Source organism: Sinimarinibacterium flocculans (assembly GCF_003201205.1).
GTDB classification, from domain to species: Bacteria; Pseudomonadota; Gammaproteobacteria; order Nevskiales; family Nevskiaceae; genus Solimonas; species Solimonas flocculans.
In genome coordinates, this window is the sequence record NZ_QICN01000001.1 from 567,413 (window position 1) to 625,083 (window position 57,671).

General features: G+C 69.3%; 49 protein-coding genes, 1 pseudogene and 1 riboswitch (2 of these 51 running past the window's edge). Of the genes and pseudogenes, 29 read left to right on the forward strand and 21 right to left on the reverse strand.

The features are described 5' to 3' along the window. The 13 genes from C8D93_RS02605 to C8D93_RS02665 form a co-directional block, all read left to right on the forward strand. Positions 1–918 carry the final stretch of a FimV/HubP family polar landmark protein gene (locus tag C8D93_RS02605; RefSeq protein WP_110263583.1) on the forward strand. It extends 1,737 nt beyond the left edge of the window, so only the last 918 of its 2,655 coding nucleotides appear in the window; its start codon lies beyond the left edge, outside the window; its stop codon occupies positions 916–918. Positions 919–928: 10 nt separating this feature from the next. Next, positions 929–1,597: a hypothetical protein gene (locus C8D93_RS02610; protein ID WP_110263584.1), complete on the forward strand. Its 669-nt coding sequence runs from the start codon at positions 929–931 to the stop codon at positions 1,595–1,597. After that, positions 1,594–2,379: a tRNA pseudouridine(38-40) synthase TruA gene (truA, locus tag C8D93_RS02615; RefSeq protein WP_110263585.1), complete on the forward strand. Its 786-nt coding sequence runs from the start codon at positions 1,594–1,596 to the stop codon at positions 2,377–2,379. Before C8D93_RS02610 ends, truA begins: the two co-directional genes overlap by 4 nt. A 3-nt stretch (positions 2,380–2,382) precedes the next feature. Continuing rightward, a complete protein-coding gene (locus C8D93_RS02620) occupies positions 2,383–3,024 on the forward strand; it encodes a phosphoribosylanthranilate isomerase (RefSeq protein WP_110263586.1) in 642 nt (213 codons plus the stop codon). Between the two features lie 38 nt (positions 3,025–3,062). Then, the gene (trpB, locus tag C8D93_RS02625; protein ID WP_110263587.1) at positions 3,063–4,259 is read left to right on the forward strand and encodes a tryptophan synthase subunit beta; all 1,197 of its coding nucleotides are present in this window, start codon (positions 3,063–3,065) and stop codon (positions 4,257–4,259) included. A 49-nt stretch (positions 4,260–4,308) separates the two neighbouring features. Further along, a complete protein-coding gene (trpA, locus tag C8D93_RS02630; protein ID WP_110263588.1) occupies positions 4,309–5,121 on the forward strand; it encodes a tryptophan synthase subunit alpha in 813 nt (270 codons plus the stop codon). Positions 5,122–5,148: 27 nt separating this feature from the next. After that, positions 5,149–6,033, forward strand: coding sequence for an acetyl-CoA carboxylase, carboxyltransferase subunit beta (gene accD / locus C8D93_RS02635; RefSeq protein WP_245903792.1), 885 nt, complete (start codon positions 5,149–5,151; stop codon positions 6,031–6,033). A gap of 92 nt (positions 6,034–6,125) precedes the next feature. Further along, a complete protein-coding gene (gene folC, locus C8D93_RS02640) occupies positions 6,126–7,382 on the forward strand; it encodes a bifunctional tetrahydrofolate synthase/dihydrofolate synthase (protein ID WP_110263590.1) in 1,257 nt (418 codons plus the stop codon). A gap of 3 nt (positions 7,383–7,385) precedes the next feature. Then, positions 7,386–8,066 (forward strand): SPOR domain-containing protein, encoded by a 681-nt coding sequence (locus C8D93_RS02645; protein ID WP_110263591.1) that lies wholly within the window; start codon positions 7,386–7,388, stop codon positions 8,064–8,066. Positions 8,067–8,131: 65 nt separating this feature from the next. Continuing rightward, positions 8,132–8,650, forward strand: coding sequence for a CvpA family protein (locus C8D93_RS02650; RefSeq protein WP_110263592.1), 519 nt, complete (start codon positions 8,132–8,134; stop codon positions 8,648–8,650). Between the two features lie 2 nt (positions 8,651–8,652). Beyond that, entirely contained in the window at positions 8,653–10,167 is a 1,515-nt protein-coding gene (gene purF, locus C8D93_RS02655; RefSeq protein ID WP_110263593.1) for an amidophosphoribosyltransferase, read from the forward strand. Positions 10,168–10,190: 23 nt separating this feature from the next. Beyond that, a riboswitch (SAM riboswitch) is annotated at positions 10,191–10,266 on the forward strand. 45 nt (positions 10,267–10,311) lie between these two features. Continuing rightward, on the forward strand, positions 10,312–11,499 hold the full coding sequence (locus C8D93_RS02660) for an O-succinylhomoserine sulfhydrylase (RefSeq protein ID WP_110263594.1): 1,188 nt from the start codon (positions 10,312–10,314) through the stop codon (positions 11,497–11,499). A 3-nt stretch (positions 11,500–11,502) separates the two neighbouring features. After that, positions 11,503–12,261, forward strand: a complete 759-nt coding sequence (locus C8D93_RS02665; RefSeq protein WP_110263595.1) for a ferritin-like domain-containing protein — start codon at positions 11,503–11,505, stop codon at positions 12,259–12,261. A gap of 12 nt (positions 12,262–12,273) precedes the next feature. Here C8D93_RS02665 and C8D93_RS02670 read toward each other — a convergent pair whose 3' ends face one another. The 4 genes from C8D93_RS02670 to C8D93_RS02685 all read right to left on the reverse strand — a co-directional run bounded on the left by C8D93_RS02670 (position 12,274) and on the right by C8D93_RS02685 (position 16,874). Further along, positions 12,274–13,275, reverse strand: a complete 1,002-nt coding sequence (locus C8D93_RS02670; protein ID WP_170123856.1) for a Csu type fimbrial protein — start codon at positions 13,273–13,275, stop codon at positions 12,274–12,276. A gap of 5 nt (positions 13,276–13,280) precedes the next feature. Beyond that, positions 13,281–15,500, reverse strand: coding sequence for a fimbria/pilus outer membrane usher protein (locus tag C8D93_RS02675; protein WP_146216488.1), 2,220 nt, complete (start codon positions 15,498–15,500; stop codon positions 13,281–13,283). Positions 15,501–15,618: 118 nt separating this feature from the next. Continuing rightward, positions 15,619–16,362: a fimbrial biogenesis chaperone gene (locus tag C8D93_RS02680; RefSeq protein WP_110263598.1), complete on the reverse strand. Its 744-nt coding sequence runs from the start codon at positions 16,360–16,362 to the stop codon at positions 15,619–15,621. A 20-nt stretch (positions 16,363–16,382) separates the two neighbouring features. Next, complete coding sequence (locus C8D93_RS02685; protein ID WP_170123857.1) at positions 16,383–16,874, reverse strand: Csu type fimbrial protein; 492 nt, start codon at positions 16,872–16,874, stop codon at positions 16,383–16,385. A 334-nt stretch (positions 16,875–17,208) separates the two neighbouring features. Between C8D93_RS02685 and C8D93_RS02690 the strand changes: the two genes are divergently transcribed. The 3 genes from C8D93_RS02690 to fliD all read left to right on the forward strand — a co-directional run bounded on the left by C8D93_RS02690 (position 17,209) and on the right by fliD (position 20,134). Beyond that, positions 17,209–18,363: a flagellin gene (locus C8D93_RS02690; protein WP_110263600.1), complete on the forward strand. Its 1,155-nt coding sequence runs from the start codon at positions 17,209–17,211 to the stop codon at positions 18,361–18,363. Positions 18,364–18,432: 69 nt separating this feature from the next. Continuing rightward, on the forward strand, positions 18,433–18,792 hold the full coding sequence (locus tag C8D93_RS20870; protein ID WP_211307157.1) for a flagellar protein FlaG: 360 nt from the start codon (positions 18,433–18,435) through the stop codon (positions 18,790–18,792). Between the two features lie 13 nt (positions 18,793–18,805). Further along, complete coding sequence (fliD, locus tag C8D93_RS02700; protein WP_170123858.1) at positions 18,806–20,134, forward strand: flagellar filament capping protein FliD; 1,329 nt, start codon at positions 18,806–18,808, stop codon at positions 20,132–20,134. A 9-nt stretch (positions 20,135–20,143) separates the two neighbouring features. Here the strand turns inward: fliD and C8D93_RS02705 are convergent, their stop codons facing one another. The 5 genes from C8D93_RS02705 to C8D93_RS02725 form a co-directional block, all read right to left on the reverse strand. Further along, the gene (locus C8D93_RS02705) at positions 20,144–21,883 is read right to left on the reverse strand and encodes a serine/threonine protein kinase (RefSeq protein WP_110263602.1); all 1,740 of its coding nucleotides are present in this window, start codon (positions 21,881–21,883) and stop codon (positions 20,144–20,146) included. A gap of 144 nt (positions 21,884–22,027) precedes the next feature. Continuing rightward, positions 22,028–23,134 (reverse strand): ferrochelatase, encoded by a 1,107-nt coding sequence (gene hemH, locus C8D93_RS02710; protein ID WP_110263603.1) that lies wholly within the window; start codon positions 23,132–23,134, stop codon positions 22,028–22,030. Positions 23,135–23,177: 43 nt separating this feature from the next. Next, positions 23,178–24,827: an alanine/glycine:cation symporter family protein gene (locus tag C8D93_RS02715; protein WP_110263604.1), complete on the reverse strand. Its 1,650-nt coding sequence runs from the start codon at positions 24,825–24,827 to the stop codon at positions 23,178–23,180. A 36-nt stretch (positions 24,828–24,863) separates the two neighbouring features. Beyond that, complete coding sequence (locus C8D93_RS02720; protein ID WP_110263605.1) at positions 24,864–26,198, reverse strand: sodium-dependent transporter; 1,335 nt, start codon at positions 26,196–26,198, stop codon at positions 24,864–24,866. Between the two features lie 67 nt (positions 26,199–26,265). Beyond that, entirely contained in the window at positions 26,266–28,536 is a 2,271-nt protein-coding gene (locus tag C8D93_RS02725) for a hybrid sensor histidine kinase/response regulator (RefSeq protein ID WP_110263606.1), read from the reverse strand. 46 nt (positions 28,537–28,582) lie between these two features. On the opposite strand from C8D93_RS02725, the gene cysM reads away from it, so the two are divergent. Genes cysM through C8D93_RS02765 form a run of 8 tightly spaced genes read left to right on the forward strand, consistent with a single transcriptional unit; the run spans position 28,583 to position 34,841 of the window. Continuing rightward, complete coding sequence (gene cysM / locus C8D93_RS02730) at positions 28,583–29,473, forward strand: cysteine synthase CysM (protein ID WP_110263607.1); 891 nt, start codon at positions 28,583–28,585, stop codon at positions 29,471–29,473. An 8-nt stretch (positions 29,474–29,481) separates the two neighbouring features. After that, complete coding sequence (locus C8D93_RS02735) at positions 29,482–30,258, forward strand: 3'-5' exonuclease (protein WP_110263608.1); 777 nt, start codon at positions 29,482–29,484, stop codon at positions 30,256–30,258. A gap of 1 nt (position 30,259) precedes the next feature. Beyond that, positions 30,260–31,603 carry a 23S rRNA (uracil(1939)-C(5))-methyltransferase RlmD gene (gene rlmD / locus C8D93_RS02740; RefSeq protein ID WP_110263609.1) on the forward strand — a complete coding sequence of 448 codons (1,344 nt, stop codon included), beginning with the start codon at positions 30,260–30,262 and terminating at the stop codon, positions 31,601–31,603. Between the two features lie 7 nt (positions 31,604–31,610). Next, on the forward strand, positions 31,611–32,093 hold the full coding sequence (locus C8D93_RS02745) for a CYTH domain-containing protein (RefSeq protein ID WP_110263610.1): 483 nt from the start codon (positions 31,611–31,613) through the stop codon (positions 32,091–32,093). Beyond that, positions 32,083–32,559, forward strand: coding sequence for a L,D-transpeptidase (locus C8D93_RS02750; RefSeq protein WP_110263611.1), 477 nt, complete (start codon positions 32,083–32,085; stop codon positions 32,557–32,559). The genes C8D93_RS02745 and C8D93_RS02750 overlap by 11 nt, the downstream gene beginning before the upstream one ends. A 22-nt stretch (positions 32,560–32,581) precedes the next feature. After that, positions 32,582–33,529: a beta-N-acetylhexosaminidase gene (gene nagZ, locus C8D93_RS02755; RefSeq protein WP_110263612.1), complete on the forward strand. Its 948-nt coding sequence runs from the start codon at positions 32,582–32,584 to the stop codon at positions 33,527–33,529. Further along, the gene (locus C8D93_RS02760) at positions 33,526–34,083 is read left to right on the forward strand and encodes a hypoxanthine-guanine phosphoribosyltransferase (RefSeq protein WP_110263613.1); all 558 of its coding nucleotides are present in this window, start codon (positions 33,526–33,528) and stop codon (positions 34,081–34,083) included. Before nagZ ends, C8D93_RS02760 begins: the two co-directional genes overlap by 4 nt. Then, positions 34,080–34,841, forward strand: coding sequence for an S-methyl-5'-thioinosine phosphorylase (locus C8D93_RS02765; RefSeq protein WP_110263614.1), 762 nt, complete (start codon positions 34,080–34,082; stop codon positions 34,839–34,841). The genes C8D93_RS02760 and C8D93_RS02765 overlap by 4 nt, the downstream gene beginning before the upstream one ends. A gap of 33 nt (positions 34,842–34,874) precedes the next feature. On the opposite strand, the gene C8D93_RS02770 is transcribed toward C8D93_RS02765, so the two are convergent. Further along, the gene (locus C8D93_RS02770; protein WP_110263615.1) at positions 34,875–35,465 is read right to left on the reverse strand and encodes an outer membrane beta-barrel protein; all 591 of its coding nucleotides are present in this window, start codon (positions 35,463–35,465) and stop codon (positions 34,875–34,877) included. 237 nt (positions 35,466–35,702) lie between these two features. Here C8D93_RS02770 and C8D93_RS02775 point away from each other — a divergent pair, with 237 nt between their 5' ends. Continuing rightward, complete coding sequence (locus C8D93_RS02775; RefSeq protein ID WP_110263616.1) at positions 35,703–37,055, forward strand: DUF1329 domain-containing protein; 1,353 nt, start codon at positions 35,703–35,705, stop codon at positions 37,053–37,055. An 87-nt stretch (positions 37,056–37,142) separates the two neighbouring features. Here C8D93_RS02775 and C8D93_RS02780 read toward each other — a convergent pair whose 3' ends face one another. Further along, complete coding sequence (locus tag C8D93_RS02780; protein WP_110263617.1) at positions 37,143–37,673, reverse strand: hypothetical protein; 531 nt, start codon at positions 37,671–37,673, stop codon at positions 37,143–37,145. A gap of 26 nt (positions 37,674–37,699) precedes the next feature. Further along, positions 37,700–38,314, reverse strand: coding sequence for a CsiV family protein (locus C8D93_RS02785; RefSeq protein WP_110263618.1), 615 nt, complete (start codon positions 38,312–38,314; stop codon positions 37,700–37,702). An 89-nt stretch (positions 38,315–38,403) separates the two neighbouring features. Between C8D93_RS02785 and C8D93_RS02790 the strand changes: the two genes are divergently transcribed. Further along, a complete protein-coding gene (locus tag C8D93_RS02790; RefSeq protein ID WP_110263836.1) occupies positions 38,404–39,354 on the forward strand; it encodes an IS1595 family transposase in 951 nt (316 codons plus the stop codon). A gap of 12 nt (positions 39,355–39,366) precedes the next feature. Here C8D93_RS02790 and mfd read toward each other — a convergent pair whose 3' ends face one another. The 9 genes from mfd to clpB all read right to left on the reverse strand — a co-directional run bounded on the left by mfd (position 39,367) and on the right by clpB (position 54,340). Then, the gene (gene mfd / locus C8D93_RS02795) at positions 39,367–42,732 is read right to left on the reverse strand and encodes a transcription-repair coupling factor (RefSeq protein ID WP_110263619.1); all 3,366 of its coding nucleotides are present in this window, start codon (positions 42,730–42,732) and stop codon (positions 39,367–39,369) included. A 60-nt stretch (positions 42,733–42,792) separates the two neighbouring features. Continuing rightward, positions 42,793–43,893 carry a DUF1513 domain-containing protein gene (locus C8D93_RS02800; RefSeq protein ID WP_110263620.1) on the reverse strand — a complete coding sequence of 367 codons (1,101 nt, stop codon included), beginning with the start codon at positions 43,891–43,893 and terminating at the stop codon, positions 42,793–42,795. After that, positions 43,883–44,971: an imelysin family protein gene (locus C8D93_RS02805; protein WP_110263621.1), complete on the reverse strand. Its 1,089-nt coding sequence runs from the start codon at positions 44,969–44,971 to the stop codon at positions 43,883–43,885. The genes C8D93_RS02800 and C8D93_RS02805 overlap by 11 nt, the downstream gene beginning before the upstream one ends. After that, entirely contained in the window at positions 44,968–46,473 is a 1,506-nt protein-coding gene (locus tag C8D93_RS02810) for a di-heme oxidoreductase family protein (protein ID WP_110263622.1), read from the reverse strand. The genes C8D93_RS02805 and C8D93_RS02810 overlap by 4 nt, the downstream gene beginning before the upstream one ends. Positions 46,474–46,480: 7 nt before the next feature. Next, positions 46,481–47,749, reverse strand: a complete 1,269-nt coding sequence (locus tag C8D93_RS02815) for an imelysin family protein (protein WP_110263623.1) — start codon at positions 47,747–47,749, stop codon at positions 46,481–46,483. Positions 47,750–47,795: 46 nt separating this feature from the next. Further along, positions 47,796–49,436, reverse strand: a complete 1,641-nt coding sequence (locus C8D93_RS02820) for an ABC transporter permease (RefSeq protein WP_211307158.1) — start codon at positions 49,434–49,436, stop codon at positions 47,796–47,798. A gap of 14 nt (positions 49,437–49,450) precedes the next feature. Continuing rightward, on the reverse strand, positions 49,451–50,476 hold the full coding sequence (locus C8D93_RS02825) for an extracellular solute-binding protein (protein WP_170123859.1): 1,026 nt from the start codon (positions 50,474–50,476) through the stop codon (positions 49,451–49,453). A gap of 8 nt (positions 50,477–50,484) precedes the next feature. Next, positions 50,485–51,468, reverse strand: coding sequence for an ABC transporter ATP-binding protein (locus C8D93_RS02830; RefSeq protein ID WP_170123860.1), 984 nt, complete (start codon positions 51,466–51,468; stop codon positions 50,485–50,487). Between the two features lie 271 nt (positions 51,469–51,739). Next, positions 51,740–54,340, reverse strand: a complete 2,601-nt coding sequence (clpB, locus tag C8D93_RS02835) for an ATP-dependent chaperone ClpB (protein ID WP_110263626.1) — start codon at positions 54,338–54,340, stop codon at positions 51,740–51,742. A 361-nt stretch (positions 54,341–54,701) separates the two neighbouring features. Here clpB and C8D93_RS02840 point away from each other — a divergent pair. The 3 genes and pseudogenes from C8D93_RS02840 to C8D93_RS02855 form a co-directional block, all read left to right on the forward strand. Next, positions 54,702–56,009 (forward strand): annotated as a pseudogene (locus C8D93_RS02840) (undecaprenyl-phosphate glucose phosphotransferase). Between the two features lie 108 nt (positions 56,010–56,117). After that, entirely contained in the window at positions 56,118–56,681 is a 564-nt protein-coding gene (locus tag C8D93_RS02850; protein WP_110263629.1) for an HNH endonuclease, read from the forward strand. Between the two features lie 169 nt (positions 56,682–56,850). Further along, positions 56,851–57,671, forward strand: the 5' portion of a protein-coding gene (locus C8D93_RS02855; protein WP_110263630.1) for a DUF1631 family protein. 1,366 nt of this gene lie beyond the right edge of the window; only the first 821 of its 2,187 coding nucleotides appear in the window; its start codon is at positions 56,851–56,853; its stop codon lies off the right edge, out of view.

Sequence of the window (57,671 nt, forward strand, 5' to 3'; positions counted from 1 at the left end):
TTCCACCACGCCTATGGGCTGTACGACGAAGCCGCCTTGCTGCTGAACCAGGCCATCGAGAAAGAGCCGGCGCGCCCCGATCTGCGCGTCAAGCTCGCCGAAACCTATTTCGCTGCCGGCAAGACCGCCGAATTCACGGCCTGCGCCGAGTCGCTCAAGCCGATGCTCGGCGACGCCGACTGGCAGAAGATCGCGATCATGGGTCAGCAGCTCTCGCCGGACACGCCGCTGTTCCAGTCCGGGGGTGACGGCGGCGGTGCCGTGGACCTGGATCTGGGCGCCGAGGCGCCTCCGGCCGGTGCCGGAAACGGCGGCGAAGGCACGCTGGACTTCCAGCTCGACCCGGTGGACCTGCCGAAGCTCGATGCGCCCGAGCTGCAGGTGGCCACGGTGGACAAGGGCGACGCCCTCGAATTCGATCTCAGCGAGTTCGACCTCGCATCGTCCGAGGAGGGCGAGCCGTCGGCACCGGCGGCGCCCGAACCGCGCAGTGGCGGCGAGTCGGTGGATTTCGATCTCGACCTGTCGGCCTTCGACGGCACCGAGGCGGAGGCCTCCCCGGCGGATGCGGGCGAGCCGCCCGTCACGCCCGAACCGGAGGCCGGTGCCGCACCCGCGGCGAGCGAGCCCGCCGACGATGGGCTCGACCTTCCGGTCGATACCGACACGGTGTCCTTCGACGTCGGCGATGCCGGCGGCGGCGAGATTCGGCTGGACGACATCGACCTGGGCGAACTCGAAGGCGCCGACACGACGGCAGGCGGGGGCGACGAGGCGGCGACCAAGCTCGATCTGGCGCGCGCCTACGTCGACATGGGCGACAAGGAGATGGCGCGCTCCCTGCTGGACGAGGTCGTCGAGCAGGGCAACGAGTCGCAGCGCCAGGACGCCAAGACGCTGATCGACCAGCTCGGTTGATGACTCGGGCATGGCGCCGCCGCTGACGCTGCATCCGGCGGTTCGCATCCTGCTGCTGCTGGTCACGGCGTCGACACTGCCGGCGATGAGCCTGACGACGCTGGCCGTCATCGGCGGCCTCGGCCTGACCACCCACTGGCGCCTGAGCGCTTCCGCCCTCGATCGTCTGCGCGGCGGGCTGTGGCGGCTGCGCTGGCTGCTGCTGGCGATCTTCGTGCTCTACGGCGGCTTCACGCCCGGCGAACCGCTGCTGCCGGCGCTGCCCGGCCTCAGTCGCGAGGGGCTCGCCGAGGGACTGCGGCGGATGCTGGTGCTGGTCGACCTGCTGGTGCTCGTCTATCTCCTGCTCGCCGTCACGCCGACGACGCAACTCGTCGTCGGCGTCCGCGTGCTGCTGGCGCCGCTGCGCATCCTCGGTGTCGAGCCCGAACGGGTCGGCTTGCGCATTGCGCTGGCGCTGGAGGCGGTGAGCGGCCTGCAGCAGCGGTTGCGCGGCGATGCCGGCGTTCCGCTGTGGACGCGTGCAGCGGCGCTGATCGAGGCGGTCGAGCGCGACGCAGCGACGGCCGCTGCGCCGGTGGACCTCGCGGATGCCGGACTTCCGCGCTGGTGGGAATGGCTGTTGCCGCCGCTGCTGTTCGCCGGCCTGTATCTCCTGGCCTACGGCGGGGGACCATGACGCGCTACGCCGCAGGCGTCGAGTATGTCGGCACCGGCTTCAGTGGCTGGCAAGCGCTTGCCGGCCGCCGGACCGTGCAGGCCGAACTCGAGCGCGCGCTGTCGACCGTGGCCGCCCATGCGCTTGCCGTGACGGCTGCCGGGCGGACCGATGCCGGCGTGCACGCCGTGCAGCAGGTGCTGCACTTCGATTCGACGGCCGAGCGCAGCGACTACGCGTGGTTGCTCGGGGCCAACAGTCAGTTGCCGGCGGATGTGGGCCTGCGCTGGATCAGGCCGGTCGATCCCCGCTTCCATGCCCGGCACAGCGCCGTGCGCCGCCGCTACCGCTACGTGATCCACAATCACCGCGCACGCAGCGCATTGCTGCATGCGGGCAGCGGCTGGTGGCCGCAGCGGCTCGACGCCACCGCGATGCACGCCGCGGCGCAGGCGCTGATCGGCGAACACGACTTCTCGTCGTTCCGCGATTCGCAGTGCCAGTCGCCGACGCCGATGCGCCGTCTCGACGCGATCGCCGTTCGCCGCCACGGCGATCGCGTCGTCGTCGATGTCTGCGGGAACGCTTTCCTGCATCACATGGTGCGCAACATCGTCGGCACCCTGGCGCTGGTCGGCCTGGGCAAGCAGCCGACTTCCTGGGTCGCCGAACTGCTGTCGCAACGCGACCGCAGGCTGGCCGGGATGACGGCGCCGGCGGGGGGGCTGTATTTCGTGGGACCGGAATATCCGGCAGAATTCGGCCTCCCGGCGCCGCCCGCGCTCGTGTTCCCCCCGGTCTGAGCCTTGCCCGTTTCCCGCACCCGCATCAAGTTCTGCGGTATCCGCCGTGCCGCGGACGCTGCCGCGGCAATCGATCTGGGCGTCGACGCGCTGGGCTTCGTGATGGTGCCGGCGAGCCGTCGCTATCTCGCACCGGACCGCGCTGCGGCGCTGCGTGCCAGGCTGCCGCCCCTGGTCACCGTCGTTGCCCTGTTCATGGACGCCGATCCGGCGACCGTGCAGCTCGCCATCGATGCGCTGCAACCCGACCTGCTCCAGTTTCACGGCAGCGAGGATGCGGGGTTCTGCGCGGGATTCGGCCTGCCCTACGTCAAGGCCGTGGCGATGCGCGGCGACGGCGATCTGCGACGCGTCGCGCGCCAGCACCGTCAGGCCGGCGCCCTGCTGCTGGACGGACATGCCCCGGGCGAGATGGGCGGCAGCGGAAAGGCGTTCGACTGGTCGACGGTGGTGCGCGGTGTCGCGCGACCGCTGATTCTCGCCGGCGGCCTGACGCCGGGGAACGTGGGACGCGGCATTCGCGCGCTGCGCCCGTATGCCGTCGACGTGTCCAGCGGCATCGAGTCGCGACCCGGCGTCAAGGATGCTGCGAAAATGCGCGCCTTCGTCGAGGCCGTGCGGCGTGCCGACCGGCATCGCCGCTGACGACACCCGCAGTCCAGGAGCACCACAACGATTCGCCCATGACTTACGACTACCCCGATACCCGCGGTCATTTCGGTCCCTACGGCGGCCAGTTCGTCGCCGAAACCCTGATGGAGCCGCTGCGGGCCCTGGCCGCGGCCTACGATGCGCTGCGCAAGGATCCGGACTTCCTGCGCGAGCTCGACGGGGACCTGCGCGACTACGTCGGGCGGCCGTCGCCGCTGTATCACGCCGCGCGCCTGACCCGGCGCTGGGGCGGGGCGCAGATCTGGCTCAAGCGCGAGGACCTGAACCACACCGGCGCGCACAAGGTGAACAACACCGTGGGCCAGGCCCTGCTGGCCAAGCACCTGGGCAAGACGCGCATCATCGCCGAGACCGGCGCCGGCCAGCACGGCGTCGCCAGCGCGACCATCGCCGCGCGCCTGGGCTTGAAGTGCGTCGTCTACATGGGCGCGGAGGACGTCGAGCGCCAGTCGCCGAACGTCTACCGGATGAAGCTGCTGGGCGCCGAGGTCGTGCCGGTGAAGAGCGGCACGAGGACGCTCAAGGATGCGATGAACGAGGCCCTGCGCGACTGGGTCACGAACGTCGACGACACGTTCTACGTGATCGGCACCGTCGCCGGCCCGCACCCGTATCCCATGCTGGTACGCGACTTCCAGTCGGTGATCGGCCGCGAGGTGATCGCGCAGAGCCGCGACAAGTTCGGGCGCCTGCCGGATGCGCTGGTCGCCTGCGTCGGTGGCGGATCGAACGCGATCGGGCTGTTCCATCCGTTCATCGATCATCGCGAGGTGGCGATGGTCGGTGTCGAGGCGGGCGGACGCGGTGTCGACACGCCCGAGCATGCCGCGCCGCTGTCGGCCGGCAAGCCCGGCGTGCTCCACGGCAACCGCACCTACATCATGGCGGACGTCAACGGCCAGATCCTGCCCACGCATTCGATCTCCGCCGGTCTCGACTATCCCGGCGTCGGCCCGGAGCACTCGTGGCTCAAGGACAGCGGTCGCGTCGAGTACGTGGCCGTCACCGACGACGAGGCCCTGGCGGCCTTCCACGAGCTGACGCGCGCCGAGGGCATCATCCCGGCGCTGGAGTCGGCGCACGCCTTCGCCCATGCGCGCAAGATGGCGCCGGCGCTGGGACCGGAACGGCATCTGGTCATCAACCTGTCCGGACGCGGCGACAAGGACATCTTCACGATCGCGCGTCGCGAAGGCATCTCATTGTGAACATCCTGTTCAAACACCGGCCATCCGTGGCCGGACTTCTCAAACAAGCATGAACCGTCTCGACAAGACCTTTGCCGCCCTGAAGAGCGCCGGGCGCAAGGCATTGATTCCGTACATCACCGCGGGCGATCCGCACCCGGACCACACGGTGGCGCTGATGCATGCGCTGGTGCGTGGCGGGGCCGACGTGATCGAACTCGGCGTGCCGTTTTCCGATCCGATGGCCGACGGGCCGGTGATCCAGCTCGCCTGCGAACGTGCCCTGGCGCACGGCACGGGGCTCTGGGACATCCTCGACATGGTCGCCGCGTTCCGCCGCGACGACGCGACGACTCCGGTCGTGCTGATGGGCTATCTGAACCCGATCGAGACGCGGGGAATCGAGGCCTTCGCGGAGCGCGCGCGCGAAGCCGGTGTCGACGGCGTGCTCATCGTCGACCTGGCGATCGAGGAAGCGCCGGACTACCTGCCGGCGCTGCGCAAGCGCGGCATCGACTGCATCTTCCTGCTGGCGCCGACCAGTCCGGAGTCGCGGGTCAGGGCCGTGGCGCATCTGGCCAGCGGCTACCTGTACTACGTGTCCCTCAAGGGCGTGACCGGCGCGGCGAACCTCGACATCGCCAGCGTGACCGCCAAGCTCGACGAGATCCGCCGGCACAGCGAACTGCCGGTCGCCGTCGGCTTCGGCATCCGCGATGCCGCATCGGCGCAGGCGGTGGGCCGCATCGCCGACGGCGTCGTCGTCGGCAGCGCGCTGGTTTCCGAGGTCGAGCGGCTGCAGCAGCAGCCGGAGGCGCTGCCGGAGGTGCTGCAAGGCCGCTTGCAGACCCTGCGGCAGGCGCTGGATGCCGACGGCGGCTAAGATGATACGTCCACACCTGTCGCGACCATGTCCGATTCGATGAGTTGGCTCGACAAGATTGCCGGTTCCAAGCTGCTGTCCAGCAACGCCCGCAAGCGCAATGTGCCCGAGGGGCTGTGGACCAAGTGCGACAGCTGCCAGTCGGTGCTGTACCGGGCCGAGCTCGAGCGCACGCTGGAGGTCTGCCCCAAGTGCGGCACGCACCGCTCGATCAGCGCCCGTCACCGTCTCGACCAGTTCCTCGATCCCGAGCCGCGCGTCGAGATCGGCACCGAGGTGGCGCCCAAGGATCCGCTGAAGTTCAAGGACAGCCGCAAGTACACGGAGCGCCTCAAGGAGGCGCAGAACGACACGCACGAGCAGGATGCGCTGATCGTGATGCGTGGCCAGCTCGTCGGCATGCCGCTGGTGGCCGCGGCCTTCGAGTTCAGCTTCATGGGCGGATCGATGGGCAGCGTCGTCGGCGAGAAGTTCGTCCGCGGCATCAATGCCTGCCTCGAATTCGGCGTGCCCTTCGTCTGTTTCCACGCCTCCGGCGGCGCGCGCATGCAGGAGTCGCTGTTCTCGCTCCTGCAGATGGCCAAGACCTCGGCGGCATTGACCAAGCTGTCCGAACGGGGCTTGCCGTACATCTCGGTGCTGACGCATCCGACGATGGGCGGCGTATCGGCGAGTTTCGCGATGCTCGGCGACGTGCAGATCGCCGAACCGCGGGCGCTGATCGGCTTCGCCGGACCGCGCGTGATCGAACAGACCGTGCGCCAGAAGCTGCCCGAGGGTTTCCAGCGCGCCGAGTTCCTGCTCGAGAAGGGCGCGATCGACCTGATCGTGGACCGGCGCGAGATGCGCGATCGCGTGTACCGCCTGCTGGCGATGCTCACGCACTTCTCGCCGAGCGTCAGCGCCGCCTGATACCGGCGTGGACGCAGGCTTGATGCGTTGCAGGCGCCGTTGCCGTCGTCCGTGCCTGCCGGCGTTGCGCGACACATGACCCGGCGGCATCGATGACCCGTTCGCTCGACGAATGGCTGCAGTGGCAGGAACGTCTGCATCCGCAGGCGATCGACCTCGGCCTGGATCGCGTGCGGGCCGTGGCGGCCCGGCTCGGCCTGCCCGACGCGCAGCCGGTGACGCTGACGATCGCCGGCACCAACGGCAAGGGATCGAGTGCGCACCTCGCGGCGCTGATCTACCGCGAGGCCGGCTACCGTGTCGGCCTGTACACCTCGCCGCATCTGCTGCGCTACAACGAGCGCGTACGCATCGACGGGCAGGTGGCCGACGATGCCGCGTTGTGCCGGGCCTTCGAGGCGATCGAAGCGCAGCGCGGCGACATCCGGCTGACCTACTTCGAGTTCGGCACGCTCGCGGCGCTGTGGCTGTTCCGCGAGGCCGCGGTCGACGTGCAGGTGCTCGAGGTCGGCCTCGGCGGCCGCCTGGACGCCGTCAATCTGGTGAACGCCGACGCCGCGCTGATCACCAGCATCGGCATCGATCACACCGACTGGCTCGGACCGAATCGCGACAGCATCGCCCGCGAGAAGGCCGGCATCTTCCGGCCCGAGCGACCGGCGATCGTCGCCGAGCCGGAGCCGCCGCCGGCCCTGACCGAGGTGGCCAGTGCCTGTGGCGCCCGCTTGCAGCGTCTGGGCGTGGACTTCGGTTTCGAGCCGCGGCCGGCCGGATTCGACTGGTGGTCGGCGCAGGGCCGGCTCAGCGAGCTGCCGTCCCCCGGGCTGTCCGGTCTCGCGCAGCTGCGCAACGCGGCCGGCGTGCTCGCCGCGGTCGAGGCGCTGCAGCGACGCTGCGCGGTGCCGGAGGACCGGCTGCGCCGGGCCCTGCCGCAACTGCGCCTGCCCGGACGCTGCGAGCGCCGCGGACGCTTCCTGCTCGACGTCGCGCACAACGAGCAGGCGGCGCAGGTGCTCGCCGAAGCCCTACGGCAGCCCGGGCTGCCCGGCCCGCGCGTGCTGGTGCTCGGCATGCTCGCCGACAAGCCGCATGCGGCCTTCCTCGCGGCGCTGGCGGGCGGCTTCGACAGCCTGGTCCTCGTCGGCCTGCCGCGGCCGCGCGGCCTCGACGCGGCGACGCTGGCGGAGCGCATCGGCCGGCAGGACGGGGTGCGATGCTGCGACAATATGCCTGCGGCCCTGACGGCCGCGCGCGAATTGGCGGGCGACGATGGCAGCATCATCGTGAGCGGCTCGTTTCTCACTGTCGCCGCCGCCGCACCCCTGATCCACGATGCGGGTTCATGCTGATCGATGAATGACAAGCTCAAACGCCGCCTGACCGGTGCCGCCGTGATCGTGCTGGTGGCGCTGGCGCTGGCCGCGCTGCTGCCCGAACCGCAGCTCGCGCCTTCGGTCGAGGACGAGTTGCGCGTGGTCACGATTCCGTTGCAGGAGGAGGCGATCGTCGAGACCGCACCCCTCGACGACGGCGAAGCCGGCACCGCCGGCGAGGTCGACAGCCCGCCGGAGATCGTCGATGGCGATGGCGTCGCGCCCGAAACCCCGCCGGCCCCGGCGAGCACGCCGACGGCCCGTCCAACGACCCGGCCGACGCCGAAGCCGTCGGCGCGTCCGCCGGCGACGCCGAGTCCAAGCCCGACGCCGGCACCGGCCGCAACGGCGACGCCTCGACCGACACCGGTCGTCACGGCGACGCCGCGTCCGCAGCCCACCGCGGCCGCCGGCGCGGATGCCGGCGGCGAGATCTGGTGGGTGCAGGTCGGCTCCTACGCCGACATCGGCAATGCCCGCGAAGCCGAGGCGCGCCTCGCCGCGCTCGGACAGACGGTGATCGTTGCGCCGATCGAAACCGCCTCCGGCACGCTCTACCGCGTGCGCGCCGGCCCGTACACGAGCGCGGCGCGCGCCCAGGCCGCGCACGAACAGGTCGTGCGCGCCGGCATGCCGGAAGCGCGTCTGATCAAGCCCTGAGAGGTGGGCCGCGGCGTATCGTCATGCAGTGGTAAAATTGGACACCGTTGTCTGCGACATGCGGCATGACCTGGGTCGACTACAGCATTCTCGGCGTATTCGTGATCTCCGTGCTGCTCGGTGTCTGGCGCGGCCTCACCCGCGAAGTCCTGAGCCTGCTGACCTGGATCGCCGCCTTCGTCGTTGCCTGGATGTTCCATCGGCCCGCCGCCGCGATGATCGCCCCGTACATTCCTGACCCGGTACTGAGCATGGCTGCCGCCTGCGCCGGCGTGTTCCTGCTCGCGCTGCTGGTCGGTGCGCTGCTCACGCACCTGCTGGTCACGGTGGTGCGCGAGAGCGGTTTCTCGCCCGCCGACCGGACGCTCGGCGGCGGTCTGGGGATGGTCCGTGCGGTCATCGTCGTCAGCCTGTTCGTGCTGGTCGGAGGGCGCATGGGTGCGGCCGAGGCCGGCTGGTGGCAGGAGTCCGCCCTGATCGGCCAGTTCGAGCCGCTCGCGCAGGGCTTTGCGAACGTGATGCCCGAGGCGTGGCTCGACATGATCAAACCCACCGCGAACCCCAACCCGTCCCCAGGCCCATAACCATGTGCGGAATTGCCGGCGTCGTTTCCCAGGGTACTACCGTGAGCGCGGAGCTGTTCGACGCGCTGACGATGCTGCAGCACCGCGGCCAGGACGCGGCCGGCATCATCACCAACGAGGACCACCACCTGTTCCTGCGCAAGGAGAACGGACTGGTGCGCGACGTGTTCAGCGCCGACGAGCACATGCTGCGTCTGCGCGGGCGCATGGGCGTGGCGCATGTCCGCTATCCGACGGCGGGCTGTTCGACCTCGGCGGAGGCGCAGCCGTTCTATACCAACACGCCGTTCGGCATCTCGCTGTCGCACAACGGCAACCTGACCAACGCCGAGGAACTCAAGCAGGAGCTGTTCCTGCAGGACCGCCGGCACCTGAACACCGAGTCCGACTCCGAGGTGCTGCTCAACATCTTCGCGCACGAGCTGCTCCAGCGCGGCGTGCTGCGCCTGACCCCGGAAGACATCTTCGCGGCGGTCTCCGGGGTGCACCTGCGCTGCCGCGGCGCCTACGCCTGCGTTGCGATGATCACCGGCTACGGGGTCGTCGGTTTTCGCGATCCCTACGGCATCCGCCCCGCCGTCTACGGCGTGCGCGAGACCAAGAACGGTGTCGACTACCTGATCGCATCCGAATCGGTGGCGCTCGACGCCCTGGGCTACGAGCTGCTGGCTGACATCCAGCCCGGCGAGGCGGTACTGATCACGCTCGACGGCAAGTTGCACAAGCGGCAGTGCGCCGCCAACCCGATCTACTCGCCCTGCATCTTCGAGCACGTCTACCTGGCGCGGCCAGACTCGGTGATCGACGACATCTACGTCTACAAGGCGCGCCTGCGCATGGGCGTGAAACTCGCCGAGAAGATCCTGCGCGAATGGCCGGATCACGACATCGACACCGTGATCCCGATCCCGGACACCTCGCGCGTCGCCGGTGCCGAACTCGCCGCGCGGCTGGGCGTGAACTACCGCGAGGGCTTCATCAAGAACCGCTACATCGGGCGCACCTTCATCATGCCCGGACAGGCGCAGCGCAAGAAATCGGTGCGCCAGAAGCTCAACCCGGTCGATCTCGAGTTCAAGGGCAAGAACGTGCTGCTGGTCGACGACTCGATCGTGCGCGGCACCACGTCCAGGGAGATCATCGAGATGGCGCGCGAGGCCGGGGCGAAGAAGGTGTACTTCGCGTCCGCGGCGCCGCCGGTGCGGTATCCCAACGTCTACGGCATCGACATGCCGACGAGCTCGGAGCTGGTGGCGCACGGCCGCAGCGTCGAGGAGCTGCAGACGCTGCTCGGTGCCGATCGCCTGATCTATCAGGACCTTGAGGATCTGGTCGAGGCGGTCCGTGCCGGCAACCCGGCGATCACCCGTTTCGACTGCTCGGTGTTCACCGGCGAGTACATCACCCAGGACGTCACGGCCGAGTACCTGAGCCAGCTCGAGCTGTTCCGCAGCGACTCGGCCAAGTCGGCGCGCAAGCAGGCCCGAACGGTGATCGAGCTGACGAACAACGCTTGAGACGCAGCGGTTTTGCGTTTACCTTTCGCCACGGCGCCGATTTGAGCCTGCTTGCGGGCGCCTTACAAATGCAGCTAAACGGTACGAGAGGTCCGTTTAGCCGTTCGGCAAACGGGCCTTTCGCGTTTTCGAGGAGCGTGTGCTGTGAATGAGACCTTCGATCCGGAATGGGGCGCCTCCACGCTCGGCGTGCGCGCCGCGGAGCCGCGCACGGAGAACCGCGAGCACGCCGCGTCGGTCTCGATGACGTCGAGCTACGTGTTCGGCAGCGCGGCCGAAGCCGCGGCGGTGTTCCAGGGGCAGGCGCCCGGCTACATTTACTCGCGGTTCACCAATCCGACCGTCGAGGCCTTCGAGCGGCGTCTCGCCGCGATGGAAGGCGGCGAGAGCTGCGTGGCCACCGCCAGCGGCATGGCGGCGATCCTGAGCCTGTGTCTTGCGCTGCTCAGGCAGGGCGATCACATCCTCTCGTCGAGCGGCGTCTTCGGTTCGACGATCAACCTGTTCAACAACGTGCTGACGCGCTTCGGCGTGACGACCTCCTATGTCGACACGACGGCGGACGTCGCGACCTGGGAGGCGGCGTTGCGGCCGAACACGAAGCTGCTGTTCGTGGAGACGCCGTCGAACCCGCTGGTGGAACTGGCCGACATCGCCTCGCTGGCACGGCTGTCCCGTGCGCACGGCGCTTGGCTGTGCGTCGACAACTGCTTCCTGACCCCGGTGCTGCAGCAGCCGCTGAGGCTCGGTGCCGACTTCGTGATCCACTCGGCGACCAAGTACATCGACGGGCAGGGGCGCGCCGTGGGCGGCGCCATCGTCGGTGACGCCGAGAGGGTCGGCAAGGACGTGTTCGGCTTCATGCGTACCGCGGGTCCGTGCATGAGTCCGTTCAATGCCTGGGTGTTTCTCAAGGGTCTGGAAACCCTGGCCGTGCGCATGCGCGCGCACTGCGACAACGCCCGGGCCGTCGCCGAGTGGCTCGAGGAGCAGCCGAGCGTCGCCCGGGTCTTCTATCCGGGGCTGGCGAGCCATCCGCAGCACGTGCTCGCGCAGCGTCAGCAAAGCGGCTACGGCGGCGTCGTCAGCTTCGAGCTCGAGGGCGGGCGCGATGCGGCGTGGAAGCTGATCGATGCGACCCGTATGCTGTCGATCACCGCGAATCTCGGCGATACGCGCACGACGATCACGCATCCGGCAACGACGACGCACGGCCGCATCAGCCAGGAGGCGCGCGACGCGGCGGGCGTGACCGAGGGCCTGGTGCGGCTTGCCGTGGGCCTGGAGGACGCGCGGGACATCATCGCCGACCTCGCCCGCGGCCTCGGCTGAGCCGTGCCGACGAGGGACGCTGCGTTCGCGGCGCTCGTCGAGCGCGATCCGCAGCGCAAGTGCGAGGCGGTGGTGGCGATCGGCAGCGCCGGTGCCGACGCACCGGCATCGGGCTTCGACTGGCAACGCGTGCCGGGCCGGCCGCCGCGGCCGGTGCTGGTGCATCCGCGCGACGTTCCCAGACGGTCCCTGGGCAGTGCCGATGGGCGGCGGGCGCTGCTGCACGCCGTGGCCCACATCGAGTTCAACGCGATCAACCTGGCGCTCGACGCCGTGTGCCGCTTCGACGGTCTGCCGCCGGCGTTCTATGCGGACTGGCTCAGCGTCGCCCGCGACGAGGCGCGTCACTTCCGGCTGCTGCGCGCGCGACTGCAGCAGCTCGGCTGCGACTATGGCGACTTTCCGGCGCACAACGGGCTCTGGGAGGCGGCGGAGAAGACCGCGCACGACGTGCTGGTCCGGATGGCGCTGGTGCCGCGCGTGCTCGAGGCGCGCGGCCTCGACGTGACGCCGGGCATGATGGCGCGCGTGCGCGAGGCCGGTGACGAGCCGACGCTGGCGATTCTGGCCACGATCCTGGACGAGGAGGTCCGGCACGTGGCCATCGGCACCCATTGGTTCCGGCACCTGTGCGCCAGTCGCGGACTCGAGCCGGTGGCGACCTTCCGCGGGTTGCTCGGCGAGCATGGCGTGCGCCTGCATCCGCCGCTGAATCTCGACGCGCGCGAGCGCGCCGGGTTCGTGGCTGCGGAGCTGTCCTGACGCAGGGCCGATTCAGTAGTAGATCGTCACCGTGACGGTATCGCTGTAAACGCCCTGGGGCGGCGTCGCCTGCGCGGCGACCCGCGCATGCACGGTGACGCTCTGCACGCTGCCGTTGCCGGTTCCGCCCACCGTGTCGGTGTTCGGCGTGTCGCCCCAGCGCTGCGTGCGTGCGGCGTCGCGATACAGCTCGTAGCCGACGTATCGGCCGGCGAGGCTGCGCATGCGCCGCTGCTGGCCGGTCGCATGCAGGCCGTCGTCGAGTCCGATCTGGTACGGCGTGGTGTTGGTACAGCGCGGCGAGATGGTCGCCGTGGTATCGACGGCCGTTGCGAGCAGTCCGCGCGTGCCGAAATCGACATCCTGCACCGTGAATCCCGGCGTGCACGCGGCGTTGACGGTCGCGCTGGCATCGAAGGGAAAGGTCGTGGTGCCGCCGCCGTCGCCGGCGCTCGTACAGTTGCCGGGTACCGTGGCACTGCCCAGCAGTCGTTCGTCGTAACGGTAGCGCGCTTCGGCGTCGATGCCGCTGAAGCTGTTCAGGTAGGTGCCGGGCACGGCGGAGAACTGGTTGGCCGGCACGCGCGCATAGACCGTACGTGACCCCGAACCGGAACCGCCGAGCAGCGGTACCGCGTACTGCAGCACGACTTCGACGTGGTTGCCGGGATAGGTGCCCCAGACCTGCGTGCGCGATGCATCGCTGTACAGGTTGAACTGCAGCGCCGACGCGCCGCTGAGCATCCTGCGCGGCGTGATGCCGCCGTCGCCCTGGGCGCCGTCGCCGATGCTCAGACACAGGCGCACGGCGGCGTTGGCGAGCAGGCTCAGGCCGAAGGTCTGACACTGGTAGCTGAGCGTGGCACTGACATCGGCCCAGCCGTTGAACGGGTCGCTGAAGCCGAATGCGACGTTGGACAGGCTGGCGCTGCAGGTCGTCGTCGCGAACGCCGGCGGCGTGGACGCCAGTGCTGCGGCGGCCAGGGGCAGCGCCAGTGCGCGCCGCCATCGCATGAGCGTCAATCGTCGCATCGCAGGGGACCGATCACCGGCAGGTCGTGCAGATCGTCAGCATAGTCAAAGCGGACGGTGCAGACCGAGCCATCGGCGCGGACGACATCGACGCGATTGTGCGCCTGCAGTTCCTCCAGGTAGACCTGACCGTCGTAGCCGACCACCGCCGTCGCGGTCTCGCCATGGTGGACGCGGCTGCCGAGCGGTACCGCCGAACCGTCCGCCTGATGCAGGACCAGCAGGGCGGCGCGCGTGCGCTCCAGGCCGAAGCGGGCGACGGTTCCGGCGCGGGCAGCCGGCACGGCGCTGAGCTGTTCGTGGTCGAAGCGGATCTGCGGCGGCAGGTGCAGCGGGTCGATGGCGATGCGGTTGGGCTGCCAGGCATTCAGGCCGGTGAGCAGGTAGTGACCGTGCGCGTCGGTACGCCCGATCTGCCGGTTCTCCAGCAGCACCGGCACGTCGGCGACGCCGCCGGTCGATACCAGCGCGAAACCGTCGTCGACGCTGCGCGCGAGAAACACGCTGCGCTCCATCAGCACGACGGCGCCGCCGGCGCCGGCGAAGACGCTGTCGCGATCGCCGTCGCGGCGCAGTCCGCCTCGCCATTGCACGCGGTCGGCGCGGTAGCCGGCCTCGATCTGATGCGTGTTGCCGGTGTCGGCGCGCTCGCTGCGCAGCGCCCAGCCTCCGCCGCCGTCGGTGGGAACGGGCCGGCTGGCGTAGGCACTGTAGCGTTCGTGTCCGTCCCGTCGCTCTGCAGCTGCGCCGACGCTGATGCGGTGGCCGAGGCTCACCGACAGGCCGGCAAAAAAGCCAAGGGCGCGGTCGTCGTCGAGATCGCGGTTCAGGCTGGCAAACAGGGACAGCCGCGGCAGCGGTGAGACGCTGTAGCTGAGTCCGAGGCTGCGTGAGCGACCGTCCTCGACGCGGTCGAGGCGGACGTAGCTGAGCGACCACTGGCCGCCGGCGCTCGCGCCGAGTCCGACCAACGCGCGTTCCGCGCGTCGCGGCGGTGCACGGCCGTCGACTGCCGCAAGGTCGCGGTAGTCGCCATGGGTGCGCTGCAGCGCGTAGTCGACGACGAAGCCGCCCGCGGTACGGTTGTAGCCGAGGTGGCTGAGGCTGCCATCACCGTCGCCGCTGCTGTAGGCGCCCGCGCCATGCAGCGTGCCCCAGTGGCCGAGGCCGACGAGGGCACCCGCGCCGGCGACGGCGAGGCCGTCCTCGCCTTCGGCATGTGCTTCGAGGGTGAGCCAGTCGCGCAGGCCGTGGCGCAGGCTGGCACTGCCGGCCACGCCGTCGCGGTAGTCGAAGGAGTCGATGCCGTAGCTGCGGCGGACCTGGCCGAGCTCCACCGAGTAGTCGCTCAGACCGCGCTGGAGCAGGCGGCTGGCATTGTAGAAGTCGAAGGACAGCACCTGGCTGCGGCCGAGCGTGTCGGTGATCACGAGTCGCGCCTGTCCGGTACCGCTCACCGCCGGCGGCGCGGTCAGCTCGAAAGGGCCGGGCGCGACGTCGCCGTCGTAGCGGCGCACGCCGTCGACATAGAGCTCGATCGTCGACGGCAGCGCGGCTTCGCCGAGGAACTGCGGGATCGGGTAGGTGATCAGGCCCGGCTGCAGACTGAAGTCGCGTCGAAGCTGGATGCCGCCGAGCCGTGTCGCCCGCGTCCACGGCAGCGCGCCGCTGACGAAATCGCCGACGCTCAGCGTCCACAGGCCGGACGGTGCGTAGCGCGTCCAGTTGCTGTCGAGGCGCACGTAGGGCTCGCTGTCGCCCTGCTCGCGCAGCTGCGACAGTCCGCTCGATTCGAAGATCCCGGTGCCACCGAACACCCGCAGTGCGGTTGCGGCGCTCACCGTCCCCTGGCGGTCGTGGATGGCGAAGAGATCGTAGTTCAGCAGGGCCCCCGCTTGCGCGTCCGCAGACCAACGCCGGTGGCCGACCGTATCGATCGACCGCCGCTGGAGGTCCAGCCGATCGACACGGGCATCGACGTGCAGCTGCTGACGGGCGGCGTCATAGCGGAAGTCCACGCCGGGAACGGCGTCGAGCCCGAGGTAACGGTCCTGCGGGAGGTCGTCGACGGCGATACCCAGCGCGTGCAGGTTCGAGGGCCACGCGTACAGCCGCCGGTCCTCGTCGGCAAAGACCTGCACGACGCGCCGTGTCGGCACCTGGTTGACGACGACGTCCAGATACAGCTCCTGGACCGCGTCGCTCATGCCCGGGCCTTCGGCGAGGATCACGCCGACATCGCGCGCATCGTTCGACGCGGATGCGGTGGCGGCGACACCCCAGGCGACCAGCGCCAGGAGGCCGAACCACGTCCGGTGCGCAGGGCTAGTGCGAGACCGGAACGCGGGCGTGCCGGTCGTCGACGCGGACCTCGATGGCGGCGGCTGCGTCGAGGCTGCCCGCCGGCGGGTCCAGCAGCCAGGAACGTCCGGCACCGGCGAGCACGTAACCGAGCAGGCCGTCATGCCGGTGCAGGACCTGGCCCTGCGCATCCAGCACGCGCAGTCCGGAAAGCTGCGCATGCCGCGCGGACGGGTTGCGCACGGCGAGCCGCAGCCGGCCGTCGGTAGCGGTTTCGGTCGACCACGTCAGCTCTCCTTCTGCGGGGGCGGCGCTGCTGGCGGCGATGAACAGCGGTACCGAGTAGCGGATCACGAAGTTCAGCCCCGGCGGCAGTGTCGACGCCGGTTGCGTGCGCGCCGGAGGCAGTTCGTCGACCAGCAGGCGGTAACTGCGCTCGACGGACGCTGCCGCGCTGCCGTCGCGGCGCACGATGCGCACGAGCTGCTGCGAGCCGGGAGCAAGGGTTGTCATCGGCGGGCTGACGACGAGATCCGTGCTCGGTTCGAGCACGTCCTCGCCATCGACCTGGGACCACGCGAAGACGCGTAACTGTGCCTGGATCGGCTGGTCGCCGTGATTGTGAAGACGCAGGCCCTGGACGCGTTCGTCGGCAGGGAAGTCGACGCGCGTCGGGCTGACGCTGAAGCCGGACGCGAACAGCGGCGCCGACAGCAGCGCCAGTGCGCCGCAGGCCCAGCCTGCGATGACGCGTCCGCACCTCCCCATGTCCGTCCGCTCCGAAAGACTCAGTAGGTCACGGTGACCGTGATCGTGTCGGTGTACGTGCCGGCCGGCGGCGTGTCCTGGACCGGTACGCGACCGTAGACCGTGAAGGTCTGGTTCGCGCCCGTGCCGGTTGCCGACACCGTGTCGGTGTCGATGATATCGCCCCAGTGGCTGCTGCGGCCGGCGTCGGAGAACAGATCGTAGGTGACGTCGTTGGCGCCGTTGAGCATCTTGCGCGCAGTGGTGACGCCGCCGCCGTTGTCGCCGGCGCTGAGGCCGATGTCGTACACCACGCCTTCGGTGCACAGCACGGTGATGTCGGCATCGCTGTCGACCGCGCTGCTGAGCAGGCCCGCGGTGCCGAAATCGAGCAGCGGGTCGGCACTGACGGCGCAGGCTGCCTCGAGGACGATCTGCACGTCGAAAGTGGTGGTCTGCTCGGCGGCGAGGGCCGCGTTGCCGCCAAGGGCCGCAGCGGCCGCCGCGGCGATGAGAAGGGGACGCTGTGTCATGGCTTGCTGCTCCGGTTCGCTTCGGTACGCGCCGCGACGTCGCCGCGGCATCAGGACCGATACTGCGCCGGAGAACATCCGTGCCTCTCGCGCGGGTGATGGGCGTGGCATCGCGCGCGAGCAACGGTAAGGGAATATCCGACGCCAACCCGGACATCGCCGCTCGTCTGTAGTGGGATGCCGCTTATCCCGCGTAGGAAATTGCTCTCAAGTTTGCGACGCGAAGTCCGATAAGGACGACAACAGCGGCAACAACACCCGACCTCGGGGCCGCTGCGGCAGGACCGGAGCCGGTTGGCGCCGGATCCGGTTTCGGACATCCAAGGAGCTTTCCATGCAAGTCATCAACACCAACGTGATGTCGCTCAATGCCCAGCGCAACCTGACGACCTCGCAGTCCTCTCTCGCCACCTCGCTGCAGCGCCTGTCCTCGGGCCTGCGCATCAACAGCGCCAAGGACGACGCCGCCGGCCTCGCGATCAGCGAGCGTTTCAGCAGCCAGATCCGCGGCCTCGACCAGGCGCAGCGCAACGCCAACGACGGCATCTCGCTGGCGCAGACCGCCGAAGGCGCACTGGCGCAGGTCACCAACAACCTGCAGCGCATCCGCGAACTCGCGGTGCAGTCGGCCAATGCCACCAACAGCAGCACCGACCGCACGGCGCTGCAGGCCGAAGTCGACCAGCTCCTGTCGGAAATCGACCGCGTCGCCAATCAGACGGAGTTCAACGGCGTCAAGCTGCTCGACGGCAGCTTCACCTCGGCCGTGTTCCAGGTCGGCGCCAACGCCGGAGAGACGATCTCGGTCTCGTCGCTGGTGGATGCCAACACCGCGGCGCTGTCGTCGGTGACCTCGGCCACGGGCCAGTCCAGCGTGACCAGCGGCATCTCCGATCTCGCCGCGGCCACGGCCGGCGATCTGGTGATCAACGGCGTCGACGTCAGCACCGGCATCGGTGCCGCCGGCTCGATCAACCAGCGCGTCGGGCAGGTCGTCGATGCGATCAACAACACCTCCTCGCAGCACGGCGTCAGCGCCGCCTTCGATTCGGTGAACGGTCGCATCGTGCTGACCTCGGACGCCGACATCGCCGTCACTGGCAACGATGACGGCACGGTCACCGGCTTCAACGTGGCGGGCAACGACGGCGACGCCACCGCGGCGACGACCAACGGCCTCACCACGCTGAGCGTGGCCTCGTTCTCGGGAGCCTCGCTGGCCATCCAGCAGATGGACAGTGCGCTCTCCCAGGTGAACTCGGCGCGTGCGACCCTCGGTGCGATCCAGAACCGCTTCGAGTCGGTGGTGCAGTCGCTGTCGACGACCTCGGAGAACCTGTCGGCCGCGCGCTCGCGCATCCAGGACACCAACTTCGCGGCCGAAACCGCGAACCTGACGCGCGCGCAGATCCTGCAGCAGGCCGGTACGGCGATGCTGGCCCAGGCCAACTCCGCGCCGCAGAACGTCCTCAGCCTGCTCCAGGGCTAAGGGCGGTAGCGGACCCCGGGGCCCAGGCCCCGGGGTTCAATCGGCCAGTCCGCCGACGGAGGGAGCCGCGTGAGCGATCCGATCATCGTGACGTCCAGCCGGGCCGCACCGCAGGGTGCCGGCCCGTCCGTCGTGGTGCCGAACGCGTCGGCGGAGGCCGGTGCGGACGTGGTACGGCCGGCTAGCGGCGCCCCGGCCGTCACCATGGTCGACGGACTCGAGGACGCCGTCCGCGCGCTGCAGCAGCAGGCGATCGATGTCGGCGCCGAGCTCGAATTCAGCATCGACGACGAACTCGATCGCGTCATCGTGACCTTGCGCGACCGGCGCGATGGCACGGTGCTGCGCCAGATTCCGAGCGAAGAGGTCCTGCGCATCGCGCGCTTGCTCAGAAGCGACGCGGCGCCGCTCGTGCAGGTCGTCGTCTGAGCCGGAGGCAGGCATGGCAAGCATTTCCTCTCTGGGCGTCGGATCGGGACTGGACATCGCGTCCCTGGTTTCGCAGCTGGTTGCCGCCGAGCGTGCGCCGACACAGAACCGCATCGACACCTCGCAATCCCGGATCAACGTACAGCTGTCGGCGATCGGCACTTTCAAGGGCGCGCTCGCGGATGTGCGCAGCAAGCTCGAGACCCTGCAGTCCGGCGCGCTCGCCGGCCTCAAGGCGAGCAGCAGCAAGACGGAGACCTTCACCGCGACGGCCGCAGACGGTGCGGTGGTCGGCGATTACCAGGTGGAGGTCGTCTCGCTGGCGCGGGCGCACAAGATGGTCAGCGGCGCCTACGCCGACGGCGCCGGCACGGTGCTCGCCAACGGCGACGTCGAGATCAGCGTCGGCGGCGAGCCGTTCACGGTCACGCTGGGCGACGGCAACAACACGCTCGAGGATCTGCGCCGCATGATCAACGAGTCGGCCGACAACACCGGCGTCAGCGCCACGCTGATCAACGAGGCCGGCGGCACACGACTGATGCTCACGGCCTGGGATACCGGCACCGCGCGGCAGATCGCCGTCACCGGCATGGCCTTCAGCGAGCAGCAGGCGGCGGCCGATGCGCATGTGCGCATCGAGGGCTTCGATCACTACGCATCGTCGAACACCGTCACCGATGCCATCGACGGTCTGACGCTCAAGCTGGTGGCCGCCGAACCCGGCGTGTCGCACACGCTCAGCGTCGGGCACGACGCCGAGGCGGCGCAGAAGGCGGTCACCGCATTCGTCAACGCCTACAACGCCGCGGTCAAGACGATCGGCAGTCTCACCCGCTACAACGCCGACACGCGGCAGGCCGCCGCGCTGACGGGCGACAGCACGGTGCGCGGCGCCATGCAGGCACTGCGCGGCGTGATCGGCAGCGGCAATGGCACCGGTACGTTCAGATTCCTGTCGGACATCGGCATCAGTACGCAGACCGACGGCACGCTCAAGCTCGATACGCAGGCACTGACGGATGCGCTGGCCAGCGATCGCAGCGCCGTCGTCACCCTGCTCGATGGCGAGGGTGGCTACGCGGAGCGTCTTGCCGCCGTGCTCGACAACGTCGTCGGCGATGACGGCCAGGTCGAGACGCGCACCGATTCGCTGCAGGCGCGCCTGAAGGATCTGGGACGTCAGCAGGACGCGCTGAACCTGCGCATGGAACAGGTCGAGAACCGCTACCGCTCGCAGTTCACTGCGCTGGATACGCTGGTTGCGCAGATGAACAGCACCAGCAGCTACCTGACGCAGCAGCTGGCGAGCCTCGCCAACCTGACCACGCAGAACAAGTGATGCCTCGCGTCAGCGGATGACGCGGGCGATGCAGCCGTTGCGATCGATCAGGAAGGAGACGCGCCGGCCGTCGTCGGTGCGCATCGGCGGCGTCTGCAGCCGCCCGTCGCTGAGCTTGACGACATCCTCGAAGCCCGCGATGTCGGCGTAGGTGAAGTCGCGCTGGGCGAACAGCTCGGAAACATGCCGGCTGCAACGGGACCGTTCCAGCGCCAGCTGTCTGGCATGTGCCTCGCGGCGCTGCTCGGCCTCGATGCGCGCCGCTTCTTCGGGGCTGAGCGTCGGCGCAGCAGGCGGGCGCAGGGCGGCGACTTCGAGGGCGGTATCAGTCGCCTGCTCGGAAACCTGGGGGGATCGGCTTGCCGGAGCGGAGGCTGACCCGGCATCGGCGAGCTGCACCGGTGCCGGCGTGGACAGCGGGACCGGTAGCGGGGTCGCCGTTGGCGAAGCGATCACCGGTGCCGGCGTCGCGGCGGCGATGCCTGCCGGACTTGCGCGCGGCGTTGGTACCGGTGCCGGGGCTGATTCCGGTTCCGGCCCTGCCCGCGGATCGACGGTCGCGGTGCCGATCGGCACCGAATCGTCCTGCGGGGTCTCCGCGCTGATCCGTTCGAACGCGGCCCGGTCCAGTGCGGGGCCGTCGGCAGCGGCCAGCGAGGTCGGGACGAAGCGCGGGCGGTTCTGTGCCGTTGCCGGCACCGCGGCGGTATCGGCGGCGGCGACTGCGGCGGGCGCCGGAGGCGGCGGCGACGTGCGCGGTACCAGCAGCCAGGCACCGCCGGCGATGCCGACGACCACCGTGGCCGCGACCGCCAGCCACAGTCCCGCTGGCGAGCGGCGCGGCGCGGCAGCGGGCACGACCGTCATCGCGCGGCGCGGCCTGGCCGACGCCACCTGCAGGTGGCTGCGCCATTCCTGCGCGCCGGGCCTGCGACCGGGCTCCAGATCAAGGGCGCGCTCGACCACAGCGATCAGCTCGGCGGAGACCGCCTCGTCCGCGAGGCCGGCCAGCGACGGCAGGGGCTCACCCTGCAGCCGCCGTGCGGCATCGGGCGGCGTGCGCCGCGCAATCAGCTGCCAGGCGATCGCCGCGAGCGCATAGACGTCGCTCGCCGGCGTGACCGAAAGATCGGGCTGCAGTTCCTCGGGCGCCGCATACGGCGCGGTTGCCACGCTGTGCACGGTGCGCGTCTGCAGCCGCAAGGGGCCGCGCAGGCTGCCGAAGCCGTGCAGGATCACGGAGCCGTCGTCGTGGACCCAGAGCTGGCGCGGGTCGACGACGCGATGGACCAGGCCGGCGGCGTGGATGGCGGCAAGCGCATCGAGCGCGTCGGCGAGCAGGCGCGGGATGCGCGTGGCGTCGATGGCGCCGGGCTGCTGCAGCATCGCGGCGAGCGGCTGGCCGGTCGACGGTGTGCAGGCATGCCAGGCCGTACCGCCGGATTCGAAGGGATCGTCGATCGTCGCCAGGGCCGGGTGCGCGATCGCCGCGAACTGGCGCGCGCGATCCAGATAGCTGCGCGTCCACCAGCGCAACGCGCTGCGGTCGCCGCTGTCGACCGGCTCGACGCCGTCGGCGCCGCGCCGGACCACGCCCAGCGGGAACAGCTCGTGCAGGACGCAGACCCCGCTGCGATGGCGGGCGAGGTAGCGATGGCCCTGACCGTCATGGTCGAGCGCCCGCTGCACGACGTAATCCCCGATTGCGGCGCCCGCTGCGAGCGGCGCCTGCGACGCGTCCTGCTTCATCCCTGAACCCCCTCGTCGGCGAAGCCTCCTGCCGCGCGGTCCGTGGCCGCGCGGGCGTTTCCCCGATGGTAGGAACTTCGCCGCGCGGGCAGTACCGGGAATCTCCCCAGCCGGCTTCCGCGACCGCCGTTCCTGACGGCGGCGTCAGCTTTGAGGGCGGTTCAGCAGGGTGGCCTGCAGCCTGCCGGCGCGGTCCATGCGCGCGGCGATGTCTTCCGGCGCCGGCGCCGTTGTCGTCCAGCCGGCGAGATGGCGGCGCAGCAGCGCGGCCAGGGCCTCGATGTGGGCCGTTCCGGCATTGAGCGCCGGGATGTAGCGCAGGGCCTCCCCGCCGCCCGTGACGAAGGCCTCGCCGTAGCGCAGCGACACCTCCTCGAGCGTTTCCAGGCAGTCCGCCGAAAAGCCGGGGCAGATCACGTCGAGCTTGCGCACGCCGCTGGCGGCGAGTGCCGCGATGCGTTCGTCGGTATAGGGCGTGAGCCAGCGGGTGCGCCCCACGCGTGACTGGAAGCTGACGCTCCAGGCTTCCGCTGCGAGGCCCAGACGCTGCGCGAGCAGTCGCGCGGTCTTCTGGCACATACAGTAGTACGGATCGCCGGCCTCGAAGTAGCGCAGCGGAATCGAGTGGAACGACATCAGCAGGTGTTCGCCGCGACCCTGCGCGTCCCAGTGCGCGCGCACCGAGGCGGCCAGTGCCTCGATGTAGCCGTCGTCGTCGTGGTAGGTGTCGATGGTGCGCAGCGACGGTGGCCAGCGTCGTGCGGCCAGTTCGGCATAGACGGCATCGAAGACGGCGGCGGTGGTCGTTGCCGAGTACTGCGGATACAGCGGCAGCACGAGCACCTGCCGGACGTTCGCCGCGTCGAAGGCCTCGAAGGCCGCGGCGATGGACGGGTTGCCGTAGCGCATCGCCAGCTGCACGACGGCAGCGTCGCCCAGCGATCGCTGCAGGGCCTCGCACTGGTCGCGGCCGATGGCGAGCAAGGGCGATCCGCGCTCGGTCCACACCGCCGAGTAGGCGTGCACGAGCTTGCGTGAGCGAAAGGGCAGGATGACGCCGTGCAGCAGCGGCCACCACAGCACCCGCGGCACCTCGATGACGCGACGGTCGCCGAGAAACTCGCCGAGGTATCGACGGATCGCCGGTGCGGTCGGTGCGTCGGGCGTGCCGAGATTGACCAGCAGGATGCCCGTGCGCGACGGCGCACGATGGGCGGCGTCAGCCGCGAGGGTGAGCGTCGAATCAGTCATCCGCGCAGCTTACGTCAGCGACGCCGAATCGGTTGCGCCGCGCTCAGCCGGACCGCCGGCGCCGGAAGTAGTCGTGATAGGCGTGCATCGCGCGCGAGCCGAGCAGCAGCATCACCGGCAGGTTGATCGCCAGCATGAATCCCAGTGCGACCGTGCTGATCGTGTCGACCTCGATATCGGTGCGGATGTAGCCGAGACAGGTGACGAAGATCAGCACGCACCACAGCAGTCGATAGGGCACGACCCAGCCGTTGCCGGCGAGATAGATCACCCCCTGCTCGCCGTAGTAGCTCCAGGTGATCATCGTCGAGATGGCGAAGGCCCAGACGGCCAGCGTCACCATCCATTGCCCGAGACCGGGGCGGGCGGAGTCGAAGGCCTTGGCCGTCAGCGTCGAGCCCGGGTAGTCGGCGAAGACGCCGGCCTCGATGACGCGCGGCGGTTCCGCGGCGGTGAGCGGGCGCCACTGGATCGAGCGGCCGGCGCCCTCGCCGACGACGTTGCCGAACAGCTTGCCGCGCGTCGCATCGTCATTTTCGGTGACGATGAACACTTGGTCGCCGGCGATCAGTCCGGGATGCGCCGTGGACGGCAGCGTGTACGAGGACGGCGCCCACTGCTGTTCGCCGACTTCGACGAGGGCCGGCGGAGCGTCCCAGTGCACGATCGCGCCGCGATTCCACACGCCGGTGATCAGGATCACCAGCGCGGTCATGGTGCAGACGACCAGCGTGTCGATGAAGGGTTCGAGTCCGGCGACGACACCTTCGGTGACCGGCTCCCGCGTCCTGACGGCCGAGTGTGCGATCGGCGCCGAGCCGATGCCGGACTCGGACGAGAACAGCGCGCGCTTCATGCCGAAGATGAAAGCCGTACCCATGCTGGCGCCGACGAACGCGCCTCCGGCCTCGGCCGGGGAGAACGCGCAGCGGAAGATCATCGCGAAGGTGTCCGGAATCCGTTCGGCATTGACGAACAGCACGTACAGCGCGGCGATCACGTAGATGCCGCACATCAACGGCACCAGTACGCCGGCAATGCTGCCGATGCGACGGATGCCGCCGAGAATCACCGCCGCCACCAGCACCGCCATCACCAGTCCCGACAGCCAGGTCGGTACGCCGAAGTAGGCGCGGGCGATCTCCGAGGCATTCCAGGCCTGGAACATGTTGCCGCCGGTGATGCCGAACAGGATCAGTGCCACGGCGAACAGCGCGCCGGCAACCAGTCCGAGCCTGGCGAGTTTCGGACTCAGTTCCGCCAGCCCCCGCTTGCATACCCACATCGTGCCGCCGTGCGGATTGTCCGGATCGCTGACGTCGCGATATAGCATCGACAGCGTGACTTCGGTGGTCTTCAGTGCCATCCCCACCAGCCCGACCATCCACATCCAGAACACCGCGCCCGGCCCGCCGACCGAGACAGCGATGGCGACACCGCCGATGTTGCCGAGACCGACGGTCGCCGACAGTGCCGCCGACAAGGCCTGGAAGTGCGACAGCGCGCCGTCGCCGCCTTCCGAGACGCCGGGGACCTTGCCGCGCAGCAGCTGGACGCCGTGGGTCAGTGCGCGTCGCTGGCCGAAGCCGGACCACACCGTGAACACCAAGCCGACACCCAGCAGGCACAGCAGGGTCGGCATGCCGAGCATCACGGCATTCACGGCATCCAGCACGGCAAACAGACGATCCATCGGCTCGGGCTCCAGCGTCGGTCGGGGAGGGGGGGATCAGGCAAGCAAGGCCGAGGCCATGATCCACAGGATCCCCAGCGGCGCCAGGAAGCGCAGCACGAACAGCCAGACCGGTGCCCACGGCAGGTGCAGGCTGCCCTCGTTGCTGAGCTCGTGCGTCGCCTTCTTCCACGCCCAGCCGACGAACAGTGCAGTGAACAGGCCGCCGAGCGGCAGCATCAGGTTGTTGGCGAGAAAATCCATCAGGTCGAACCAGTTGCGGCCGCCGATGGTGACGCCGGACCAGATGCCGAACGACAGCGACGCCGGAATCCCGAGCGCGAAACAGACCAGTGCGGCGACGATCACGACCTTGCGTCGCGACATGCAGTGTTCGTCGACGAAGTAGCAGACCATGGGTTCGAGAATCGACACGGCCGAGGTCAGCGCGGCGATCGCCAGCAGCGTGAAGAACAGCACGCCGAACAGCGCACCCAGCGGCATCGACGCGAAGACCGCGGGCAGGGTGACGAAGGTCAGGCCCGGGCCGGCGCTCGGGTCGAAGCCGAAGGCGAACACCGCCGGCATGATCATCAGGCCGGCGAGCACGGCGACGCTGGTATCGACCATCGCCACGGTCAGCGTCGCCTTCGGCAGGTGCTCGTGTCTCGACAGGTACGACCCGTAGGTCAGCAGCGTGCCCATGCCGATCGACAGCGAGAAGAAGGCCTGCGCGATGGCGGCGTAGAAGGTCTCGGCGGTGACCTTGCTGAAATCGGGCTTCAGAAAGAAGCCGAGTCCGGCCGCCGCGCCGTCAAGGGTCACGGCACGCAGCACCAGCGCGAGCAGAATCACGAACAGCGCCGGCATCAGGATCTTGTTCCAGCGCTCGATCCCCTTGGCGATGCCGCCGACGACGATCCAGGCGGTCAGCGCCATGAACACGCCGGAGTACAGGATCGGCCGGACCGGATCGGCGACGAAGCCGGAGAAGACCTGCGAGAGCTGCCCGGCGTCGGTCGTGTGGATGCTGCCGCTGGCCATGAACCCGACGTAGGCCAGCGTCCAGCCGGCCACGACGATGTAGAACGACAGGATGACGAAGCCGGTCAACACGCCGCCGTAGCCCACCAGTGGCCAGGCGCCGCCGCCGAGCGTGCGAAAGGCGCCGACCGGATTGCGCTGTGCGGCGCGGCCGACGAGCATCTCGGCGATCGCGACCGACAGGCCGAAGCCGATGATGATGGCGAGGTAGATCAGCAGGAAGGCGCCGCCGCCGTTGGTCCCGGTGGTGTACGGGAAGCGCCAGATGTTGCCGATGCCGACCGCCGAACCGGCGGCGGCCATCACGAATCCGAAACGACTACCCCAGTGTTCGCGCGCTGCAGTCATGGTGTCCCCCGCACTGTGTGCGGCCGATTATGCCGGACTGGTCTGCAGCGGCCCTCGGGGAAGGTACTCAGCCGCCGGACATCGCGGCGAGTGCGTCGTCGACGGCGCGACGCACGCTGTGCAGTTCGCGCCGGTTCTCCGCTCCGGCCTGCAGGGTCTCGCTGCGCAGCAGCCATTCTTCGAGCGCGGACGCGGTCTGGCGCAAGGTCGGCAGATGGTAGAACGCCGCCGTTCCGCGCAGGGTATGGGCCGCATCGCGGGCGGCGGCGAGGTCGTGCGCGTCGAAGGCGGTTTCCAGGTCGCGCAGTTGCAGCGGCAGTTCCTCGCGCAACAGCGCCAGGAGTTCGGGGTCAGCCGTCAGCCGGGCCGCGGCCGGTGGCGGGCCGACGAGCGCCGGGTCCAGCTTGCGCAGCAGCGCGCGCTCGTCGAAGGGCTTGATCAGCACGGCGTCGGCGCCGGACTGCAGGAAGTGATGGCGCTCCTCCGGCTCCAGGTGCGCGCTGACGGCCAGGATGCGGCAGCGTGGCGAATCACCGGACTCGGCAGCGCGGATCTCGCGCGCGCAGCCGGGGCCGTCGAGTTCGGGCATGTGGGCGTCCAGCAGGACGATCGGCGGCCGTTCGCGCAGCCATTGCTGCAGGGCACTGCGGCCGTCTCCGGCCTCGATCACCTCGAGGCCGAGCCGTCGGCACAGCGCACCGAGATAGCGGCGGTTGACGAGGTTGTTGTCGGCCACCAGCACGCGGCGCCCGGCGAGCGGCTGCTGCTCCGTGGCCGGACTGGCGGTGATCAGGCGCAGGATCTCGTCGTGCAGGCGGTCGCGACCGATCGCCTTGGCGTGGCAGGCGGCAGCGCCGGCGTCGCGCAGCTGCTCGTGGACGGGCAGGGCGGCGGAGGCCACCAGCGCCAGCAGCGGCGGCTGATGTTCCGCACAGGCGGCGAGAATCGCGCCCACCGCCGGCGTGCCGCGGTCGCCGGGCTTGATGCCGAGGATCACCAGGTCCGGCTTGTTCGCGCCGGCCCGCAACGCATCCGCCAGCTCCGTCGCCAGCGCGAAGCTGCGGACGTGCAGTCCCCAGAACTCGAGCCAGTGCACGAGCGCCAGGCGCGAGGTCGCGTGGCCTTCGAGCAGCCATACCGAGCGTTCCGAGAGGCGCGGGTCGAAGGCCGGCGAGCTCTCCGCGTTGACCATCAGCTTGCACGGCAGCAGGACGCTGAACGTCGAACCCTTGCCCGGCGTGCTGTCGAGGCCGACCTCGCCACCCATCAGTTCGACCAGCTTGCGCACGATGGACAGCCCCAGACCGCTGCTGCCGCGGGCATTGCGGCCGAGCTGGCGATAAGGCTGGAACAGGCGCTGCTGCTGTTCGGCAGAGATGCCGATGCCGGTGTCGGTGACCGAGAAGCGCAACCAGGTGCGGCCCGCCTCCTCGCGCTCGCGCATCACGCGCAGCACCACCTCGCCGCGGTCGGTGAACTTGATCGCATTGGACAGCAGGTTGGTGAGAATCTGGCGCAGGCGCTGCGCGTCGCCGCGCACCTGCCGCGGCACGTCGTGATAGACGATGCGCACCAGTTCGAGGTCCTTGTCGTAGGCCAGCGGCTCGAGCAGCGCCGTCGTGTCCTCGACGGTATCGATGACGTCCAGCGGTTCCTCGTTGAGCCGCAGACGGCCGGCCTCGATCCGGCTCCAGTCGAGCAGGTCGTTGATCATCGCCAGCAGGGCACGCGCGGATTTCTCCAGCGTGTCGAGCTGGTGCGCCTGTTCGGCGTCGAGTCCGGAGCGGCGCAGCAGGTCGGCGTAACCGAGGATGCCCGTCAGCGGCGTGCGCAGCTCGTGCGAGAGGCTGGCCACCAGCTCGCTCTGCGCGCGCGCCTCCTCGTGCGCGGCGGCGGCGGCGCTGCGCAGCTGCTGGTTCTGGGCCAGCAGGCCGTCGCGCTCGCCGCGCAGGTGCCGGGTCTGCTCGCCGACGTGGGCGTCGAAGCGGGAGCGCAGCGCATCGACCTGTTCGGCGATGCGGTCGCCGGCGTCGGCAAGCTCGCCGAGTGCGCCGCGCCGGTGGTCGGGCATGCGCTGTTCGGCGCGGCCCATCGACAAGGCGCGCAGCCCGAGCGCGACCGCGCCGATATCGCGGGCGCTGCGGCGCAACGCCAGGACCGCCAGCAGCAGGGACGCGCCGCCCGCGGCCGCCGCGGCGGCACGCAGCGCGGGGGGCAGGCCGACGCCCGACCACGCCAGCAGCAGGCCGAGCGCCAGCGCGATGACGCCCAGCGCGAGCAGCGCCGCGCCGCCCGGCGGCCAGCGCCTGAGGCCTGCATCAGCCCTTCTGTCCGGCATGCGTCTTGGTATCCGTCGGCGATGCGCGCCCGGTAGAATCGCGTCGATGAGTTATCCCACCCTCGCCGATTTTATCGGCAATACGCCGCTCGCCCAGCTCAAGCGCCTGCCCGGTATCGGCAGCAACACGCTGCTGGTCAAGCTCGAAGGCAACAATCCGGCCGGCTCGGTCAAGGACCGTCCGGCCTATTCCATGATCCGCCGCGCCGAGGAGCGTGGGGACATCAAGCCGGGCGACGTGCTGATCGAGGCGACCAGCGGCAATACCGGCATCGCGCTGGCGATGGCTGCGACGGTCAAGGGCTACAAGCTCAAGCTGATCATGCCGGAACACCTGTCGGTGGAGCGCCGCGCGGTGATGAAGGCCTTCGGCGCCGAAGTGATCCTGGTGACGCAGCGGCAGGGCATGGAAGGCGCGCGCGACCTGGCGCTGCAGATGCAGGCGCAGGGCCAGGGCAAGGTGCTCGACCAGTTCGGCAACCCGGACAATCCGCGCGCCCATTACGAAGGCACCGCGCCGGAGATCTGGAAGGCCACGCAGGGACGCATCACCCATTTTGTCTCCTCGATGGGCACCACGGGCACCATCATGGGCTGTTCGCGGTACTTCAAGGAACAGAGCGAGGCGGTGCAGATCGTCGGCGTCCAGCCCGACGGCGAGTCCTCGATTCCCGGTATCCGCAAGTGGCCCGAGGCCTATCTGCCGAAGATCTTCGAGGCTGAGCGCGTCGACCGCGTGATCGAGGTCAGCGCGAAGGACGCCGAGGACACGATGCGGCTCGCCGGCACCGTCGAGGGCCTGTTCTGCGGGCCCAGTTCCGGCGGCGCGCTGTGGGCGGCGCTGCAGGTGTGCAAGCAGGTCGAGAATGCGACGATCGTGACCATCGTCTGCGATCGCGGCGACCGCTACATCTCCACCGGTGTCTTCCCCTCCTGAACGGCGCGATGCGCGAACCCGTCCTGGTTTTCGACATCGAGACTGTGCCCGATCTCGACGGCGGACGTCGCGTGCTCGGGCTTGACGGCATGGGCGACGACGCGGTGTGGACGGCGATGCGCACGCAGCGCCTGGCCGAGCGCGGCAACGATTTCATGCCGGCGCATCTGCAGCGCATCGTCGCGATCTCGGTGGTGCTGCGGCAGGGCGACGGCATCAGGGTCTGGTCGATCGGCGACGAGGACGCGACCGAAGGCGAGCTGGTGCAGCGCTTCTTCGACGGCGTCGAGAAATACCGGCCGGTGCTCGTGTCGTGGAACGGCGGCGGCTTCGATCTGCCGGTGCTGCACTACCGCGCGCTGATCCACGGCTGCATTGCGCCGCGCTACTGGGACACCGGGCATTTCGACCGCGAAGCCAAGTGGGACAACTATCTGGGCCGCTTCCAGTTCCGCCATACCGACCTCATGGACGTGCTGGCGCTGTACACCGGGCGCCAGAACGCGCCGCTCAACGAGATCGCGCTGCTGCTGGGCTTTCCCGGCAAGTTGGGCATGGATGGCTCTAAGGTCTTCGATGCCTACCGCGAGGGACGGCTCGGCGAGATCCGCGCCTACTGCGAAACCGACGTCGTCAACACCTGGTTGGTGTATCTGCGTTTCGAGCTGATGCGCGGGCGCCTGACGCCGGCCCAGCACCAGGACGAGGAGCAGCGCGTGCGCGACGCCCTGCTGGCCAGCGACGCACCGCACTGGGCGGAGTTTCTCGACGGCTGGGCGGGCTGAGGTGAGAAAGCGCAGGTTGCCGCCGCAGGGCGAATTCACCGCCGAGATTCTCGACTTCGACCAGGAGGGGCGCGGTTTCGCGCGCATCGACGGCAAGGCGACGTTCATCGCCGACGCGCTGCCGGGCGAGCGCGTGCGCTTCCGCTACCTGCACGCCGGCAAGGACGCCGACGAAGGGCAGTGCGTCGCGGTCGAGCAGGCGAGTGCGGATCGCGTCGAGCCGCGCTGCGCGCACTTCGGCATCTGCGGCGGCTGTTCGATGCAGCATCTGCATGCGGCGAGCCAGATCGTCTTCAAGCAGAAGCAGCTGCTCGATCAGCTCGAGCGGATCGGCAGGTTGCGGCCTGAAACCATCGCACCGCCGGTCGTTGCCGACGTCGAGCAGGGCGTCTGGGGCTATCGGCGTCGCGCACGCCTCGGCGCCAAGCGCGTGCCGAAGAAGGGCGGCGCGATCGTCGGCTTTCGCGAACGCAATACCCACTTCGTCACGCCGCTGCAGCGGTGCGAGGTGCTCGATCCGCGCATCGGCGAAAAGCTGCCGGCGCTGCGCGCGCTGATCGACGGACTGTCGATACCGGACCGCGTGCCGCAGGTCGAGGTGGCGTGCGCCGCCGACAGGGTGGCGCTGGTGTTCCGCCTGCTCGACCCGGCGAGCGAGGACGACCTGGCGCGGCTGGCCGCGTTCGGTGCCGAGGCGTCGTTCGACATCTATCTGCAGACCGGCGGTCCGGCTACGATCCGGCCGCTGACGCCGGCGGCACCCCTGGAGTACTCGCCGGACGGCTCCGGACTGCGCCTGCGGTTCGAGCCGGCCGACTTCATCCAGGTCAACGGCAGCATCAGCCAGCAGACCGTGAGGCAGGCGCTGGACTGGCTGGAACTGTCCGTCGGCGATCGCGTGCTGGAGCTGTTCTGCGGGCTCGGCAATTTCTCGCTGCCGCTGGCGGCGCGCGGGGCCCGGGTGATGGCGGTCGAAGGCGAGATCGGCCTGGTGCAGCGTGCGCGCGAGAATGCACGGCGCAACGGTTTCGATGATCCCGCGGCGCTGTCCTTCGAGAAGGCCGACCTGTTCAAGGAAGGCGCCGATGCGTCCTGGCTGCAGGCGCCGTTCGACAAGGTGCTGCTCGATCCGCCACGTGCCGGCGCCCGCGAGATCCTGCCGCTCGTGGCCGCGCGCGCGCCGTCCCGCATCGTCTACGTGTCCTGCCACCCGGGCACGCTGGCGCGCGATGCCGGCATGCTGGTGCACGAGCACGGCTACCGGCTGGCGCGGGCCGGCGTGATGGACATGTTCCCGCACACCAGTCATGTCGAGAGCATGGCCCTGTTTGTCCGGGAGGCATGACCGCACGATGGCCCTCGAGATCGAACGCAAGTTCCTGGTCGTCGGCGACGACTGGCGTGCGCAGGTGTCGCGCGCCGCGCGGATGCGCCAGGGCTACCTCAGCCGCGAAGCCGGCCGCGCGTCGGTGCGCGTGCGCGTCGAGGACGACCGTGCCACGCTCAACATCAAGGCGGCGGTCGTCGGCAGCGCGCGTGCGGAGTACGAGTACGCGATTCCGGTCGGCGAGGCCTGCGAACTGCTGGAGACGCTGTGCGTCGGCCGGCTGGAGAAGATCCGGCACTACATCGAGCGCGACGGCATCGTCTGGGAGGTCGACGAGTTCACCGGCGACAATGCCGGGCTGATCGTCGCCGAGGTCGAACTGTCCGCCGTCGACCAGGCTTTCGTGCGGCCTCAGTGGCTGGGTCGCGAGCTGACCGACGATCGGCGCTACTACAACCATCACCTGGCCCTGCATCCCTACCGCAGCTGGGACGCCGATGCGCATTGAGGTCGACATCGCGTCGCAGCACCTGAGGCTGTTCGATCACGGCCGGCGCCTGGCCGAGTACCGCGTGTCGACCGCGGCGAACGGTGCCGGCGAGGTGAACGGCTCGGGCATGACGCCACGCGGCCGTCACCGGGTCCGTGCGAAAATCGGCGCCGGCCTGCCGCCCGGCGCCGTGCTCTCGGCACGGCGGTGGACCGGCGAGATCTGGACGCCGCAGCTGCATGCGCGCCATCCCGGACGCGACTGGATCCTGTCCCGCATCCTGTGGCTGTGCGGCTGCGAGCGGGGCCGCAACCGGCTGGGCTGCGTCGACAGCTTCCGCCGTTACATCTACCTGCACGGCACGCCGTATGCAGACCAGCTCGGCACGCCGGCATCGAAGGGCTGCGTGCGCATGAGCAACGAAGACATCATCGAACTGTACGAGCGCATTGCGCCGGGAACCGAAGTTGACATCAACGACTAGAAAATCCCCACTCGGCCCGCTGATGGTCGACGTCGGCGGCCTGGAACTCACGGCGGAGGACCGCGAGATCCTTGCTCACCCGCTGGTCGGCGGCGTGATCCTTTTCACCCGCAACTACCGCGACCACGATCAGCTGCGCGCCCTGTGCGACGATATCCGTGGCCTGCGTGCGCAGCGCCTGCTGCTGGCTGTCGATCACGAAGGCGGGCGCATCCAGCGCTTTCGCGTCGGCTTTTCGCGTATTCCGGCGATGCGCAGCTACGGCGCGCGCCATGACGAGGATGCTGCGATGGCCGCCGCCGGTGCCCGCGACGCGGGCCTGGCGATCGGGCGGGAACTGGCGGCATTCGGCATCGACCTGTGCTTCGCGCCGGTGCTCGACGTCGATCACGGCGTCAGCGGCGTGATCGGCGACCGTGCGTTCTCCGATCGCGGCGACGTCGTCACCACACTCGCGCGCGCCTTCCGCTCGGGGCTGCAGGCTGCCGGCATGGCCGCGACGGGCAAGCATTTTCCGGGGCACGGCGCGGTGACCGCGGACTCTCACGTCGAGCTGCCGGTGGACCGGCGTGCCGAGAGCGAGCTGCGTGCGATCGAGCTGCAGCCGTTCGCGGCGCTGATCGCCGATGGCATCGAATCGATCATGATGGCGCACGTGCGCTACACCGCGGTCGACGAGACGCCGGCGTCGCTGTCGCGCAAGTGGATACGCGGCATCCTGCGGCGCGAGCTGGGCTTCGGCGGCGCGGTGTTCTGCGACGATCTTTCCATGGGCGCCGCCGCGGTCGTCGGCGGCCTCGACGAGCGTGCCCGCCTCGCGCTGGCGGCCGGCTGCGACATGCTGCCCGTGTGCAACGACCGCCCGGGCGTCGTGGCCCTGCTCGATGCGCTCAAGGACCTGCGCCCCAACCGCGCGGCGAGCGCGCGGCTGCAGCGTCTCTATCTGCGGGACACGGGAGCGACGGCATGAGCGCCGATCCGATGCATGCGCAGCAGGTCCTGACGCAGGCCGACTGCCTGCACGATGCCGCGGCCGTTCAGCAAGCCTACGACCGGCTCGCCGGCGAACTCGATGCGCGGTATGCGTCGGCCAACCCGCTGCTGCTGTGCGTGATGAACGGCGGGCTGCACGCGACCGCCGAGCTGAGCCGGCGGCTGGCCTTTCCGCTGGAGATCGACTACCTGCACGCAACGCGGTATCGCGGTGCGACCCGCGGCGGCGGCCTGGAGTGGTATCGGCAGCCGGCCGCGCAGCGCATCGAGAACCGCCACGTCGTCGTCGTCGACGACATCCTCGACGAGGGTCATACGCTCGTCGCGATCCGTGCGGCACTGCAGGCGTTCGCCCCGGCGTCGCTGGCGGTGGTCGTCCTCGTCGAGAAGCTGCACGCGCGCCGGGTTGCCGACGCCCATGCGGAATTCATCGGTCTGCAGGTCGAGGACCGCTACGTGTTCGGCTGCGGCATGGACTACCAGGAATACTGGCGGCAACTGCCCGCCATCTACGCCGTGAAGGACGCATGAACGAGAACGCAAGCGAGGCCGCCGGGATCGCCGTGATCGGCGGAACCGGCATGAACCAGTGGCCCGGCCTGCAGATCGACGAGCGTCGCGCGGTCGATACGCCCTACGGTCCGCCGAGCGCGCCGCTGCTGCGCGGCCGCATCAACGGGGCGACAGCCTGGTTCCTCGCCCGCCACGGGGAGGGCCACAAGCTGCCGCCGCACGCGATCAACTATCGCGCGAACCTGTGGGCTCTGCGCGAGGTCGGCGTGCGCAGCGTGATCGCCATTGCCGCGGTGGGCGGCATCGCCGACTGGTTCGCGCCGGGCGAAGTGGCGATTCCCGACGACGTGCTCGACTACACCTGGGGGCGCGAGCATACCTACGCCGACGGGCGCGACGGCAGCCCGCTGCAGCATGTCGAGTTCACGCAACCGTATACACCGAGCCTGGCCGCGCGCTTGCATGCCGCCGCCGCGGCAGCCGGCGTGGTCATCGCCGGCGCCGGGGTGATGGCGGTGACGCAGGGGCCGCGCCTCGAAACCGCCGCCGAGATCCGACGCCTGCGACACGACGGTGCCGACATGGTCGGCATGACCGGCATGCCGGAAGCGGTTCTGGCCCGCGAGCTCGGCATGCACTACGGCTGCCTCGCGGTGTCGGTCAACTGGGCGGCCGGCGTCAAGGGCGTCGGCGACATCCACGCCGAGATCGAGCAGTCGGTGCAGACCGGCATGGCCAAGGTGCACGCCGTGCTGGCAGCGCTGCTCGCGGCCTGAGCGACACGATCGCGGCGGCGCACCGGCATCGGCCTACTGGCCGAAGTTGAACTGCAGGTTCAGCGACGCCGCATCGACGCGGGTCTCGAGGTTGTCGCCTTCCAGCTCGAAGCGCTCGTACTCGAGGCGCAGGTCGGCCACTTCGCCTAGGGGAATGCGTGCGCCCAGGCCCCAGAAGAAATCGGTGCCGTCGTCGCTGGCACGTGCGGTCGAATTGAGCGGGCCGCGCACGTAGGCGTCGGTATTCCAGAACAGGGCACCGGCCTTGGCGTACGGCGTGACCGGTCCCAGCGGCAGATCGGCGACGGCAGCGGCGGTCCAGCCGTCGGCCTCGGCGCGGGCACCGTTGCTCTCGGCATCGCCGAAGTCGAGATACTGCGCCTCCAGCGAGAGCACCGGGTTGAAGCGGAAGCCGGCCAGGGCCTTCCACGAAACGCGGTCGTCGTCGAACTCCTCGTCGTTGCTCGGAAAGTCGGGGCTGCTGTACAGCTCGTTGTCCACGCGCGTGTAGATCGCGCCGCCGCCGAGGAACAGGCCGGACTCGGTGTCGGCCTGGGCAAAGGCGGGCAGGGCCAGCATGCCGCCGATGGCCATCAGGGAAATCGCTCGGGCACGTCGTTTCATTGCAAGGTCCTCCTGTCTTGATGGATGGGCCGCAGCGGGGCCCGGACGGCGGCAACCCTGAAGTCGAGGCACTGAATCGGTACTGAACTTCCGTCGCAGGAGGTGGGCGGCGCACTGTCGTGTGTCCGCAACAGTGCTATCTTCAGCAGCGGCGCCCGAGGCGCCGTTAAAAAAACGATTCGCCGCCGATCACGTACGCGCCATCGGTGGCAGGAAGAGGCAGAGGAGGATCAGGGGATGCGTCTGCAGATTGCGTGGTGCATGTCGCTGCTGCTGGCCGCGGCGCCGGTGGCGGCGAAGGTTTCGGCCGAAGAGGCGGCTCGACTGGGGCAGGATCTCACGCCCATCGGTGCGCAGAAGGCCGGCAACGAGGACGGCAGTATTCCGGCGTGGGAAGGCGGGCTGACGACGCCGCCGCCGTGCTATCAGGGTGAGGGCTCGCGCTACTGCGATCCGTTTCCGGAAGACCGGCCGGTGCTCACCGTGACCGCGGCCAATGCCGAGCAGTACCGCGATCAGCTCAGCGCCGGGCAGCTTGCCATGCTGCAGAAATTCGACAGCTACAAGCTGAACGTCTACCCGACGCGCCGCACCTCGGCATTTCCTGATTTCGTCTACGAGGCGACCGCGCGCAACGCGGTCAACGCGACCCTGGAGTTCGAAGGGGAGTCGCTGAAGAACGCCATCCTCGGCTTTCCGTTCCCGATCCCGAAGTCCGCGCAGGAAGTGATCTGGAACCACAAGCTGCGCTATCGCGGCGTCGGCGGCGCCCGCTGGAACAATCAGGCGGCGGTCACTCCGTCGGGTGCGTTCACGCTGGTCGAGATCACCGAGGATGTGAAGTTTCCGTACGCCGCGCGTGACGCGACGCCGGACTCGATCGACAACATCATCATCTACTTCCTGCAGATCGTGCGCGCGCCGCCGCGGCTCGCCGGCCAGATCACCCTGGTGCACGAGACCATGGACCAGGTCCGCGAGCCGCGTCGTGCCTGGCAGTACAGTCCGGGCCAGCGGCGCATCCGCCGTGCGCCGAACGTGGCCTACGACAATCCCAGCACCGCGTCGGACGGCCTGCGCACCAACGACCAGCTCGACGCCTTCAACGGTGCCACCGACCGGTACACGTGGAAGCTGATCGGCAAGAAGGAAATGTTCGTGCCGTTCAACTCGTACAAGCTGCACAGCGACGCGTACGACTACGACGAGGTGATCCTCAAGGGGCACATCAACCAGGACCTGAGCCGCTACGAGCGGCGTCGCGTCTGGGTGGTCGAGGCCAACCTGCGCCCGCGGACCAGCCACATGTTCAAGCGGCGCGTGTTCTACGTCGAGGAGGACAGCTGGGGCATCGTGCTGGTGGACCTGTACGACAACCGCGACCAGCTCTGGCGCTGGCAGGAGATGCATACCTTCCAGGCCTACGACAAGCCCTTCGTCGGGCCACCGGCAATGGAGACCGCGTACGACCTGCAGTCCGGTCGCTACATCGCCTACTCGATGAACAACCAGGCGCCGGAAACCATCGAGCGCGACTTCGAGAAGAGCTACTTCGATCCGTCGAACGTCTCCAAGCAGTCGTTCAAGTAGCGGCGGGTATCGGGCGGATCCTTCCGCGGAAGGATCCGCCGCCTGCGCGAGAAGCGCGACCGACGTGAGCGCAGCCGACTTCGGTCGCTAACGCAGGCCGCCCTGGACGTCGGCAAGCACGCCTTCCAGATCGCGGACGGCTGCCGATGGCAGCCAGATCTGCAGCATCGCGCGTTCGTCGCGGATCACCGGCGTCCACAATTCGCCACCGGCGGCCTCGCGGTAGGGGCCGTGACGCTCGCGGCCGTCGCCCGAGCACCACCACACTTCGGTGCGGGGCGGCAGCTGCAGCCCCGCGAGATGGGCCGACAGCGAGGTCGCGCCGGCGGAGTGCATCTGCACCACCAGCGTCGACCAGCCTTGCGCCTGCTGCCAGCGTCCGAGGCGGCTCAGCTTGCGGTCGACCGCCAGGCGTCGCGCGAAGGCTTGCTGATCGTCCGGTCGCGTCGCCGGCAGCTTCAGCGCGTCGGCATGCTCGATCGCGGTCCGGTCGCAGGCCGGCGGCGGGTAGGGCTGCAATGGCGCCGGTGTCGGGGCCGGACGACCGGCGCAGCCGCCGATCAGGGCGGCGGCAAGCACCGCCGCTCCGGCGATCGTGGCCTGGTGGGTCTTCGTCATCGATACGGCTCCCGCCGCGGTGCGCTTCATGGCAGCTTCTGCACGCGCGCGAGCACGCCGAGCTTGGGGCTGTCGATGTGGTGCAACTCGGCGCGCCGCATGCGGCGCCGCTCGCTGAGTGCGAACTGGTGGCCGTCGCTTTCGGTGTAACGCAGGTCCACGTCGAGGTGCAGGTAGCGGCTCATCAGCAGGCTCACGCTGCCATCGACCGGCGGCACCAGGAAGCTGCTGTAGGTCAGCGGATCGGTGATCGTGATCGGTTCGCCATGACGGATGGCGAGGCGCGGTCCGTTCGCCTCCGGGGGGCGTGCCTGCTCCCAGGCCAGGCGCATCAGCGGCCGGAACCGCCGGGAATTGCGCAGGCGGCTCCAGTGCTCCTGCAATCCGAACTCCGCATCCGGCAGCACGCGGATGCCCGCCGCGATCAGCCCGGCGGTGTCGTCGAGTGAAAGGGCTGCGCTCTCGGCAGGTTGCTGGGCCGCGGCGCCGGCTTCGCCGCCGGAATACAGATCGAGAAACAGGATCAGGTCGACGCGGTAGCTGTCGGCGGATGCGGGCAGGGCGGCGAACAGCGCCAGGGCTGCGAGCAGGATTCCGAACCGCGGGCGGCGACGGGTCGGGGCAGTGTCGTCTTTTCTCATCGTGATTATTAACGAACCTCAGCCAAGGCTCGGGAAATGAGCCTGTGTGCTGGGAGGATGACGCCATGGTTCTGATGGAGACGACGACCATGGCGATGAATCGAGTGCAGTTTCAACCTGGACTGTCGATGGCGGAGTTCATTCGGGGCTATGGCAGTGAGCGCCAGTGCGAGCAGGCGCTGATTGCGGCGCGCTGGCCGGACGGATTCGTCTGCCCGCACTGCCGGGACACGCGATCGAGCAGCTTCGAACGGGACGGCAGGACGTACTGGCAGTGCTGCCGCTGCCGACGCCAGACCACGGTGACGGCCGGCACCATCTTCGCGGCGACCAAGCTGCCGCTGACGACCTGGTTTCTGGCGATGCACCTGCTCACCCAGTCGAAGAACAACGTCTCGGCGCTGGAGCTGCGCCGGCATCTGGGCGTGTCGTATGTCACCGCCCTGCTGGTCAAGCACAAGCTCATGCAGGTCATGGCCGATCGGGAGCAAGGCCTTGTTCTGACGGGACGTATCGAGATCGACGACGCTTATCTGGGCGGCGAGCATCCGGGCAAGACCGGCCGTGGATCGCCCAACAAGGTGCCGTTCATTGCGGCGGTCCAGACCAGTGCCGACGGCAAGCCGCAGAGAGTCTGCTTCAAGGCCATGCGCTTCACCAAGGCCGGCATCCAGGACTGGGCGCATCGCGCCATCGATCCCGACGCCGTGGTCGTCAGCGACGCGCTGCCCAGCGTCAAGGCTGGCTTGGCCGCCGAAGTCGTTCGCTATCACGCCATCAAAACCGGCAGCGGCCGACAGGCTGTGCTGCATCCGGAGTTTCGCAACGTGAACACCGTGCTGGGCAACCTCAAGACCGCGATCACGGGGACCTACCATGCCTTCAACTTCTCCAAATACGCGGATCGCTATCTCGCCGAAGCGCAGTACCGCTTCAATCGGCGATTCGATCTGAGGTCGATCCTCATCCGCCTCGTCCATGCCGCAGCACAGACTCGCGCTTATCCCGCGTCCGTGCTGAGACTGGCTGAGATTCGTTAATAATCACGTTTCTCATTGTGCGCGCAGTGTAGCCAACAGTTCCTGTGCCCGCGGGGCCCGCGTCTCGGCCTGCTCGAAGTCGCCGTGGCAGTGCAGCCGGGCCTGGCCTTCGAGCTTGTAGACCTTGGGCTGCGACTGGATCAGGCGGATCAGCCGGGCCGGGTCGATGTCCGGCCTGGGGCCGAAGTCCAGCGTCAGCGTGCGGCTGCCCGCGCGTATCCGCGACAGGCCGAGCGCCTGCGCCTGCACACGCAGCTCCGCGGATTCGAACAGGCGCTCGGCTGCCGGCGGCAGCAGGCCGAAGCGGTCGATCATCTCGACCTTGAGCTCGCGCAGCGCGGTTTCGTCGGCCGCCTCGGCGATGCGCTTGTACAGTGTCAGCCGCGTGTGCACGTCGGGGATGTAATCGTCCGGAATCAGGCTGCCGACGCCCAGATCGATCTCGCAGGCGGTCTGGCCGAACGGCGCATCGTCGAGCTTGCCGGTGCGGATCGCCTTGACCGCACGCGCCAGAAGCTCCGCGTACATGGTGAAGCCGATCTCCTCGATCTGGCCGGACTGCTCGGCGCCTAGCAACTCGCCGGCACCGCGGATCTCGAGGTCGTGCGTGGCCAGCGCAAATCCTGAACCGAGATCGCCGAGCGTCTCGATCGCCTCCAGCCGCTTCTGCGCATCCGGGTTCAGGGCACGCCGGCTCGGCACCATCAGGTAGGCGTAGCCGCGGTGATGGCTGCGGCCGACGCGGCCGCGCAACTGGTGCAGCTGCGCCAGCCCGAGCTGGTCGGCGCGGTCGATCAGGATCGTGTTCGCACTGGGTACGTCGATACCGGACTCGATGATCGTCGTGCAGACGAGGATGTTGAAGCGCTGGTGATAGAAGTCGAGCATCACCTGCTCGAGTTCGCGCTCGCGCATCTGGCCGTGCGCGAAGCGCACGCTGCCTTCGGGCACCAGTTCGCGGATGCTGCGCGCGAAGTTCTCGATGTCGCGCACCTCGTTGTGCAGGATGTACACCTGCCCACCGCGACGCAGCTCGCGCAGGCAGGCCTCCTGCACGAGAGCATTGCTCCACTCAGAAACCTGGGTCTTGATCGCCAGCCGAGACGCCGGCGGCGTGGCGATGATCGACAGTTCGCGCAGGCCGGCCAGCCCCATGTTGAGCGTGCGCGGAATCGGCGTGGCGGTGAGCGTCAGCACGTCGACTTCGGCGCGCAGGTTCTTCATGCGCTCCTTGTGGCGCACGCCGAAGCGGTGCTCCTCGTCGACGACGACGAGGCCGAGGTTCTTGAAACGCACGTCGTCCTGCAACAGCCGGTGGGTGCCGATGACCACGTCGAGACGGCCGTCGGTGAGCTGCCTGAGCAACTCGCTCTGTTCCTTGGTCGAACGCAGCCGCGACAGCGCCGCGACACGGATCGGAAAGTCGGCGAAGCGGTCGGCGAAATTCTTCGCATGCTGTTCGACCAGCAGCGTCGTCGGCGCCAGGACACAGACCTGGCGGCCCGCGCGAGCGGCGACGAAGGCGGCGCGCAGCGCCACCTCGGTCTTGCCGAACCCGACGTCGCCGCAGACGACGCGGTCCATCGGCCGTTCGGCGGCGAGATCGGCGAGCACCGCGTCGATCGCCGTCTGCTGGTCCGGCGTTGGCGCGAACGGAAAGCCCTCGCAGAAGCGGCGATAGTCGTCCTCGTTGACGGCGATCGCCGCGCCCTGCTTGGCCATGCGCCGTGCCTGGATCTGCAGCAGCTCGGCCGCGACGTCGTGCGCTTTCTCGCGCGCCTTGGCCTGCGCCTTGGCCCAGCGGTCCGAGCCGAGGTTGTGCAGCGGCGCTGTCTCCGCTTCGCCGCCGGTGTAGCGGTGGATCAGGTTCAGCGAGGTGACCGGGACGTAGAGCTTGTCCTGCCTGGCGTACTCGAGCACCAGGTATTCGGTTTCGATGCCGCCGGCGTCGAGCTTCTGCAAGCCCAGATACCGGCCGACACCGTGCTCGATGTGGACCACCGGCGCGCCCGGCTGCAGCGTGGACAGGTCACGCAGCACCGTGTCCGGGTCGCGCACCTTGCTGCGTCTTCGCGGCGCCGTCTGCGACGGGGCGTGCAGGCCGAAGACCTGCGATTCGGCGATCACGCTGATGTTCAGTGCGGGCAGGCGGAAACCCTGCTGCAGCGGACCGAGGGTGATGCCGTAGCGCTTGCCGTCATCGGCAAAGGCACGCCAGCCGGTGTATTCGCGCGGCAGGATGCCGAGCGGCTTGAGCCAGCCGAGCAAGGCCTCGCGCCGGCCCGGCGACTCGGCGACGAACAGCACGCGGTCGGCGCCGTCGGCCAGATGGCGCCGGACCGCCTCGCCGCCGTCGGCGAGCGCGGTCGCCTCGTTCGGCAGATCGTGCCGGCCGAAGGTCTGCAGGGCATCGAGGGCTTGCGCCGGCGGCACGAACAGCTCGGCTGGCTGCATCAGCGGGCGCTCGATGTCGCCGCGATAGCGCTCGAAACGCTCGCCGATCTGGCGCCAGTCCTCGTCGAGCGCGCTGGGCAGGTCGCCGATCGCGACGACCAGCGTGTCGGCCGGCAGGTAGTCGGCAAGACTGGCCGTGTCGGTGAAGAACAGCGGCAACCACGACTCGATGCCGCCGGGCATCAGGCCCTTGCTGACCTCGGCGTAGATGCGCGAGCGCGCCGGATCGCCGGGGAAGGTTTCGCGGTAGCGGCGGCGGAAGGTCTCGATGCCGTCCTTGTCGGTCGGGAACTCGCGCGCCGGCAGCAGACGGATCGCGTCGACCTTGTCGGTGCTGCGCTGGGTTTCGGGATCGAAGGTGCGGATGCTGTCGATCTCGTCGTCGAACAGGTCGATGCGATAGGCGTCCGCCGAGCCCATCGGAAACAGGTCGATCAGGGCGCCGCGTACCGCGAACTCGCCCTGGGTCTGCACCTCGGACACGGACTGGTAGCCGGTGGCCACCAGGCGCGTGCGAAACGCCAGCGGATCGAGCCGCTCGCCGGCGGCGAGCGCGAAGGCGCGGCTGTCAAGCCATTGCCGCGGCGGCAGGCGCTGGATCAGCTGGTCGGCGGTCGTCAGCAGTACGCCGCGCCGCATCTGCGGCAGCCGGTGCAAGGCGGCGATGCGCTCGGACAGGATCTCCTGGTGCGGCGAGAACGGGTCGTACGGCAGGACCTCCGTATTCGGCAGGTGGACCAGTGCCAGTCCGTCGTCGAGGAAGAAGCGCAGCTCGGCTTCGAGCCGGTAGGCATGCTGCTCGTTGGTGGCCAGCGCCAGCACGAGGCCTTGATGCGCGGCGGCGGCGCGCGCGATCGACAGCGCCGTCGCCGGGGGCGGCGCGGCAGCGGGGCCGGAGGAGGCGGGGGCGGATTCCACGGTCATGCGCAAAGCACCCGATTATCGCAGAGCCGTGTGCGGACCGTCGGTCGCGGCCCGGCCCGGCTAGACGCGTCGCAGGTGATTGTCCCAGGCGCAGTCGGGAATCAGCGTGGCGTCGAGCGGTTCGAGATCCGGGCCGGCGTGCCGCAGTCCGCCCAGGCCGTCGCTGAGCAGAAAGCCGCCCTCGGTGTCGGGGGCGACGCCGCAGCCATCGTCGATGCGGGCACTACCGAGACAGCGGCCGTAGCGCGTGTCCCACCAGACCACGAGATTGCCGACCGGGCTGCTCGTGGCGAGGATGCCGCCGCCGGCATCGACGGCGACGGAGCCGACGTAGTTGCGCAAGGCATGCTGGGTGGGTTCGTCGGCGCGAAACAGCTCGGCGGCATGCCCGCGGCGGTGTCGCCCGACCAGTGGCGGCTGTTCGTCGATCGGTCCGCTGTGCTGGCAGCCGAACCAGACCGAGCCGTTGTGATCGAGGGCCAGGTGGCGGATGGAGAGTTGATGCAGTGCGGCGTCGAGTCGGACACGCTCGAGCAGGCGACCGTCGACGGTGTCGACGTAGGCCAGCGACGGCTGCATCGAATCGAGGTTCAGCGCGAGCTTGCCGTAGTCGGGATGCGTCAGCAGGCCGCCGTTGGCCACGCACAGTGTGCGCCCGTCGGGCATCAGCAGCAGCTCATGCGGGCCGATGCCGCCGCTGTCGAACTCGCCGGTGCGTTGCCAGCCGTCCGCTCGGCGTCGGTAGACGCCGATGACCCCGCGGCCGGCCGCGTAGTCGTTCTCGGTGGCGTAGACGGTATGACCGTCCCGGCCGAACGCCCCGTGGCCGAAGAAGTGGCGGTCCGGCGGCAAGGGCAACGGCGTCGGGGCGGCGTCGCCGCCGAGCGCAAAGGCCAGCGCGAAGAAGCCCGGCTGACGGCCGAAGGCCACGGCAGTCCGGCCGGCATCGTCGATGGCGAAGCTGTGCCCGCGGTCGGGCAGCGCGATCACGCGCAGGGCGTGGCCGCGTGCGTCGATCACTGCGGCCTCGTAGCGGCCGGCTCGGCGGCGTGCGGCCAGCCACCGTGGCGCGCCGGCAGTGGCGGCGGCGACGCGCGGCAGCGCCAGCAGCGCGCCGGTCGCCGCGAGGGCCTGCAGCAGACGGCGCCGGTCAGTCGCCATCGAGTGCGTTGAAACCCAGGTTCACGGCGAGCGCCGGCGCGAGATATTCGACGAGGATGCTCTGCAGGTTCTTCATCACCAGCGCCGCGTGCTCGAGGCGGGATCGCGCAGCGGGGTCGGCGACGGCCTGCTCGAACGGCAGGTCCACGGCGTCGAGGTCAGCCTTGGCCGTCAGGGCTTCGGCGCGGACGTTGTCGTCGATCCAGCGATCGTCGGGTCCGAGCGCCACGCCGAGGCCGCTCGCCTCGTACAGCGCCAGCAGTCCGGCGAGGTTGGCGGCCATCGCGCGCGTCGTCAGTCCGCTGCGCCACAGCGGCGCGCGGCGCGCCTTCGCCCCGTCGGCACTGTCGCCGAGTGCCACGAGCAGCTTGCTGTCGCGCGTGTACTGCAGGCCGGCGGACAGCGCCTTGAGCACTTCGGTCGCGACCTCCTGCGTCGAGCGATACGTCGGGTTCCGTGCCGCCGGCCGGGCGAGTTCCTGCGCGAGCGGGGCATCGGCACTCCACGCCGCCTGCAGCTCGCCTGCGAGTACGTGCAGGTGGCCGGCGATCGCCACGGCGTAGGCGCAGCGATAGCGACCGGCGTCGGCAGCCGTCTCGATCTGGGTCGCCGCGTTGCCGCCGTAGAGGGCGTATTCGAGCGCCGGGATGCCCTGCAGCGCGACGCTGTCGCGACGCAGCGTCTGCGGCTCCAGGCGTTGCGGTTCGGCAGCGGCCAGCAGGGCCTGCACCTGCCGCAGCGTCACGCCGCGAGGGTCGGGAAAGAAGAAGAAGCGCTCGAAGCGGTTGTCTTCGACCAGTGGCCCGAAGCGCATCGGCTCGACCTGCGACCAGGCGACGACGAGCGCCGAGAAGCTGTGCTCGACCGCTTCCCGCCGGCCTTCCGCCTGCGGCTGCCCGCAATAGCCGGGCAGCACCTCCGCGAGGTCGCTTGCGGCGCCGACCAGCGTGTCGGTCGCCGGACGGATATGCGTCGTGAGCAGCCGCCGTCCGAGGTCGGTGGGCAGCTGCGCGTGAACGGGACTGCCGGCGAGCATCGTCGCGAGCAGCGCCCATGTCGGCAGGATGGCGTTTCTCATAGGGATTCGAGGAACCGGATCAGGTCGGCGCGCTGTTGCGGCGTCATGCGTACGACACGATCGCGCGCCGCCTGCGCCTCGCCGCCATGCCACAGGATCGCCTCCAGAAGACTGCGTGCCCGTCCGTCGTGCAGGAAGCTGGCGCGCGGATTCACGGTCTGCGCGAGACCGACACCCCACAGCGGCGGCGTTCGCCACTCACGCCCGTCGGCAAGGCCTTCGGGTCGATGGTCGGCGAGGTCCTCGCCCATGTCGTGCAGCAGCAGGTCGGTATAGGGCCAGATCAGCTGGAAGCGGTGCTCCGGCTGCGCGGCGTCGCGCCGGGTCACGTACTTGGGGACGTGACAACCGTTGCAGCGGGCCTCGTGGAAGAGCCGCTTGCCGGCCAGGACCTGCGGGTCGTCGACGTCGCGGCGCGCCGGCACCGCGAGATTGGACGAGTAGAACGCGACGAACTCCAGCAGCTCGGCCGGCACTTCCTCGGCGCCGTCGTTCGCGCCGTGCGGCAGTTCCCGGCACGGCGACTGCGCGGGGGTGCAGTCGCCGTGGTGATCCGGCAGCAGCGGTGTCGACAGGCCCATGTCGCCGGCGAAGGCGTGGGCCGCCTGGCTCGCGATGCCCGGCTGTCCGGCCTTCCAGCCGAAGCGGCCGAGCACGCGGCTGCCATCCGGTGCGCGCGTCCACGCCGGCTTGCCGCTGACGCCGTCGGGGTCGTTGCCAAGATCGGCATTGGCGAGGATGTCCGCTTCGTGGATGGCGGCGAGCAGGCCGAGCCCCGGCATCGGCGAGGCAAGTCGCGGCGAGACCATCAGGTCGTCGCGTGGCGGGCCGTAGCCGAAGTCGGCGATGCCGTACTCGGGAACACGCAGCGAAACCACCTCGTCGCCGGCGAGTTCGACGCGACGCTCGCGCCAGCGGATCGTCATGCGTCCTTCGGCCGGCAATCCGGCCACGGCGAAGTTCTGCAGCTGGCCGCCATAGGTCGGCTCGGGGATGACGGCGCGCTCGCCACGTTCGAGCTGTGCGCGCTCGTCGTCGCTGCGCGGCGGCACCGACAGGCGCAGGAACAGCGAGACGGCAGGCTCATCGCCGTCCGGCACGGTGCCGCGTCCGTCCTTGAGGTGGCAGCCCTGGCAGGAGCGTGCGTTGAACAGCGGGCCGAGCCCGTCGGACGCCTGCGTCGACGACGGCGCCGAGACCCAGTCCTTGCGGAACAGGCCGTTGCCGATCTGGAAACGCTGGCGGCCTTCGAAATCGAGATTGCTCGAGGGGTGCGAGAAGATGTCCGCATCGACGCGCTTGTCGCGGACCGTGGTCGCGCCGCCGGGCAGGTTCTCGAACCGTTCGGGCTCGGTGAAACCGGCGGGGGGACGCAGGATTTCGGCGACGCGCTCGCGCGTCGGCGCATCCAGGTCGTCGCGATGCGCCAGTAGTTCGGCGCGGCCCGGCGATGCGAAGGTCGCGAGGCAGCAGAGCACGGCGGCGAGGACAGGTGCGCGCATCGGGGCCTTACTGGAACACCGTATCCGCGTCGTCGAGGCTGGCGGAGCCCTCGAGATCGATGCGACCGAGATCGAGCGCCGCGATGACGCGTTCGATCACGCGGGTCTGGGCGATGAGCCGGTCGATCGCCGCCTGCACGACCGCATTCCCCTCGGTATTGCCGGCACCGATCATCTGGTCGTAGGCCTCGGTGGTCTCGGCGCGATGCCGCAGCCGCTGCATCGCCTCACCGGTCGCTGCCAGCGCCGCGCGCATGTCCCGGTCGAGATCCGGCGTACGCGCGCGAACCAGATCGGACAGCGACGGCCCTTCGATGCGGTCGGCATCGGCGCGCAGGTAGCGACCGAAGTAGACGTTGTCGATGCCGAGCTGGTCGTAGAAATGGGATTCGTGGGTGTTGTCCGAGAAACAGTCCTGCTCCTCTTCGGGATCGTGCAGGATCAGCCCCAGTTTCATGCGTTCGCCGGCAAGCTCGCCGTACGACAGGCTGCCCATGCCGGTCAGCATGGCGGCGAGGCCGGCGACCGGGTCGGTGGTCACGTGCGCGCGGGCGGCGCCACCGGGGCGCCAGGCCGCCACCATCTCTTCGAGGTCGTCGACGAGCAGGGCCGCCGCGGCTTCGAGGTAGGCGATGCGACGCTGGCAATGGCCGCCGGTGCAGTGGGCGACGTCGAAGTCCGTCGGCGGGCGTGCACCGGCGCCGGGTCCTGTGCTGTTGAGATCCTGACCCCACAGCAGGAACTCGATGGCGTGGTAGCCCGTGGCGACGTTGGCCTCGACGCCGCCGATCTCGTGCAGCGTTCCGGCGAGCAGGGTCTTGTCGATGCGCGTGGCGTCGATCGCGCGGCCGCCGACGTGCAGCTTCGGCTGCGCGATGATGTTGGCGGTGTAGTAGGCGTTGGTATCGGACTCGTAGCCGTAGGCGGCATCGACATAGTCGATCAGTCCCTCGTCCAGCGGCCAGGCGTTGACGCGTCCCTCCCAGGCGTCGACCACCGGATTGCCGAACCTGAACACCTCGGTCTGCATGTAGGCACGGCGTGCACTCTTCCAGGCGGCCCGGGCGGCCTGCAGCCGCGCATCGTCCGGCTGCTTTGTCAGCGCGGCGATCCGTTCGGCGAGCGTGCGGGCACCGGCGAGGGCATCGCCGTAGCCGGCGAGCGCCAGTTCGGCGTAGTGATCGACGACCTGTCGCGGCGTCGGCTCGTCGGCGATGGCGGCGGAAGCCGGCGCCATCAGGACACCGGCGAGCAACAGGATGCGGGGAAGCTTCATGGGTGGCAGCCCGATGGGAGTGGCGTGCGGGAACAGGGCGGATGCATCACGGCAGTGTCTCCGCAGCCCTGCGGCCGACGCGGGCGAGCAGCAGGACCGGCAGCAGGCCGGCGAGCACGATGATCAGGGCAGCGACGGCGCCGTCCTCGTAGGTGCCGCGTGCGGCCTCGCCATAGAGCGTGGTGGCCAGCGTTTCGAAATCCAGGGGTCGCAGCAGCAGAGTCGCCGGCAGCTCCTTCATGCAGTCGACGAAGACAAGCAGCGCAGCCGCGGCGAGCGCGGGCCGCAGCATCGGCAGGTGCACCCGGCGCAGCACGCCACCGGCGGTCTCGCCGAGCGTACGCGCCGCATGATCGATCGACGGCGCAATGCGCGCGAAACCGGATTCGATGCCGCCGGCCGAGACGGCGAGAAAGCGTGCGGCGTACGCGTAGATCAGCGCCGCGCCGGAGCCCAGTGTGAGCAGGCCGATCGAGCCCCCGACGAAGCCCTCGATGAGGTCGCCGGCCCAGCGGTCGAATGCACCCAGCGGTGCGAGCAGGCCGATCGCCAGCACCGTGCCGGGCACCGCATAGCCGAGACCGGCAATGCGTGCGCTGGCCTGGGCGAGGGGGCCGGGCGCAACGCGCGCGGCGTAGGTCACGGTCACGCCCAGGGCGACGATCACGACAGTCGCCGCTGCCGCCGTCGCGACGGTGTTGAGCGTGGCGTCCAGCAGGGACGGCGGCAGTCCGGCGAAGCGCAGGCGTGCGATGCTGCGCTCGACCAGGTACAGCGCCGGTGCGACGAAACCGAGCAGTACCGGCACGCTCCCCAGCGCGAACGCGGCGACGCCGGCGGCGCCGGACAGGCGTGTCGGCGTCATCGGACGGGCACGTTGCGCGGCGGTGTTGTAACGCTGGCTGCGGCGACCGCGACGCTCGATCAGCAGCAGCGCGGCCACGACCGCGAGCATCGCCAGCGCGATCTGTGCGGCTCCGGCGAGATCGGCGCGATTGACCCAGGTGGAATAGATCGAGATCGTCAGCGTGCGCACGCCGAGAAACTCGGACGCGCCGATGTCGTTGATCGTCTCCATCAGCGCCAGGCTGGCACCCACGGCCACGGCGGGACGGGCCAGCGGCAGCGCCACGCGCACGAACACCGTGCGCGGTCCCGCACCGAGCGTGCGCGCGGCCTCGATCAGGGTGGCCGACTGCATCAGGAACAGCGCGCGCGTGGTCAGGTAGACGTAGGGGTAGAGCACGAAGCCGAGTACGAAGATGCAGCCGCCGAGCGAGCGGATGTCCGGCAGGCGCAGATCGCGCGGGCTGTCGATGCCGAGTACGGCGCGCAGGCCGGACTGCAGCGGACCAATCGGGTGCAGCAGATCCATGTAGGCGTAGGCGACGATGTACGTCGGCACCGCCAGCGGCAGCAGCAGGGCCCAGTCCAGAAGCGCCCGTCCGCGGAAGTCGTAGGCCGATACCAGCCACGCGCTGCCGGTGCCGACGACGATCACCAGCGCGCCGACACCCAGCAGCAGCAGCGCGGTCTGATGCAGCGTCGGCGGCAGTACGTGCTGCAGCAAATGCGGCCACAGGCTGGCGTCGCCACGCAGCGCGGCGGCGCCCAGCGCGATCAGCGGCAGCAGCACGAGTGCCGCGACCAGCAGGCTCGCGAAGGACCAGCCTCGTCCGCTGTGCACCGGAACGGTCGGCGTCAGTTGTCGAAGCCGATGCGTTCGGCCATCAGGCTCGCCGTCCTGCGGTGTCGCGCGATCTCGGTCAGCGGCAAGGCGTCCGGCTGCAGCGTGCCGTAGGCGGCGGTGATCGGGTCGGGCTCGGCGGCCTCGTTGACCGGGTACTCGAAGTCGACGTGGGCGTAGATCTGCTGCGCAGCCGGGGAGACGAGGTATTCGAGCAGGCGCACGGCCTGGTCACGGTTCGGCGCATGGCGGGCGACGGCGGCGCCGGAGATGTTCACGTGGGTGCCGCCGTTCTCGAAGCGTGGCAGGACCACCTGGATCGCGTCGCCCCACTTCTGCTGCTCCGGGCCGCCGGCGCCGCTGCGCATCCGCCCGACGTAGTACGAGTTGCCGACGCCGATGTCGCAGAGCTGGCCGAGAATGTCGCGGGCGACTTCGCGGTCGCCGCCACCGGCCTTGCGCGCGAGGTTGGCCTTCAGAGCCTGGAGCCAGGCTTCGGCCGCCGCCTCGCCGTGGTGGGCGATGTAGGCGGCGATCAGCGCAGTGCTGTACGGGTGCAGGCCCGAACGCATGCAGAACCGACCCTTCCAGCGCGGATCGGCGAGATCCTCGTAGGTGAGGCCCTCGAGGTCGAGGTCCTTGGCCGCGTAGACCAGTCGCGCGCGCATCGACAATGCGAACCAGCGATTGCCGGCGTCGCGCAGGGCCGCCGGCACGGCGGCGCGCAGGACCTCGGAGTCCACCGCCTGCACGAGATCGTGATCGACGAGATCGATCAGGTTGCCGAAGTCGACGGTCATCAGCACGTCGGCAGGGGAGCGCTCGCCCTCGGCGGCGACGCGTTCGGCGAGTCCGTCCTTGATGAAGATCGTTCGGACGTCGACGCCGGTCTCGCGCGTGAACGCGGAGAGCAGGGGCTGGATCAGTCCCGGCTCGCGCGTGGTGTACAGATTCACGGTTTCGGCGTGCGCGGGGCTGGCCGCGAACAGGAAGGTGGCGGCCGTGCCGGCGAAGGTCAGGAACTGGCGCAGAGTCATCATGAGCGTGGTCAGACGTTCGGTGAAGCGGGAAAACGAAGGGCCGCGGCCTCATCGGCGCGCAGGTGAACGACCTGCCCGGGGCGGACCGTCGGCGGTGCGGGGAGGTGTAGCGTCAGCGGCAACGCATGCCCGGCGATGCGCACGCGAAGCTGGGTGAGGTCGCCGAGAAACAGCGTGTCGGTCACCGTGCCGGCCACGCCATCGGAGGCGGTGACGATGTCGCGCGGGCGCAGGCCGACGACGGCCGGCCCGTCGGAGAGGCCAGCGGCATCGAAGCTGCCGAGTGCGGTGTCGATGCGCCCGCCGCGGACTTCGCCCGGAATCTCGTTGAGCACGCTGAAGAAGCGTGCCGCGAACAGGCTGGCCGGCTGGCGGTAGAGCATCTGCGGCGGAGCGTCCTGCTCGACGCGGCCGCCATGCATCAGCACGATGCGATCGGCGATGCACAGCGCCTCCTGCGGATCGTGCGTGACGACCACGGCGGTGATGCCGGCCTCGCGCAGCAGGGCCATCGTGTCGTCGCGCACACGGTCGCGCAGCCGGCGATCCAGGTTGGAGAAAGGTTCGTCCATCAGCAGCACGCGCGGGGCCGGCGCCAGGGCCCGGGCGAGCGCGACGCGCTGCTGCTCGCCGCCGGAGAGCATGTGTGGATAGTGGTGCGCGCGCGCGGCCAGGCCGACGCGGTCGAGCGCGGCCTGCGCCCTGGCGGCGCGCTGCGCGCGGGTGCCCTCGTGCAGGCCGAACATGACGTTGCGCAGCACGTCCAGGTGCGGGAACAGGGCGTAGTCCTGGAACACCATGCCGACGCGGCGGCGCTCGGCCGGCACGAAGCGCGAGGGCGTGCTCATCGCCTCGCCGTCGATGTGGATGCTGCCGCTGTCGGGCCGCTCGACGCCGGCGATCAGCCGCAGCAGCGTGGTCTTGCCGCAACCCGAGTGGCCGAGCAGACAGACGGTCTCGCCGGCCCGGGCAGACCACGAGACGCCGTCCACGGCGGGACGATCGCCGTAGCGCCGGCTGACGGCTTCGATCTGCAGCGATGCGGCCGGGGCGCGATCTGGAAGAGCTTCTGAGGGAGGGGGCACGGCGTCAACGGCGGGCGGACGGGTCGTCTAAAACGAGCCGGCCGCTGGCTGCGCCCTGGCGCAGGCCAGTGCGGTGCCGTCTCGGCGCGGCAGCCACGTGACCGGTCATCGGGGCGTATCGTACCCGATAAACGTTCTCATTTGCCGCGCCCGGGGGGGCGTGGGCCCCGCTCCCGGATCAGCTGCTGCGGTCGAAGTGCATCGCATCGTCCCTTGCGGTCACCTCGATCGTGTCACCAGCGGCGAACTGGCCGTCGAGAATCATCCGGGCGAGCGGGTTTTCGACTTGCGCCTGGATCGCGCGCTTGAGCGGCCGTGCGCCGTAGACCGGATCGAAGCCGACCTCGGCCAGGCGGTCGAGCGCGGAGTCGGTGAAACGCAGTGCGATGCCGCGCTCGGCCAGTCGGCCGACCAGTCCCTGGGTCTGGATGCGCGCGATCTGCCGGATCTGCGCCGAACCCAGCGGGTGGAACACGACGGCCTCGTCGATGCGGTTGATGAACTCCGGACGGAAGTGCCCCCCGACGACGGCCATGACCGCTTCCTTGATCGCGGCATGGTCGGCAGGCGCGCCGGCATTGCGGCTCATCATTTCCTGGATCAGGTTCGAACCTAGGTTCGACGTCATCACCACGACCGTGTTGCGGAAGTCCACGGTGCGGCCCTGGCCATCCGTCAGGCGGCCGTCGTCGAGCACCTGCAACAGGACGTTGAAGACTTCCGGGTGGGCCTTCTCGACCTCGTCCATGAGAATCACCGAATACGGACGCCGCCGGACGGACTCGGTCAGTTGGCCGCCTTCCTCGTAGCCGACGTAACCCGGCGGCGCGCCGATCAGGCGCGCGACGCTGTGGCGTTCGCCGTACTCGGACATGTCGATGCGGGCCATGGCCTCTTCGGTATCGAACAGGAAGGCGGCCAGCGCCTTGCACAGCTCGGTCTTGCCGACGCCGGTCGGGCCGAGGAACAGGAAGGAGCCGATCGGCCGGTTCGGGTCCGACAGGCCGGCGCGCGAACGCCGGATGGCATTGGAAACCGCCGTGATGGCCTCGTCCTGCGAGACCACGCGCTGATGCAGGGCGTCCTCCATGCGCAGCAGCTTGTCGCGCTCGCCTTCGAGCAGCTTGGACACCGGAATACCGGTCCAGCGGGCGACGATCTCCGCGATCTCATCCTCGGAGACCGAGTTGCGCAGCAGCTCGAACTTCTGCGTCGTGCCCTCGTGGCTCGAGGCCTGTGCGAGCTTGCGCTCGAGCTCGGGGATGCGGCCGTAGCGGATCTCGGAGGCGCGCGCATGGTCGCCGGCACGCAACGCCAGCTCGAAGTCCTGCCTGGCGCGTTCCAGCTCTTCCCTGACGCCGGCGGAACCGGTGACGGAGGCCTTCTCGGCCTTCCATTTCTCTTCGAGGTCGGCGTAGTCGCGTTCCAGCGAATCGATGGTCTTCTCGAGCTCGGCCAGCGAGCGCTTCGCGCCTTCGTCGCTCTCCTTCTTGAGGGCCTCCCGCTCGATCTTGAGCTGGATCAGCCGCCGGTGCAGGCGGTCGAGCGCCTCGGGCTTGGAGTCGATCTCGATGCGGATGCGCGAGGCGGCCTCGTCGACCAGGTCGATCGCCTTGTCCGGCAGGTTGCGATCGGTGATGTACCGGTGCGAGAGCCGGGCCGCCGCGATCAGGGCGCCGTCGGTGATGTCGACCCCATGGTGCACCTCGTAGCGCTCCTTGAGACCGCGGAGGATCGCGATCGTGTCCTCGACGCTGGGCTCGCCGACCAGGACTTTCTGGAACCGTCGTTCGAGCGCTGCATCCTTCTCGATGTACTTGCGGTACTCGTCGAGCGTGGTCGCGCCGATGCAGTGCAGCTCGCCGCGTGCGAGCGCCGGCTTGAGCATGTTGCCGGCATCCATCGCACCTTCGGCCTTGCCGGCGCCGACGAGGGTATGGATCTCGTCGATGAACAGGATGATGTTGCCTTCCTGCCGGGCAAGATCCGTCAGCACCGCCTTGAGGCGTTCCTCGAACTCGCCGCGGAACTTGGCGCCCGCGATGAGTGCGCCCAGATCCAGTGTCAGGACCCGCTTGTTCTTCAGGGACTCCGGTACCTCGCCGTTGACGATGCGCTGCGCCAGACCCTCGACGATCGCGGTCTTGCCGACACCGGGTTCGCCGATCAGCGCCGGATTGTTCTTCGTGCGCCGCGACAGCACCTGGATCACCCGGCGGATCTCCTCGTCCCGGCCGATCACCGGGTCGAGCTTGTTCTGTCCGGCGCGTGCCGTCAGGTCGATGGTGTACTTCTCCAGCGCCTGCCGCTGGTCTTCGGCGCCCGGATTGTCGACCTTCTGGCCGCCGCGGAGTGCCTCGATCGCCTGTTCGAGCAGGGCCTTGCGCGCGCCGGCAGCGCGCAGGGCCTCGCCGGCGGTGGACTTGTCGTCGGCAGCGGCCAGCACGAACAGCTCGCTGGAGATGAACTGATCCTTGCGCTGCTGGGCGAGCTTGTCGGTGAGATTGAGCAGGCGCGCGAGGTCCGGCGAGACGGCGATCTCGCCGGTGGCGTCGCCCAGCTGCGGCGCGCGTTCCAGCGCCTGCGTGAGCTTGCTGCGCAGCAGGTCGGTGTTGACGCCGGCGTTCTGCAGCAGCGGCAGGGTCGAGCCGCCTTCCTGCTGCAGCAGCGCCAGCAACAGATGCGTGGGTTCGATCGCCGGGTTGTCGCGGCCCGCCGCCAGCGACTGGGCATCGGCCAGTGCCTGCTGGAAACGGCTCGTGAGTCTGTCTGTGCGCATAAGGGGCTCGCTCGTCTGCTTGTCGGCTGATGCTCCTGCAGATGCGGGCCCCGGCGTCCGATTCAAGTAGGCGCTTCTGTTGTCAAGTGTCAGTCCAGCGATTACATTGCGTCGGATACAGAGCGGGTCGGACGATCCGCTCCTTCACACGTCAAGGACCCGCAAGAGGTCCCGTGTGCGGCCATCAATGGCGGAGAGACGATAGATGGGCGGGACCTCGCTTCTGCGTGGAGGGATGCGCAGCAGGACATCGGTCCGGTCGGTCGGCGCAGGCAGGATGGGGGCTCGAATGGTGCGGTCGGGCATCACGACGACAATGATGCAGGGCGCGCTCTATGCAGCCGTTCCGGCCCTGCTGCTGATGGCGATCGTCGATGCCTACGGCTATCCCTTCGAGCCGCCGTACCAGGTCATGGCGATGCTCGGCGCCGTGTTCTCGTTCCTGCTGCTGGGGCGCTACGACCTGCTGGCCGAATGGCGCATGGACCGCCCAGGGTCCGTCGGCACGCAGCTGCTCTACAGCTGGGGGGTGATCGTGGGGCTGATGCTGTTCATCGCCTACGTCTCCCGTTACACCGGCTACTTCTCGCGCGTGATCGTGACCGCGTGGTTCGTCATGACGCCGGCGGCGCTCGCACTGCTGAACTTCTTCGCGCGATGGTTCACCCGCCGCTTCGTGCCGCACGCGCTGGCGCAGCGCAGCGCCGTGATCGTCTTCGCGAACGAGTCCGCGCAGATGCTGGCGCGCAGCCTGCAGGAGTCGGAGCTGTACCGGCTCGAGGGCTATTTCGACGACCGGGCGGGCGACCGCGACGCTCAGAACGCGCGGATCGGCCGCCTGCTCGGGCGCGTGCAGGACCTCGTTCCGTACGTTCGCGAGCACCACACGGAAGTCGTCTTCATCATGCTGCCGGAGCAGGGCATCGGCCGCGCGACGGAGCTGCAGGACCTGCTCGGCGACACCACGGCGTCGGTGTACTTCGTGCCGAACTTCGCGCTGTACGACCTGATCGGCGCCGAGCTGTCGGAGGTCGAGGGCGTACCGGTTCTGCGGGTTTCGGAGACGCCCTTGTTCGGCATCGACGGCGTGTACAAGCACGTCTTCGACTTCTGTGCCCCGGCCGTCGGTCTGGTCCTGCTGGCGCCGCTGATGCTCGCCATCGCCGCCGCCGTGCGGCTCGATTCGCGAGGGCCCGCCCTCTACCGGCAGCGGCGTTACGGACTCAACGGGCAGGAGTTCGTCGTCTACAAGTTCCGCACGATGCACGTCAACGATCCGGACGACCGCATCGTCCAGGCGCGGCGGGACGACGCGCGCGTGACGCGGATCGGGCGCTTTCTGCGTCGCACCTCGCTGGACGAGCTGCCGCAGCTGTTCAATGTGCTCAAGGGCGAGATGAGCCTGGTCGGACCGCGTCCGCACGCCGTGCAGCACAACGAGTACTACCGCAAGGCCGTCAAGCACTACATGGTGCGCCACAAGGTCAAGCCGGGCTTGACCGGCTAGGCGCAGGTCAACGGTCTGCGCGGCGAAACCGGCGAGCTGACGTTGATGGAGCAGCGCGTGCGCTACGACCTCGACTACATCCGGCGCTGGTCGCCGCTGTTCGACATCCAGATCATCCTGAAGACCCTGCTGATGATCCTGCGCGACCGCAACGCGTACTGAGACTCGCCGAAGGGCGGGCTTGCCCGGCCCCGGGCGTGAAGATATTGTCCTATCTATGTCATTTCGATGAGGTTTACTCGGCGCTTCGGGCTTTAGAGCCGGGCATGGATGGACACGATTCCCGCAATTCTCAAGGTCGACGCCGGCGGCATGCCGGTTTCGTGGATCCACTGGCAGACCGCCGTGGTGCTGTACGCGCGCGCGCGCGTGCGATGGGAGGCGGGGGCCGAACGTTTCCTGATCCGTGGCGGAACCAATGCCTCGACGGGGCGCCGCTCGGAGCTGCGGATCGGCTCCATCATCGCGGTGGCGGACCGTTCGCGCCGGCACGCGCGTGTGGTGCCGCTGCTGACCAACCGGACCCTGTTCCAGCGGGATCGCCAGCTGTGCCTGTACTGCGGGCGACAGTTCGCCGCCTCGCAGCTCACGCGTGACCACGTGTTTCCGGCCTCGCGGGGCGGCCGCTCGGTCTGGGAGAACTGCGTGACGGCATGCCGGTCCTGTAATCAACGCAAGGACGACCGCACGCCGGAAGAGGCCAACATGAAACTCATCGCCGTGCCGTATACGCCGAATCTCGCGGAGTACCTGATTCTGTCGAACCGGCGGATACTGGCCGACCAGATGGAGTTCCTGCTGGCCCATGCGCCGAGTCCGGCGCGCTGCGGCTAGGGACCTTCCAGCGCGGGATTGCCACCGTGCGGCGGAATCGGACAATATTTGTCACGCAGTTGTGGTACAAAACTGACACGATGTTCACCTCCCGCTAAGGAAGGCAGGGTCGGAGGCCGATGGGCGGCTACCGGCAGGAGGATCGGGGACCGAGGTCAGAGCAAACAACATGAACGCGCACGCGCACGCGACAGTGGAATCCGAGGCGCCGGCGGCCAATGCCGGCGAGCCGTCGGAGCGGTCCAATCCCATCGTTTCGGCGTTGTACGAGATGGCGGTTTCCGTCCTCGGCGACCAGCTGCGCGAGATGTTCGACAAGGCCGACGACATCCTCTTCGACTCGGCCGAGAAAGCCCGCGCGGGCGACGAGCAACGCCTGTACCTCGACACGATGCGCATCGTGCGCGTGCAGCGCGCCAAGATCATCAACGCGTTCCAGGGCTCCCTGCGCGAGGCGCTGGCCAGCATCGGCAACGACGACGAAGCGGGAACACGCAATCACCTCGACGACATGTCGCAGTGGTCGCTGCAGGACGGCGACGCGCTCGAGGAGCGCATCGCGGTCAGCAACATGGAGACCAAGGCGGCCTCGCTGCATGCGCACGAACTGGTCGAGTTGCAGCGTCGCCTCGCGCGCCTGTCGGACATGTCCGGCGACGGCATCACGTCGGAGTCGATGGCGCCGGCGCGCATCATCCGCGCGTTCCAGAATTCGATGCGGGACCTGTCGGTCGATTTCCCGATCAAGCTGGTCATCTACAAGCTGTTCGATCGCGTCGTGATCGGGCGCCTGTCGGAGGTCTTCGTCGGTGCCAATCAGCTGCTCGCGGTGCACGGCATCGAGCCGCGCACCGACGGCCCTGCGCAGGCGCGCAAGCCGGCCGCGCAATCGTTCGGCAGGCCGTCGCCGGGCGCTGCGCCCGGCGTGCCGTCCTGGGCGAACGGCCTGGATCAGTCGACCCTGGGCGCGTTCTCGGGGCCGGCCTATGG

Coding starts and splice junctions, on each gene's coding strand:
- C8D93_RS02790 (WP_110263836.1), top strand. CDS start 38,404: ATGGCGATGAATCGAGTGCAGTTTCAACCTGGACTGTCGATGGCGGAG.
- C8D93_RS02610 (WP_110263584.1), top strand. CDS start 929: ATGGCGCCGCCGCTGACGCTGCATCCGGCGGTTCGCATCCTGCTGCTG.
- C8D93_RS02745 (WP_110263610.1), top strand. CDS start 31,611: ATGGCCCTCGAGATCGAACGCAAGTTCCTGGTCGTCGGCGACGACTGG.
- C8D93_RS02815 (WP_110263623.1), bottom strand. CDS start 47,749: ATGAAGCTTCCCCGCATCCTGTTGCTCGCCGGTGTCCTGATGGCGCCG.
- C8D93_RS02760 (WP_110263613.1), top strand. CDS start 33,526: ATGAGCGCCGATCCGATGCATGCGCAGCAGGTCCTGACGCAGGCCGAC.
- C8D93_RS02770 (WP_110263615.1), bottom strand. CDS start 35,465: ATGAAACGACGTGCCCGAGCGATTTCCCTGATGGCCATCGGCGGCATG.
- C8D93_RS02675 (WP_146216488.1), bottom strand. CDS start 15,500: ATGAGCGACGCGGTCCAGGAGCTGTATCTGGACGTCGTCGTCAACCAG.
- cysM (WP_110263607.1), top strand. CDS start 28,583: ATGAGTTATCCCACCCTCGCCGATTTTATCGGCAATACGCCGCTCGCC.
- C8D93_RS02750 (WP_110263611.1), top strand. CDS start 32,083: ATGCGCATTGAGGTCGACATCGCGTCGCAGCACCTGAGGCTGTTCGAT.
- C8D93_RS02645 (WP_110263591.1), top strand. CDS start 7,386: ATGAATGACAAGCTCAAACGCCGCCTGACCGGTGCCGCCGTGATCGTG.
- C8D93_RS02735 (WP_110263608.1), top strand. CDS start 29,482: ATGCGCGAACCCGTCCTGGTTTTCGACATCGAGACTGTGCCCGATCTC.
- C8D93_RS02670 (WP_170123856.1), bottom strand. CDS start 13,275: ATGCGATGGCGGCGCGCACTGGCGCTGCCCCTGGCCGCCGCAGCACTG.
- hemH (WP_110263603.1), bottom strand. CDS start 23,134: ATGACTGATTCGACGCTCACCCTCGCGGCTGACGCCGCCCATCGTGCG.
- C8D93_RS02685 (WP_170123857.1), bottom strand. CDS start 16,874: ATGACACAGCGTCCCCTTCTCATCGCCGCGGCGGCCGCTGCGGCCCTT.
- C8D93_RS02785 (WP_110263618.1), bottom strand. CDS start 38,314: ATGAGAAAAGACGACACTGCCCCGACCCGTCGCCGCCCGCGGTTCGGA.
- C8D93_RS02825 (WP_170123859.1), bottom strand. CDS start 50,476: ATGATGACTCTGCGCCAGTTCCTGACCTTCGCCGGCACGGCCGCCACC.
- C8D93_RS02775 (WP_110263616.1), top strand. CDS start 35,703: ATGCGTCTGCAGATTGCGTGGTGCATGTCGCTGCTGCTGGCCGCGGCG.
- mfd (WP_110263619.1), bottom strand. CDS start 42,732: ATGACCGTGGAATCCGCCCCCGCCTCCTCCGGCCCCGCTGCCGCGCCG.
- C8D93_RS02810 (WP_110263622.1), bottom strand. CDS start 46,473: ATGCGCGCACCTGTCCTCGCCGCCGTGCTCTGCTGCCTCGCGACCTTC.
- fliD (WP_170123858.1), top strand. CDS start 18,806: ATGGCAAGCATTTCCTCTCTGGGCGTCGGATCGGGACTGGACATCGCG.
- C8D93_RS02690 (WP_110263600.1), top strand. CDS start 17,209: ATGCAAGTCATCAACACCAACGTGATGTCGCTCAATGCCCAGCGCAAC.
- C8D93_RS02780 (WP_110263617.1), bottom strand. CDS start 37,673: ATGACGAAGACCCACCAGGCCACGATCGCCGGAGCGGCGGTGCTTGCC.
- trpA (WP_110263588.1), top strand. CDS start 4,309: ATGAACCGTCTCGACAAGACCTTTGCCGCCCTGAAGAGCGCCGGGCGC.
- clpB (WP_110263626.1), bottom strand. CDS start 54,340: ATGCGCACAGACAGACTCACGAGCCGTTTCCAGCAGGCACTGGCCGAT.
- C8D93_RS02800 (WP_110263620.1), bottom strand. CDS start 43,893: ATGGCGACTGACCGGCGCCGTCTGCTGCAGGCCCTCGCGGCGACCGGC.
- C8D93_RS02725 (WP_110263606.1), bottom strand. CDS start 28,536: ATGCCGGACAGAAGGGCTGATGCAGGCCTCAGGCGCTGGCCGCCGGGC.
- C8D93_RS02715 (WP_110263604.1), bottom strand. CDS start 24,827: ATGGATCGTCTGTTTGCCGTGCTGGATGCCGTGAATGCCGTGATGCTC.
- C8D93_RS02650 (WP_110263592.1), top strand. CDS start 8,132: ATGACCTGGGTCGACTACAGCATTCTCGGCGTATTCGTGATCTCCGTG.
- C8D93_RS02850 (WP_110263629.1), top strand. CDS start 56,118: ATGGACACGATTCCCGCAATTCTCAAGGTCGACGCCGGCGGCATGCCG.
- C8D93_RS02720 (WP_110263605.1), bottom strand. CDS start 26,198: ATGACTGCAGCGCGCGAACACTGGGGTAGTCGTTTCGGATTCGTGATG.
- C8D93_RS02680 (WP_110263598.1), bottom strand. CDS start 16,362: ATGGGGAGGTGCGGACGCGTCATCGCAGGCTGGGCCTGCGGCGCACTG.
- trpB (WP_110263587.1), top strand. CDS start 3,063: ATGACTTACGACTACCCCGATACCCGCGGTCATTTCGGTCCCTACGGC.
- truA (WP_110263585.1), top strand. CDS start 1,594: ATGACGCGCTACGCCGCAGGCGTCGAGTATGTCGGCACCGGCTTCAGT.
- folC (WP_110263590.1), top strand. CDS start 6,126: ATGACCCGTTCGCTCGACGAATGGCTGCAGTGGCAGGAACGTCTGCAT.
- purF (WP_110263593.1), top strand. CDS start 8,653: ATGTGCGGAATTGCCGGCGTCGTTTCCCAGGGTACTACCGTGAGCGCG.
- C8D93_RS02765 (WP_110263614.1), top strand. CDS start 34,080: ATGAACGAGAACGCAAGCGAGGCCGCCGGGATCGCCGTGATCGGCGGA.
- C8D93_RS02705 (WP_110263602.1), bottom strand. CDS start 21,883: ATGAAGCAGGACGCGTCGCAGGCGCCGCTCGCAGCGGGCGCCGCAATC.
- C8D93_RS02805 (WP_110263621.1), bottom strand. CDS start 44,971: ATGAGAAACGCCATCCTGCCGACATGGGCGCTGCTCGCGACGATGCTC.
- nagZ (WP_110263612.1), top strand. CDS start 32,582: ATGGTCGACGTCGGCGGCCTGGAACTCACGGCGGAGGACCGCGAGATC.
- accD (WP_245903792.1), top strand. CDS start 5,149: ATGTCCGATTCGATGAGTTGGCTCGACAAGATTGCCGGTTCCAAGCTG.